Source organism: Streptomyces sp. AM8-1-1 (assembly GCF_032229325.1).
GTDB classification, from domain to species: Bacteria; Actinomycetota; Actinomycetes; order Streptomycetales; family Streptomycetaceae; genus Streptomyces; species Streptomyces achmelvichensis.
Genome location: NZ_CP135086.1, coordinates 7,182,669 through 7,237,776, shown reverse-complemented (window position 1 = coordinate 7,237,776; position 55,108 = coordinate 7,182,669). Strand labels below are relative to the sequence as shown.

Genomic DNA, 55,108 nt, shown 5'->3' with positions numbered 1-55,108 from the left:
CATTTCGGCGCAACTGCGCTACTGGCATCTCGATCCTCTGATCGACCAGGCAGCGCTCGGCGTCACTGAACTGCTGACCAACGTCCACCGGCATGCCGAGCCGGACAAGATGTGCACCGTGGACATCGAGCTGCTGCTCGACCGCCTCACGGTGTCCGTACAGGACAACGACCCGCGGCTGCCGACCGTGCGGGACAGCGATGCTCTCGACACGTCGGGGCGCGGTCTCGGACTGATAGCCGCCGTGAGCGACTGCTGGGGTGTGCATCCCCGGGGCGACCTGGGCAAGGCCGTCTGGTTCACGCTCTCGGCGCCGTCGGCGGCCGTTGCGCTGCCCGTGCATCCGATCGTGCACGGGGCCACCACGGAAGGGCCGTTCACCGCGGCTCCGCCGGTCGCGCCCGAGCACACCGCGATGCCGTCGACGGTGTCCAGCTGACCGGCCCCTGCCGGTGTCGCGGCAGCCCCGGTCCCGGCGGGCGTGTGAGCCCGCCGGGGACCAGCGGCCGCGGCGCCGGCGACGGTGCCAGGACGTGTTTCAGAAGGAGCGCCGTCCGCCCGCAGGGCGAGCCCTGCGGCGTCGGGTGCGCGCCATCGCAAGGCGGTGGGGGCGCCCCCGCCGGAGGCCGGGGAGATTGCCCTCGTACGGGACGTACTTGGACGACTCCGCCAACATCGCGCGTGTGCGTGCCGGGGCGTCGCGGGGCGGGCGAGACTTCTGAAACACCCCCTACTCCGTCGCGATGGCCCGCAGCACGTCCAGGCGCGCGGCACGGCGCGCGGGCCGCCAGCCCGCGACCGCTCCGGCGACCAGGCCGACGAGTGCCACCACCAGCAGTTGGACGGGCGGCACCGCGAAGGCGAAGGACGTGTCGCCCGTGCCTTCGGACGCCTTGACCAGCACCCAGCCGAGCAGTCCGCCGAGTGCGAGTCCGCCGGCCGTGCCGAACGCGGCGACCAGCACGGACTCGTAGCGCACCATGGCGCGCAGCTGGGTCCTCGTCTGGCCGACGGCCCGCAACAGGCCCAGTTCCCTGGTGCGTTCGTGGATCGCGAGGGTGAGCGTGTTGGCGATGCCCAGCAGCGCGATCACGACGGCCAGCGCGAGCAGTGCGTAGACCAGCGTGAGCATCATGTCGATGGCGCCCGCCGCGGACTGCGCGTACTCCTCGCGGGTCTGCACCTCGGGGTTTCCGTAGGCGGACACGGTCTTCTCGACGGCTGCCGTGCCGTCCGCGGTCGGCACACCGTCCTTGAAACCGACGGCGATCAGCGTGTCGGAGTCCTGGCCGCGGTGCGGGGCCCAGGCCGCGCGGGTGATGACGTAGTCGCCCGCGAGTTCCGCCTGTTCGTACACGGCGCGCACGGTGAAGGTCTTTGACGTGCCGTCCGTGAAGGTGACGTCGGCCGTCGAGCCCGGCTTCCAGCCCCGCTTCCCGGCCTCGGTGGCCGCCACGGCCATGCCGTCGCTGCCGAGCCCGTCGAGCGAGCCCCGGACCGTGCCGAGGTCGAACGCCCTGCCGAGGGCGACCGGATCGGTGACCGTCAGCTGACGGCCCGCGCCGTCGACCTCGGCGACGCCCTGGCCGAGACCGACGGCGGTCTCCACCTCGGGCAGCGCCGCGATGGCCGGGGCGAGCTTCGGGCTGAGCCCGCTGCCGCCCGCGCCGAACGAGGGTGCGCTGACCGCGACATCACCCGCGAAGGAGCGCGAGACCGTCTGGTCCATGGTGGCCTTGAGCGAGGCGCCGAAGACGGTGAAGAGCGAGACGACCGCGACGCCGATCATCAGGGCGGTGGCGGTCGCCGCCGTGCGCCCCGGGCTGCGCAGGGCGTTGCGCTGGGCCAGCCTGCCGGAGACACCGCGCAGCCGGTCGAGCGGTGCGCCCAGGATCCGTACGGCGTACGGGGACGCGACCGGGCCCAGCACCACGAAGGCGGCGAGGGCGAGGATCGCGCCGGTGGCGGCAAGCCAGATGGACGGGGCCGCGAGGACGCCGGCGAGGATGACGGCGAGGGCGGCGAGCGCCACGGCCCCGCCGGTGCGGGCACGCTTCACCGAGGCGGCCGACCGGTCGACCGCCGTCTCGCGCAGGGCCGCCAGCGGGGCGGTACGTCCGGCGCGCACGGCCGGCATCAGCGCCGAGCCGAGGCAGACGAGCACCCCGACGGCGAGCGGCAGCAGCAGGGAGAGAGCGCTGATCACGAGGCCGCCCTCGGGGAAGGGGAATCCGATGACCGGGAACAGCGCCCGCAGTCCTGCCGCGATACCGATACCGCCGAGCAGCCCGGCACCGGAGGCGACGAGCGCGACGGCGCTCGCCTCGGCGAGAGTCGAGCCGACGATCTGGCGGCGGGAGGCTCCGAGGGCGCGCAGCAGCGCGTTCTCGCGGGTCCGCTGGGCGATGACGATGGCGAAGGTGTTGTAGATGGAGAGGGTGGCGACCAGCAGGACGATGCCGGAGAAGACCAGGAGCAAGGTGGTGAACAGGCTCAGGAACTGACCGGAGATCATGTCCTGGTTCTCTTCGGTGGACGCCTGTCCGGTGATGGCCTCGACGCCTGCGGGGAGCACGGGGCGGAGCGCGTCGACCAGTTCCTGCTGACCGGTGCCGGGCCCGGCCCGCACCTGGACGGACGCTGCCTCACCGGGCTTCGGGGTGAGGTACTTCTCGGCGTCGGCCCGGGTCATACCGGTGAAGGTCACCTGCCCCATGCCGTCCTCGCCGCCGAAGGTGGCCAGCCCCACGACCGTGACCCGTACCGGGTCGGGGGTGCGCAGGACGGTGCGGTCGCCGATCTCCAGCCCGCCCGTCTCGGCGGCGCCGCGGTTGACGACGACTTCGCCGGTACGGGCGGGGGCGCGGCCCTCGGCGAGCTGATACGGGTTGAGTTCGGTGTCGGCGATCCAGTTGCCGGCGACCGTCGGAGGGCCCTGCCCGCCGATCGGCTTGCCGTCGGCACCCACGAGCTGTCCCGCGCCCTGGATGCTGGGCTCCGCGGCGGCGACGCCCTCGACCCCCTTGATGCGGGCGGCGAGGTCGGTGGGGACGTTCTGCCGGGTCCCCTGGGCGTCACCGGGGACCGTGACGACGTTGGAGCTGCGGACGACGGCGTCGGTGCCGCCATTGGCACTGGCGAACATCGTGTCGAAGCTGCCGCGCAGCGTGTCGCCCATGACGAGGGTGCCGGTGAGGAAGGCCACCCCGAGCAGGACGGCGGTGAACGTTCCCGCGAAGCGCCGCTTGTGGGCCCGCAGTGAGCTGAGGCTGAGGCGCAGGGACGCGCGGCTGCTGCTCATGCTGTCGCCTCCGCAGAGGTGTCGCGGTCGCGCGTGTCGAACGCCTTCAGACGGTCCAGGACGCGCTCGGCGGTCGGGGCTTCCATCCGGTCGACGAGCCGTCCGTCGGCCAGGAAGACGACCTCGTCGGCGTGCGCGGCGGCGACGGGATCATGGGTGACCATCACCACCGTCCGCTCGGTCCGGCGCACCGCACGGCCCAGCAGGCGCAGTACCTCTTCGCCCGAACGGGAGTCGAGGTTGCCGGTGGGCTCGTCGGCGAAGACGACGTCGGGCCGGCCGGCGAAGGCGCGTGCCACGGCGACCCGTTGCTGCTGGCCGCCGGAGAGTTCGGCCGGCCGGTGGCCGAGGCGGTCGCGCAGTCCCACGGTGTCGATGAGCGCGTCGAGCCACTCCTGGTCCGGCCGGTCGCCGGCGAGGTCCATGGGGAGGGTGATGTTCTCGGTGACGGTGAGCGTGGGGATGAGGTTGAACGCCTGGAAGACGAAGCCGATGCGCTCGCGGCGCAACAGGGTGAGCCTGCGGTCGTCGAGTGAGCTGAGGTCGGTGTCGCCGATGAGGGCCGAGCCCGATGTCAGGGTGTCGAGCCCGGCAGCGCAGTGCATCAGCGTGGACTTGCCGGAGCCCGAGGGCCCCATGATCGCGGTGAAACGGCCGGCCGGGAAGTCGACGCTCACCCCGTCCAGGGCCCTCACCTCGGTGTCGCCCCTGCCGTAGACCTTCACGGCGTCGACGACGCGCGCGGCGGCCCGCGTCCGGGTCGCGGACAGGGGGGTGGTCGCGGTCGTGGTGTTCACACCGCACCGTCCTTGCCGACGCGGCCGAACTGCTCGTCGAGCACGGACAGCCGGCGCCAGTACTCGTCCTCGTCGATCTCACCGGCGGCGAACCGGCGGCCGAGCAGGGCGATCGGCGAGTTCTCGCCGTGTGCGGGGCGCTGGTTCCAGGGGCCGGGGCCGCGGCGTCCGCGCCGGAAGCCGGTGCGGCGCGCCAGTGTGACGACGCCGACGACGACGGCCGCCCAGACCAGCGGGAAGAAGAGCATCCACGGGCCGGGCCCGCCTGTGTGCGCCAGGGTGTTCATCTCGGTCAACTCCTCGGTGGCGATGGTGGTGCGTGATTCCTTGTCGCTACCGAGGCTCCCGCCGCAGGGGGCCGACGTCGTCGTACGGCCAGCGGCAGTGCGCGTACCACCCGGGGAGTACGCAGGGCTTTCACGGCTGCTCCCCGCTCCGGCGGGGGTGAGGGCTCAGCCCTGTCCCTACGGCCGTGGGTCAGGGGCGAGGGGCCCGGTGGCGCAGATCCGTGCCGCACCCGGCCCGGGGCCGTGTCACTCCTCGTCCGCCTCCGCCATCCGGCGGTGGACGCGGCGTTCGTGGATGATGCGCCCGATGATCGCGCCGCCGTAGACCACCACGCCGACTCCGACGAGCCAGGACTGGATGACGAGGACGGTCCCGATCGGGCCGTAGACCACGGTGTTCGACGCGATCAGCGGGGAGAAGACGAGCTGCGAGAAGATCCGCAGCCCGAGCAGACCGAGGGCCGTGGCGGCCGCCCCGGGGAACAGGGCGCACCAGCGGACCCGGCCGCCGAGGAGCACACGTTGGGCGACCCAGAAGAAGGCGCAGGTGCCGATCAGGTCCGCCAGGACACCGATCGCGGCGCCGAGGGCGGAGTCCAGCGGGTTGGGCGTGTTGACGAAGGCCAGCAGGAAGCAGATCAGCAGGGCGAGGAAGACGACGTGCCGCCACATGGTGTGCCAGCGGGCCGTCGGCAGGTCCCACACCTTCTCGTAGCCCGTCTGCACCACGGAGCCGAAGGTCAGACCGAAGACGGTGAGCGCTGCGAGACCGAAAGCGGTGGTGCGCTGCAAGGCGGCACCCGGCACTCCGAAGAGCCGCCCGACCTCGTCCTCGGAGGCCGGGGAGACTCCCAGCGCCTGCCCGAGCCACCGGGCGAATCCCTGGCCGCTCGCCGGGTCGGCCGCCGCGACCACGATCAGCAGCGGCACGAGGGTGAGGAAGCCGAGCGCGGCGAATCCCATGGCCCGGTGCATCAGCTCCAGCTCGCGACCGCGCGACCACACGAGGCCGGCCCAGGAGGCCATGAACCTGTCGCGCAGGTGCTGGAACCGGTGCGCAGGGGGCTGTGCACCGGCGGGCTTGTGGGTCATAGGTCGTCGACTACCCGCTCATACGTCGCGAAGCGTCCATCATGCCCCCGGACGAGTGCCGGCGCATGCCCCGGAGAAGTGCCGCCGATGCCCCGGACGAGTACCCGTGCGTCCCCGTCCTGCCGGCAGGGGACGGCGAGGTCAGAGCAGTGCGCCCAGCGGGTCGTCCAGGACCGGCTGCCACGCCAGTTCGGCCGCCCCGACCAGGCTGTTGTGGTCGAGCGTGCAGGGGAGGATCGGCACACCGCCGCTGCGCCCCCACAGACTGCGGTCGGCGACGACGGCCCGCAACCGCTCGGGGTCCGCACCCAGCAGCTCGCGGTGCAGTCCGCCGAGGATGATGCGGTCGGGGTTGAGGATGTTGACGAGCCCGGCGAGCCCGAGGCCCAGACGGTCGATCAGCTCCTCGCAGGCGGCTCGGACGCCGGGATCGGCATACTCCGTGCGCAGTAGTTCCCTCGACTGCTCCAGCAGGGAGACCTCGGGGCCGGGGTCACGGCCCGCGGCGGTGAGGAAGGCGAGCGGGTCGGCCTCGACGTCGAGGCAGCCGCGGCTTCCGCAGTGGCATGCGCGGCCCTCGGGGTTGACCGTCAGATGGCCGACCTCCAGCGCGAGGCCCGCGCTGCCGGTGTGCAGCCGTCCGTCGAGGACGAGCGCGCCGCCGACGCCGCGGTGGCCGGTGGCGACGCAGAGCAGGTGCTGCGCGCCGCGGCCCGCGCCGTGCCGGTGCTCGGCGAGGGCGGCGAGGTTGACGTCGTTGCCGGTGAAGGCAGGTCCCTCGATGCCCGCGGCCCGTACCCGCTCGGCGAAGATGTCGCGTACCGGAGCGCCCGCGGGCCAGGCGAGGTGGAGCGGGTTGAGGGCGGTGCCCTCGGGTTCGGCGACGGCGGACGGCACGGCGAGGCCGGCGCCCACGCAGCGCCGGCCGCTCTCGCGCAGCAGCGCGGCGCCCGCGGCCACGACCTCGCCGAGCACCTGGGCGGGGTCGGCGGAGACGGTGACACAGCCGGGGGCGGTGGCGACGGTCCGGCCGCCGAGTGCCACGAGGGCCGCGCGGAAACCGTCGGCGTGCACCTGGGCGGCGAGGACGACCGGGCCCGTGTCGTCGACGGAGAGCCGGTGGGAGGGACGGCCCTGCGATCCGGCGGCCGCGCCGGGGCGGGAGTCCACCCGGATCAGGCCCAGCGCCTCCAGCTCGGCGGCGACCGCTCCGGCCGTGGCACGGGTGACCCCGAGTTCGGCGGTGAGCACGGCGCGGGTGGGCGCGCGTCCGGTGTGAACCAGTTCCAGCGCGGGGCCGAGCGCGCTGCGGCCCCTCTCCAGCCTTGATCTGGTGCTCGTCGCCTTGCCGTTCATGGTGGCGAGTCTCCCATGATCCAGCCGTTGCGCAGCCGCCTTGTCCGGATCGGGCCCCCACCCCTATGCTGAGTTTGTGCCGCAACTAAACAAACTACGGACGGCCGCACCGGGGGGCCCGAGCGGAAACACCGCCCCACTCCCCCTGTCCCGCCTCCGCACCGCCCTCACCGTGTTCTTCGCCCTGGACGGCTTTCTCTTCGCCGGCTGGGTGGTCCGCATTCCCGCGATCAAGCAACAGACCGGAGCATCCGCGAGCGACCTCGGGCTCGCGCTGCTCGGCGTCTCGGCGGGCGCGGTCGTGACGATGACCCTCACGGGCCGGCTGTGCCGCCGCTTCGGCAGCCATCCGGTCACCGTCGCCAGTGCCGTACTGATGTCGCTCAGCATCGCGCTGCCCGCGCTGACGCACTCGACGCTCGCCCTCGGTCTCGTCCTGCTCGTCTTCGGCGCCGCGTACGGCGGGATCAACGTGGCGATGAACAGCGCCGCGGTCGACCTGGTCGCCGCGCTCCGTCGGCCGGTGATGCCGAGCTTCCACGCGGCGTTCAGCCTCGGCGGCATGGTCGGTGCGGGGCTGGGAGCCCTGGTGGCCGGCGGCCTGTCCCCCACCGTGCATCTGTTGCTCCTCGCCGTCATCGGCCTGCTGGTCACGGCCGTCGTCGGCCGGGTGCTGCTCGGCCGGACGGCTCCGGTCACCGAGCGCGCCCAGGAGGACCCGGTGCCGCGCCGGCTCACGGGCCGAACCCGCAGGCTCGTCACGGTCTTCGGCGTGATCGCGCTCTGCACGGCGTACGGCGAGGGCGCGATGGCCGACTGGGGCGCGCTCCACCTGGAGCAGGACCTGGACGCCCACCCGGGCGTGGCCGCCCTCGGATACTCCCTGTTCGCCCTCGCGATGACGGCCGGCCGTCTCACCGGGACGACCCTGCTGGAGCGGCTCGGACAGACCCGCACGCTGGTCGCGGGCGGCACGACGGCTGCGGCCGGCATGCTGCTGGGCTCGCTCGCCCCGACCGTGTGGCTCGCGCTGCTCGGCTTCGCGGTGGCGGGCCTCGGCCTGGCCAACATCTTCCCGGTGGCCGTGGCCCGGGCGGGCGCACTCGCCGGCCCCGGCGGGGTCGCCGCCGCTTCCACGCTCGGATACGGCGGCATGCTGCTGGGACCGCCCGCGATCGGGTTCCTCGCCGACTGGTTCTCGCTGCCCGTCGCGCTCACCACGGTCGCGGCACTGGCCGCGGGTGCGGCACTGATCGGATGGGCGGCCCGGAACGCGACCGCGCCGCAGGACGCCTGACCGCTCGTCGGCGCACACCACCGGGGCCCTGCCAGAGGGGGCGCACAGGGGGGCGCATTCACGCCGGTCGCCTGACGCGACGGCCCCACCGGACATGAACCGAGTGGCACAATCTGCGGCATGGAGACCGCCGAGCTGATCACATCACTCGTACGGGAGGGCCAGTTGCTGGCCGCCGCGGCCACCCGGACGGACCCGGCGACGCCGGTGCCCACATGCCCGGGCTGGCAGATGCGTGACCTGCTGCGTCACATCGGCATGGTGCACCGCTGGGCCACCGCGTTCGTGGCGGAAGGCCATGAGGAGTTCCGTCCCGCCGTACCCGAGAACGACCTCGACGGCGACGAACTGATCGAGTGGTTCCGCGAGGGCCACGGCCTCCTCGTCGGGGCACTGACCGAGTCACCGGCCGATGTGCGGTGCTGGACCTTCCTTCCCGCCCCGTCTCCGCTCGCGTTCTGGGCCCGGCGACAGGCGCACGAGACGGCGATCCACCGCGCCGACGCCGAGTCCGCCCTGAGCGGCAAACCCGGCCCGGTGCCTGCCGACTTCGCCGTCGACGGCATCGACGAACTGCTCTGCGGCTTCCACGGCCGCACCCGGAGCCGGCTGCGCTCCGAGGTGCCCCGCGCCCTGCGCGTAAGGCCGCTCGACACGGACGACGTGTGGACCATGTGGATCTCGACGGACGCACCGCGTACGGAACCGATCGCGGAGGTCGCCGCGGACTGCGAGCTCATCGGCACCGCCGAGCAGCTCTATCTCACGCTGTGGAACCGGCTGCCCCTGAGCGCCGTCACCGTCGCGGGCGACACGGAACTCGCCCGGGAGTGGCGGGAGAAGTCCTCCGTCACCTGGTCGTAGCGCAGGTCCGGGGCGGGGCGGGCTCAGGCGGACGGCAGCCCGGGCAGGCGTGGCCGGGTTCAGGCCGTGGCGCCCGGTCCGGACAGCGGCGTTCCGGCCGTGGCGCCCCGTTTCGGACAGCGTCGTTCAGGCCGTGGCGCCCGGCAGCATGCGGGAGAGCACGGCGCGCTGGAGCGGCTGGACCTCGGCATGGCGTGCTCGCCCCGCGTCGGTCAGCGCGACCCGCACACCCCGGCGGTCCTCGCTGCACATACCGCGGGTGACCAGCCCGTCCTTCTCCAGGCGGGCCACCAGACGCGACAGCGCGCTCTGGCTGAGGTGGACGCGGGCCGCGAGTTCCTGCACCCGGAACGAACAGTCGCCGTCGGCGGCCGACTCCTCGGCGAGTACGTCGAGGACCTCGAAGTCGCTGGCACCGAGCCCGTGGTGATGGAGCTCGCGGTCGAGCTCGCACATCGTCCGGGCGTGCAGCGCCAGCACATCGCGCCACTCGTCGACGAGTGCGCGCTCGGACTTGTTCGCTGCCATGGGCGCACGCTAGCAGAAAACCCCACTTTGTTGCATCGGAATTAAATGCACTTGCATTGAATGCATGTGCATGTACTGTGCTGCACATGATCTCTCCGCCCAACGTCCCCTTGGCGCAGGAGCGCTGGAGCCCTCGGCTGTGGGGCACGCTGCTCGTGCTCTGCGCCGCGATGTTCCTCGACGCGCTCGATGTCTCGATGGTCGGCGTCGCCCTGCCGTCGATCGCCACCGATCTCGATCTGTCCACCTCGACCCTGCAGTGGATCGTCAGCGGCTACATCCTCGGCTACGGCGGCCTGTTGCTCCTCGGCGGCCGCGCCGCCGACCTCCTCGGCCGCCGCCGGGTCTTCCTCATCGCACTCGCCGTCTTCGCCGTCGCCTCCCTGCTCGGCGGGCTCGTCGACTCCGGACCGCTGCTGATCGCCAGCCGTTTCATCAAGGGCCTGAGCGCCGCGTTCACGGCGCCCGCCGGACTGTCGATCATCACCACGACCTTCAAGGAAGGCCCGCAGCGCAACCGAGCGCTGGCCATCTACACCACCTGCGCCGCCACCGGCTTCTCCATGGGCCTCGTGCTGTCGGGCCTGCTCACCGAGGTCAGCTGGCGCCTCACCATGCTGCTTCCCGCGCCCATCGCCCTGATCGCCCTGGTCGCCGGCATCAAGCTCATCCCGCGCAGCAGCCGCGAGGACTCCGGAAAGGGGTACGACCTGCCCGGAGCCGTCACCGGCACGGCCTCGATGCTCCTGCTCGTCTTCACCGTCGTCCAGGCACCGGAGGTGGGCTGGGCATCCGCCCGTACGCTGCTGTCCTTCCTCGCCGTGGCCGCCCTGCTCACCGCCTTCGTCACCATCGAGCGCCGCAGCTCCCACCCCCTGATCCGGCTGGGCGTACTGCGCTCCGGCAGCCAGATCCGCGCGAACCTCGGCGCGGCCTTCTTCTTCGGCTCGTACGTCGGTTTCCAGTTCCTCGTCACCCAGTACATGCAGTCCCTGCTCGGCTGGTCCGCCCTGGAGACGGCGCTGGCCTTCCTGCCCGCGGGGGCACTCGTGGCGCTCTCGTCGACGAAGATCGGCTCCGTCGTGGACCGCTTCGGCACGCCGCGCGTGATCGCCCTCGGCTTCGGATTCCTCGTCGTCGCGTACGCCCTGTTCCTGAGGATCGACCTCGCACCGAGCTACGCGGCGGTCATCCTGCCGTCGATGCTGCTGCTCGGCGCTGCGTGCGCGCTGGTCTTCCCCTCGCTCAACATCCAGGCCACCAACGGCGTCGAGGACCACGAGCAGGGCATGGTCTCCGGTCTGCTCAACACGTCGATCCAGGTCGGCGGTGCGATCTTCCTCGCCGTGGTGACCGCGGTGATCACCGCCGGCGACACCGGAGACTCTCCCCAGCAGGTGCTGGACAGCTTCCGCCCGGGCCTCGCGGTGGTGACCGTCGTCGCGGCGGCGGGGCTGCTCATCACCCTGACCGGGCTGCGCACCCGGCGCACCGGCGGCGGCGTAGTGGTCGCCACGTCGGTGCCCCAACCCGAGCCCGAGCGGGTGACGGTCGGCGACTGACCGGCACCCCGCTCGCAGGGAGCGTCCGGCGAGGACCGGCGGACGCTTCCGGGGCGGCGGCGACCGACGCCGCCCTTCCACGGGGGAGACGGTGGCCGGTGGGCTCCTTGCCCGCCGGCCACCGTCCTGTGACACTTCGGACATGGAGCCGGAGGGGGCGGGCGTGCCGAACAAGAGACGGCGGACACAGGCGGACCGTGACGCGATCACGGTCGAGATCGGCTATGCGCTGTTGAGTGCGGTGCTCGTCGCCGCGGTGGTCTTCGGCGTGATCGCCGGACCCAAGGCCATGTTCACGATGCCGTACGCCGTCGAACACGGTCTGCTCCTCGCCGGCGCCGCCGCTGCCGCCATCGCCTTCGTCCTGCGGCTGGTGACCGTGCTGTGGCGGTTCTCGACCGCGCCTGCTCAGCCCAGCCAGCCGGGCCGCACCAACCCCGACTCATAGGCCAGGACGACGAGTTGGGCCCGATCGCGGGCCCCCAGCTTCACCATCGTGCGGCTGACGTGCGTCTTGGCCGTCAGAGGACTGACGACCAGCCGGCGCGCGATCTCCTCGTTCGACAGGCCGATACCGACCAGGGCCATCACCTCGCGTTCGCGCTCGGTGAGTTCACCGAGGCCCTCCGCGTCCTTCGGCTCCTTGGAACGGGCCGCGAACTCCGCGATCAGACGCCGCGTCACCCCGGGCGACAGCAGGGCGTCGCCGGCCACCACCGCCCGTACCGCGCGCAGCAGTTCCTCCGGTTCGGTGTCCTTCACCAGAAAGCCCGAGGCGCCGGCGCGGATCGCCTCGAAGACGTACTCGTCGAGCTCGAAGGTGGTCAGCATGACGACCTTCACGTCGTGGAGCCGCTCGTCGCCGGTGATCCTGCGGGTGGCCGCGAGCCCGTCGAGCAGGGGCATCCGGATGTCCATCAGCACGACGTCCGGGGTCAGTTCGCGCACCAGCCGCACCGCCTCCTCGCCGTCGGCGGCCTCACCGGCCACCTCGATGTCCTGCTGGGCGTCCAGCAGGGCCCTGAACCCGGCTCGGACCAACAGCTGGTCATCGGCGAGCAGTACGCGGATCACATCGTCTCCTTCGGCTGCACGGGAAGGACGGCCCGGACGCGGAACCCGCCGTCGGCGCGCGGACCCGCCTCGATCGTGCCACCCAGCGCGGCGGCCCGCTCCCGCATTCCCGCCAGCCCGTTGCCGCTCCCGCCTGCCTCGGAGCCGGTGGCCGGTCCGTCGTCGTCGATGCGGAGGTCGAGCCGGCCGGGCGCGTAGGCGATCCGCACCCGCGCGGCGCGCGAACCCGAGTGCCGCACCACGTTGGTGAGGCCTTCCTGCACGATCCGGAAGGCCGCGAGATCAGTACCGGGCGACAGCGGGATCGGCGTCCCCTCCGTCTCGATCTCCACGGTGAGGCCGGCGCTCGCGGCCTGGTCGACGAGTTCGGGGAGCCGGTCGAGTCCCGGAGCCGGTGCACGCGGGGCGTCTCCGGGCGTACGCAGCGTGTCCAGCACCTGACGGACCTCGCCCAACGCCTCCTTGCTGGCCGCCTTGATGGTGGTGAGTGCGGTCCGTGCCTGCTCGGGGTCGGAGTCGAGGAGCGCGAGACCGACACCCGCCTGGACGTTGATGACCGAGATCGAGTGCGCGAGCACGTCGTGCAGTTCGCGCGCGATGCGCAGCCGCTCCTCGTCGGCGCGGCGCTTCTCGGCGGCCGCCCGCTCCACGCGCTCGCGTGCCCAGACCTCGCGCCGGACGCGGACGAGCTCCGAGGCGGCGAGGATAGCCACCACCCAGGCGGCGATCACCAGTTCCTGCCCCCACGGCGCCGCGTCGTCCTTGCCCGGGGGCAGATACCGGTAGAGCCAGTGCGCGACGAGCAGATGCCCGGCCCACAGCCCTCCGACGGCCCACCAGGCCGCACGCCGGTGGCCGGAGGTCACCGCGGCGAAGGCGCCGACCGCGACGGAGATGAAGACCGGTCCGTACGGGTAGCCCAAAGCGAAGTAGACGAGGGTGACGGCGCAGACGCCGAAGACGGAGACGACGGGCCACCGGTTGCGGAGCAGCAGGACGGCCGGGCCCGCGAGCAGGAGGACGCGTGCGAGCGCGTCGAGACTCACCCGGTCCGGCTGGCCCATCGCGGCGTAACGCGAGCCGACGAACACGAAGACGGCGAGGGCCAGCGTCGACGGCCAGGGAATCACCTGGGCGTTGCGACGCGCCTCCCACAGACGCAATGGTGGTGGCGGTTCTCCCCCCGGACGCCGCACCCAGGGGGGACCGCCGCCCCGGGCACGCGTGTGCTGCTCATCCATACGGCCACGCTAGACGCGCACCGGGCCGCGGGGCGTCAGCCGGGCGTGGCGATCAGGAGTACTCCCTGTGGAGTACGGGAGGCGAGGGCGGGGCTTGTGGGTGGGGCGGGGGTGGGGGCGGGGGCGGGGGCGGTACGTGGCTCGGCGCCGGGCGCGCGCTCCCCGCAAGCCGCGCCGAGGCCGACGTCGGCCCGCCCGCGTCAGGATCAGGCTCCGGCGACCCGCGGGCTCCGCAGTCCGACTTCGTGCGCGAGGCGGGCCGCCGTGTGGGCGAAGAAGACGTCGCGTTCCTCGACGACACGGTTGAACTGGCCGAAGAGCTCGAAGGAGATGAGCCCGAACAGCTGGGACCAGGAGGCGACGAGGGCCACGACGACGGGCGCCGGCAGATCGGGGGCGATGTCGGCGGTGAGCCGGTCGGCCTCGGCGCGCAGCGCCTCCTCCAGCGGCGGGAGCGCCAGACCGTCGGCGCGGTGGGCGTCACGGGCGACCGAGATCAGGGCGAGGCCGACGCGGGACGCGGGTCCGACGGTGTCCATGGGCGCGCTGTAGCCGGGCACCGGCGAGCCGTAGATCAGGGCGTACTCATGGGGGTGGTCGAGCGCCCACGTACGGATGGCGGAGCAGACCGCGGTCCAGCGGGCGACGGGGTGGGCCGGGCCGGCGGCGGACGCACCGGCGAGCGCCGCCTCGGCGGCGGCACCCACCGCGTCGTAGGCGTCCACGATCAGGGCGGTCAGGAGATCGTCGCGACTCGGGAAGTACCGGTAGAGGGCGGAGGAAACCATGCCCAGCTCACGGGCGACGGCGCGCAGCGACAGCTTCGAGGCGCCCTCGGCCGCGAGCTGCTTGCGCGCCTCGTCCTTGATGGCGGCGGTCACTTCGATACGGGCTCGTTCCCTGGCCCCACGGATCGTGGTCATGGGGCGCAGTCTCTCACGGTTCGGAGCACCGCACTATTCCGAGAGCGCTGATCTGAATGGCGGGTCGTCGCCACTTTTGAGAGCACTGCTCTTGCTTTGGATCGCCTCACGGGTGCACACTGCTCTTAAGCGAGAGCAGTGCTCTCGATACCGAGCACCACACCATGCGAACCCGAGGACCGTCATGTCGCAGACGCACTACATCAAGCCCGGCCGCCTCGACACCATCGTCAACGGCTCGATCGCCTGGCTCGCCCGCCGGGGCATCAGCCTCATGGGCACCGCGGAGCTCTCCGTCCGCGGCCGTACGAGCGGTGAATGGAGAAGCATCCCGGTCAACCCCCTCCCCTACGAGGGCGGGCCCTATCTGATCTCCGCCCGCGGCCACTCGCAGTGGGTGCGCAATCTGCGGGCCGCCGGCGGTGGCCGCCTGCAGCTCGGCCGCAAGACCCAGCACTTCACCGCCGTCGAGCTCGCCGACGAGGAGAAGCCCACCCTGCTCCGTACGTACCTCGAGCGCTGGGGCTGGGAGGTCGGGCGCTTCTTCGGCGACGTGAACGCCAAGTCCACGGACGAGGAGCTGCTCGCCGCGGCCCACAAGCACCCGGTCTTCCGGCTCACCGTGACCGACTGAGCCGGTGCGCCCCCGTCGGGACCGGAGTTCGCGTGCCGCGTCCGCCCGCGCTAGGACCACAGAACCGGCGCTCCGGCGCACCACCGGCGCCGGCTCGAACACCGTCAGAACCCGGGCGCGGCCCCGCCGGGACGCGGCACCGCCGGAACCCCAACCGCGGCACCGCCTAACTCGGCCGCCGTACCGCCACAGCCCACCAACGCCGGAACCCGGTCGCCGCACCGTTCAGAGCCCACCAACGCCGGAGCCGTCAGCCCCCGCGCCGGTCCAGCGCCTCCAGCGCCCGCCGGGCCATCCCGTTCGTCCGCACGATGCCGGCGAGCGTCGTCGAACCGCGGGTGATGTCCGCGAACGCCTTCCACGCCGGACGGAAGCCGCTGATGGCCGCGTGCAGCAGCCCGGGACGGCGCTCGAAGATCTTCAGCATGAGCCGTCCGACGCCCATCTCGACACCGAGACCGGCCTTGATCGCGAAGGCGTAGTTCAGCGCCTGGCGGCGGGCGTCCACGGCGTCGTGGGCCTCCGAGATCCGTACCGCCCACTCCCCCGCGAGCCGGCCCGAGCGCAGCGCGAAGGAGATCCCCTCGCGGGTCCACGGCTCCAGCAGCCCTGCCGCGTCGCCGCACACCAGCACCCGGCCCCGGGACAGCGGTGAGTCGTCGCTGCGGCACCGGGTGAGGTGTCCGGAGGAGATCGAGGGTTCGAAGCCGGCGAGTCCCAGCCGGGCGATGAAGTCCTCCAGATAGCGCTTGGTCGCCGCGCCCTCTCCGCGAGCCGAGATCACGCCGACGGTGAGCGTCTCCCCCTTGGGGAACACCCAGCCGTAGCTCCCCGGCATCGGGCCCCAGTCGATGAGCACCCGGCCCGCCCAGTCCTCCGCCACCGACGCGGGCACCGGGATCTCCGCCTCCAGGCCGAGATCCACCTGGTCGAGCTTCACACCGACATGCGCCCCTATGCGGCTGGCGCTGCCGTCGGCTCCCACGACCGCGCGGGTCAGGACGGTCTCGCCGTCCGACGTGACCACGGCGACCGTGCGCCGGTCGGGGACCGCGGGCCCGTGCTGCTCGACGCGGGAGACGGTGACGCCCGTGCGCAGAATCGCGCCCGCCTTCTGCGCCTGCTCGACGAGTCCGGCGTCGAACTCCGGCCGGTTGATCAGCCCGAAGAGCATCCTCCGGGACCGGCGCGTACGCGCCAGCTTGCCGTTCATCGAGAAGGTGACCGCGTGCACCCGGTCGAGCAGAGGCAGCTCGAAGCCGGGCGGCAGGCTGTCGCGCGAGGGGCCGATGATGCCGCCGCCGCAGGTCTTGTAGCGCGGCAGTTCGGCCTTCTCCAGCAGCAGCACCTGACGGCCGGCCACCGCCGCCGCGTATGCCGCCGATGCCCCCGCGGGCCCGGCGCCGACGACGACCACGTCCCACACCGTCTCGTCGTGCTCCTGTGCTTCCCCTGCCCCGGTGACACCGTTCTCGCTGCTCACGATGTGGTTCTGCTCCCGATCCGACGCGTGCCCCATGCTCTCGACGGCATCCTACGGCGCGGTCACCCCACCACCGCTGTGGGAGGATCGGCCACGCATTTGCCGTACACACAGCACACAACGTCGCACCCACGAGGAGCGTGCCCATGACCGCCGATCCGATAGCCGAGACCGTCGCATCCCTGCTGCCCCGCGCCAAGGCGGAGCTCACGGAGCTGGTGGCCTTCCCGTCGGTGGCGGATCCCGCGCAGTTCCCCCGGAGCGGGTGCGAGGCCGCGGCGAACTGGTGCGCCGACGCCCTGCGGTCCGAGGGTTTCCAGGACGTCGCCGTGCTCGACACCCCCGACGGCACCCAGTCGGTGTACGGGTACCTGCCCGGCCCGGCCGGTGCGCCCACCGTCCTGCTGTACGCGCACTACGACGTCCAGCCGCCGCTGGACCTCGACGCCTGGGTGACCCCGCCCTTCGAGCTGACCGAGCGCGACGGCCGCTGGTTCGGCCGCGGTGCCGCCGACTGCAAGGGCGGCTTCATCATGCATCTCCTCGCCCTGCGCGCCCTCAAGGCGAACGGCGGGGTGCCGGTGAACATCAAGGTGATCGTCGAGGGTTCGGAGGAGCAGGGCACGGGCGGGCTGGAGCAGTACGCCGAGGCTCACCCCGAGCTGCTGAGCGCCGACACCATCGTCATCGGCGACGCCGGCAACTTCCGTCTGGGGCTGCCGACGGTGACCGCCACCCTGCGCGGCATGACCCTGGTGCGTGTCCAGGTCGACACCCTCGAAGGCAATCTGCACTCCGGCCAGTTCGGCGGCGCCGCCCCGGACGCCCTGGCCGCGCTCATCCGCGTGCTGGACTCGCTGCGCGCCGAGGACGGCTCGACGACGGTGGACGGTCTGGCCGGCGAGGCGACGTGGGAGGGGCTTCAGTATCCGGAGGCCGACTTCCGCCGGGACGCCAAGGTGCTGGACGGCGTCGGGCTGATCGGTTCCGGATCGGTCGCGGACCGCATCTGGGCGCGCCCGGCCGTCACCGTCCTCGGCATCGACTGCCCGCCCGTCGTGGGCGCGACGCCGTCCGTGCAGGCGGGTGCTCGCGCGCTGATCAGTCTGCGGGTGCCGCCGGGCCAGGACGCGGCGCAGGCGACGAAGCTGCTGGCCGCGCATCTGGAGGCGCACACACCGTGGGGTGCGCGGGTCGTCGTGGAGCAGACCGGTCAGGGCCAGGCCTTCCAGGCGGACGTCTCCAGCCCGGCGTACGCGGCGATGGCCGACGCGATGCGGCTCGCCTACCCGGGTGAGGAGATGCAGACCGCCGGCATGGGCGGCTCCATCCCGCTCTGCAACACGCTCGCCGCGCTGTACCCGGAGTCGGAGATCCTGCTGATCGGGCTCAGCGAGCCGGAGGCGCAGATCCACGCGGTGAACGAGTCCGTGTCGCCCGAGGAACTGGAGCGGCTGTCCGTCGCCGAGGCGCACTTCCTCGTCAACTACGCGGCGTCCAAGCAGGGCTGAGCCGGCGGGATCCGGCGGCTTCCGCACGCAGCGAAGCCGCCGGGTCCCCGGTGCCGCACTCCCGTGTCGCACTCCTGTGCCGCGCCGCAGGAGCCGTGCGGAAGATCAGCCGACGGGAACGCCGGCTTCCAGGTTCAGCACCGTCCCCCGCTCGCGCGCCCGCAGGGCCCAGCGCAGCCGCTCGTAACGAGTGGGCGGCAGCAGGTGGGCGGCCTCCTGTTCGCCCACGAAGCGCCAGCCGCGCAGCTCGGACCCCGGCAGCAGGACCCGTCCGGCCACCCGGCCCTGCAGCCGTCCGCCGTCGAAGAGCAGCCGCAGCCCGCCGTATCCGGGCGGCCTCGGCGGCTCCCAGTCGACCACCAGCAGGCTGGGCACCCGGTCGAGTTGGATGCCGAGCTCTTCCTCGACCTCGCGCATCCCGGCCTGCGCGGGAGCCTCGCCGCGCTCCACGACACCGCCGGGGAACTCCCAGCCCGGCTTGTAGGTGGGGTCGACGAGGAGCACCCGGTCCTCCTCGTCGAAGAGCAGCACACCGGCGGCCAGCGTCTCGGCTGTCGGTTCCGGGGTCTGCACGATCTCGCAGACCGGGGCCTCACCGCTGCTGACCGCGTCGGCGATCCGCTGCGCCGTGCTGCGGGGGTCAAGGCTGCCGTTGTCGACGACCAGCGCGTCCTCGCGGATCCAGTCGAGGGCCGCGAGGTACGGCTCGATGTGGTCGAGGGCCCACTGACGGACCCGCTGCTCGGCATCCGGTATGTCCGGCTCCTCGCGGGTGGCTATCCGCTCGCGCAGGATCGTTTCATCCGGGCGGAGAAGCACATGCCGGACCGGGATCCGACGGGACGCGAGGCCGCCGAAGATCTCGTCGCGGTACTCCTGCCGCAGGAGCGTCATGGGCACCACGAGAACACCGCCGAGCTCGGCGAGCACGGCCGCCGCGGTGTCCACGACGAGCCGCCGCCAGATCGGCAGGTCCTGGTAGTCGCTCACCTCGGCGAGCCGCTTCGGCGGCAGCAGCCGGCGGAGTCCGCCGCCGGTGAGTTCGGGGTCGTACAGCGTGCTGTTCGGGATCAGGTCGATCAGTTCGCGCGCGGTGGTGGTCTTGCCCGCTCCGAACGCACCGTTGACCCAGACGATCACGGTTCCCCCTCTTCCGTAGCCCACTGTGGATTGCCCGCAACACCCTGCCACGGAAACCCGTGGGGGGAACCGGGAGCCTGATCGCGGACGCAACTGTGTCCGTGCTGTTGCCCATTCGCGGCCACCGCACGACGGCGGGCCGCGTCTCACCCTACGAAGCGAAAGCTGCGCCCGGCCGTGACATGGGGCGGCGGAGCGTCGTTGGAGCTGCAGAGACAGAGGGGGTGCGCGATGCGCCGTACGGTACTGGAGTGGTTCCCCGCCGGGGGCCCGCGAGGCAGCTGGCCCGCGGAGGAGTTCGCCCGCCAGCGCCGTGACGAGGGCCAGCCGGCCGAGGTCGTGATGGACCTCGAGTCGGACGCGTTCCTGGTGATCGTGACCCAGCACTCCGCGGACGCGGTGACCTGACGGGTGGTCGTGACCCTGTCGCTGCGGCGGCGGGGCGCGCTCTGCATCGCGCCTGCAGCGCGAGCGGATGCCCAGGGTGGCCTCTTCGCCCGGCAGTCGGCCGTGCCGACCGCTCAGCGGGACACGCAGACGCGGCCCCAGCCGCAAGCCGGGGCCGCGATGCGCGGTGAGATCAGAAGTTGCCGTTGGAGATCATGTCTCCGTCGGAGCCGTACACGGTCACCAACCCGTTCTCGGAGTCCTTCCAGTCGGCGAACGCCGAGGCGATCAGCTTGGCCTGGTTCTGGTCCTTGCTCATGAATCCGCCGGTGAAGTCGGTGTACACGTCGACCGAGTCGAGGATGTCGTTCTGCTCCTCGGCGCCCTGCACCTTGGTCACGTGTTTGACGGCGGTCTGCTCGGTCGGGGTGCCGTTCTTGGCGACGAACGCCTTGAACTCCTCAGCCGAAGTGAGCTTCTTCTTCTCCGGCTCGGCCGGTGCCTTCTTCTCCGCGGGCTTCTGAGCGGGCTCGTCGGCCGGCTTGGCGTCCGCGTCCGGATCCTCGGCCGGGGCGACCGCCGCCCTGTCGGACGTCTTCCCCGCGTCCGCCTTGTCCTCCCCACCGCCCACAAGGGCGCCGAGGGCGATGAGGAAGACGAACAGTCCGCCGACGACGATGCCGACGATCGCCCAGGCGGACATGCCCTTCTTCGGCGGGGGTGGCGGCTGGTACGGCGCCGGGCCGCCCGGGTACGCCTGATGGGGCTGGGCGTTGTACGGGTACTGCTGGGACACGGTTGGTTCTTTTTCTGGTGACCGGAAGGTGGTGCAGAACGGGTGCGGGGCTAGCCGAGGGAGCCGGCAAAGCTGCCGGCGCGGGCATCAGCGGCAGAGAGCTGGATCTTCCCTCGGTGTGAGATCTCGACCTGATAGAAGTCGTGGCCACCTGGCACGGCCTCGACCGCGATCTGGTAGGTGCAGGTGCCGGCCGTCTTGTCGTGCGTGGAGATGAACAGCCCGCTGGACCCGATGACGGCACCGGCGGCGTCGTACACGGTGACGGACGTCCCCATGCCGATGTCGTCGTAGCCGCCGGACCCCTTGCAGCTCGTGGCGCCGTCGCTGATCACGCCATCGGTCAGGACGAACGTGCCGGTCAGGTCGAACGGTTCGCTGCCGACTGCTGCCGTGGTCGCGCTGGCCGCCGCTGAGACTGTCGTCGTCTCCTTGCTGTCGCTGGTGGCGCTTGTGGCCCACCAGGCAGCGCCGACGATCCCGGCACCGGCAGAAAAGCCGATGAGGGCGACGGTGAGGGTGTGGCTCCAGCGGGAGCGGGCCGCCGGCGCCGTGGGCGGCTGCGAGGGCGGCGGTGGGTAGGTCTCGCTCATGATGTCCCCTCAACATGGTTCTGCGGCGGATTGTGGGGGTGAGCGAATCTATCGGCAAAGATGAGGGCTGCGTCGGCTTTTCAACTAAATGCGAGGGACGCTCCGGCCGAACCGGCGGTTGCACTGGGGGATTCGGCAGCCGGCCTTGTCGGGGACGCCCTCGTAGCCGGTGTGCACAGCCGACCCGAGGCCTGAGTCTTCGCGAACCCGAGCAGCCCCGAAGCCCGCACCCACCCCTCCCCTATGACGATCGGTCACAGGTTCGTCACTAACGGAACCCCTGCTTCACATCGGCCGGAACCGGACCGCTACGGTCAAGTCTCCACGAAGCATCCTTGGGGGGATCAATGACCTGGAACCAGCAGCCGACCGCCCCGTATCAGGCGGTGGCGCCGGCGCCCAAGCCCGGTTGGGCACGTAAACGCGTCGTCATTCCGTCCGCCGTCGGGCTGTTCTTCTTCGGCGTCGTCGTCGGCTCGGCGGGCGGCGAGACCAGGACGACCACCACGGCCGCGAATCCCGCGCCGACGGTGACCGCCACCGTGACGGCGAAGGCCGCGGAACCGGCGGTCGCCGAGCCGGAGGCGCCCGCCGCGAAGACCGCGGCGCCGAAGACGACGGCGCCGAAGCCCGCCGTCGCTCCCCCGGACGCCAAGGCGCCCGCCGACGAGCGGGCCAAGGTCCTGGACTTCGTCGGCATGGGCCTCCAGGAGGCCCAAGACTCCGCCCAGGCGGAGGGCTTCTTCATCCTGACGTCCCACGACAGCACCGGGGCCGGCCGGATGCAGGTCTTCGACCGGAACTGGAAGGTGTGCTCGCAGAGCGTCGCGGCGGGCAGGACCGTCGACGTCGGTACCGAACTGGACTTCGGCACGGTCAAGTTGAGCGAGTCCTGCCCCTGACCGGACGGACGCGGACGCCCCCGCCGGTCACCGGCGGGGGCGTCGGGCTGCGGGTCGGCCGACGGGCGGGTCAGCCCTTGCTGGACCCGAGTGTCAGTCCCGCGATGAAGTGCCGCTGGAGCAGCAGGAAGACGATCAGCGTGGGCAGCGCCACGATCACCGAACCCGCGGCCAGCAGGTTGTAGTCCGTGAAGAACTGCCCGCGCAGGTTGTTCAGCGCCGAGGTGATCGGGAGCTTGTCGCCGTCGGAGATGAAGACCAGCGCCCACAGGAAGTCGTTGTACATCCAGGTGAACTGGAGTGTGCCGAGGGCCGCGAGGGCCGGCCTGCACAGCGGGAGTGTGACGCGCCAGTACTGCGTCCACACACTCGCCCCGTCCACGATCGCCGCTTCGAGGATCTCCTTCGGCAGCGTGCGCATGAAGTTCGCGAGGACGAAGACGCAGAAGCCGATCTGGAATCCGACCTGGACGGAGACGACGGCCCAGTACGAGTCGAACATCGTCATCGAGTCCGACATCCAGTAGGGCAGCGGGATGCGGTTGAACATCACGTACAGCGGCGTGACGATGACCTGCTGCGGCAGCAGGTTACCCGCGGTGAACAGCATCAGCAGCACGATCGAGCCGCGCATGTTCAGGCGCGCCACGGCGAAGGCCACGAAGGAGGCGAAGAAGAGGGTGACGATCACTCCGGGCACCGCGATGATCAGGGTGTTGATGAAGTACTTCGTCATCCCCGAGTCGCTGAAGGCCTGTTGGTAGTAGTCGAACGAGAGCTTCTTCGGCAGCGAGAAGTACCCGTGCTGCGAGGTCTCGTCGTACGGCCTCAGTGAGGCGTAGACCGCGAGCAGCAGCGGTGCGAGGAAGGCCAGCGAGACCGTCATCAGGAACGCGTGCACGCCGAGCCGGCCGGGACGGATCCGGCGCCTGCGGGGCGCGGCGCTCTCGGTCCGGGCGGTGGCGGGCGCAGGGGCGGTGTCGATCATCGGTTCTTCTCCCCACGGATCTCCTGGACCAGGAACGTCACGACGAATCCCATGGAGAACAGCAGCAGCACCACGGCGATGGCGGAGCCGAACCCGATCCGGCTGGCCTCGCCGATGATGTTGTCGGTGACGAGTACGGACAGCAGCTCCAGGCCGTTGCGGCCCTTGTTGACGGCGTAGACGATGTCGAAGGCGCGCAGGGCCTCGATCACGGTGATCACGCCGACGATCACGTTGACGGGTCGGAGCGTCGGGAAGACGACGCGGAAGAACGTCTGCGCCTCACCGGCACCGTCGATCGACGCCGCCTCCTTGAGCGAGGGATCGACCGCCTTCAAGCCGGCCAGGTACAGGATCATCACGTAGCCGGTGTGCCGCCAGGCCGCCGCCAGCAGGATCATCCAGATGTTCAGGTCCGGGTCGCCGAGCCAGTCCGTCGGGTTGTCGGTGTTCGCGAGGATCGCGTTGAGTGCGCCCTGGTCGCGGGAGAAGACCAGTTGGGCGATGAATCCGACGACGGCGAGCGAGAGCACCACCGGCATGTACAGCGTGGACTGGTAGAACCTGCTGAACCGCACCCCCCGGTCGATGAGGACGGCCAGCAGCAGTCCGAACGGGGTGGCGACCAGCCCGAGGAAGGCAAGCCAGAGCAGATTGTGGCGCGCGGCAGGCCAGAAGGCGGGGTAGTTCGTGAACAGGTTCTCGTAGTTCTTCGTGCCGACCCACGAGATGTCCCCGATGCCGTCCCAGCTGGTGAAGGACAGCACGACGGAGGCCAGCGTCGGCCCCCAGACAATGGCCACGTCGAGCAGGATCGGTATGCCCAGTAGCACGCCCATCACGGCGAGGTCGCGGCGGGTGAAGCGCCGCGGCCCTCGTCGTACGGCGCGCCGCGGAGTGTTCAGCGGCACGGGTGATGGCTCCAAGTAGAGATGGTGGGGGGTCAGCCTTCGGAGGCGAAAATGCTCTTCTTCTGCCGCTCGATGCTGTTGACCAACCCGTCCACGTCCTTCGGCTTGTTGATGAAGGTCTGAATGGCCGGGATCATCACCGTCGAGGAGAAGTCGGGCCGGGTGTCGCGGTCCAGGAACTGCGAGATCTGCTTGGCGCCGGAGACGAGTTCGACGGCCTTCTTCTGGATGTCGGTGTACCGGGAGATGTCGGCCTGGTCGTTGACCGCGATGTTGTTGGGGTCACTGGCGAGGTAGATGTCCTCGGCCTTGCCCGTGGCCAGCCACTTCAGCAGGTCCTTCGCACTCTCCATGGTCTGGTCGTTCTTGAGGTTCTTGGACTTCTTCGCCAGCAGGAAGCCGTCGATGGGGGCCTCGACCGCGTCCTGACCGTGCTCCGGGTTGATCTCCGGGAACGGGAAGAAGTCGATGTCGGCCTGCTCCGCCTTCGGGAACTGGGCGCCGGGGTGCGGGAGTCCGAACACCGCCATGCCCGTCTCCTTCTTCTGGAGGCTGGTGGCGGCTTCCTGCCAGGTACGGCCGTTGGCCGCGGGCTGGCAGTACGGAAGAAGGCTGCGCCAGGTGTCGAAGACGTCCTTGACGCGCTTGTCGGTCCACGCCTCCTTGCCGGCCATCAGGCTCTTGTGGAACTCGTAGCCGTTGGTCCGCATGTTGATGTAGTCGAACGTGCCCATCGCCGGCCAGCCGTCCTTGTCGCAGAAGGCGATGGGAACGAGCTTGTCCTTCTGCATCTGCTTGGCGAGGGCTATGTACTCGTCGAGGGTCTTGGGCGCCGTGTAGCCGAACTGCTGGAAGACGCTCTTCCGGTGGAAGACCGCCCACGGGTAGTAGTAGTACGGCGTGAGGTACTGCTTGCCGTCCTCGCCCGTCGACTGGGCCTTCAGCGCCGCCGAGAAGCCCTGGTAGCCCTCCCAGTTGTCGCTGATGTCGTGCAGGAGGCCCTTCTTCGCGAAGAACTGCATGCGGTAGCCCGCGAACCACATGAAGACATCGTCCGGCTTGCCCTGCAGATAGCGGTTGATGTTCTCCTGGAAGGTGTTGTGGTCAACGGTGTTGACCTTGATCTTCCGCTTCTCCTTGGACTGCTTCTCGTACGCGGCGAACGCGTCCGCGAAGGCCTTCTTCGGCACGGGGTCGGACGAATTGGATCCCATGGTGACGGTCTTGCCGTCCCCGCCCGGACCACTGCCGCACGCGGCGAGCAGTGAGGGCAGCGCGATCGCACCCGCACCCGCCGCGGCGCCGCGCAGCAGGTTCCGTCGGGACATCCGATGTCCTGCCACGCTCCCGGGTGCCGCTGAACTGTTGAACGATGACTGCGCCATGTCCCCTCCTTCGGGGTGCAACCCAACACAACTCAACGCGAGGATTGGATCTCACTCCCAGAAAAGGGTGTCGTCAAGGGTTTTGACGCGAGATCGTGCAACCGTTACCGCATCTCTTCCAACAGACTCCAACAGGCCCTACCGTAAACGCTCGTCACTGACGCGTACATGACGCGGCCTCAAGCAGGCGCGAGTACGGAGGAAAGTCACGATGCGATACCTTCCCACCCGCACTACCCGCCATCGAGTCGTCGGAGCGCTGGCCACCCTGCTGCTCAGCGCCGGAGGCTTAGGCGCCCCGGCTGTCGCCGCCGCCCCGGTCACGGGGGCGGAACCCGCTCCCGCCGCTCCACAGGTCGACGACGCACAGGCTCTCACCCCGCCGATGGGCTTCAACAACTGGAACTCCACCCACTGCCGGGCGGAGTTCAACGAGTCGATGGTCAAGGGGATCGCCGACCTCTTCATCGAGAAGGGGCTCAAGGCCGTCGGCTACGAGTACGTCAACCTCGACGACTGCTGGGCCCTGCCGGAGCGCAACGCCGAGGGCGAACTCGTTCCCGACCCCGTGCGCTTCCCGAACGGCATCAAGGCCGTCGCCGACTACGTCCACTCCAAAGGACTGAAGTTCGGCATCTACACCAGCGCGGGGACCAAGACCTGCAACGAGGCCGGATTCCCGGGGGCGCTCGGGCACGAGTACAGCGACGCCCGGCAGTTCGCCGACTGGGGCGTCGACTACCTCAAGTACGACAACTGCAACAACCAGGGCGTGGACGCCGAGCTCCGCTACACCACCATGCGCGACGCCCTGCGGGCGACCGGTCGCCCCATCCTCTACAGCATCTGCGAGTGGGGCGAGAACAAGCCCTGGGAGTGGGCCAAGGGCGTCGGCCAACTCTGGCGCACCACCGGTGACATCAGCGATCACTGGGGCTCGATGCTGTCCATCATGAAGCAGAACCTGCCGCTCGCGCCGTACGCGGGTCCCGGCCACTGGAACGACCCCGACATGCTCGAGGTCGGCAACGGCGGGATGACGGACACCGAGTACCGCTCGCACTTCTCCATGTGGTCGGTCATGGCGGCCCCGTTGCTCATCGGATCCGATCTGCGCAAGGCACCCGCCTCCGCCTTCGAGATCCTCGGCAACCGTGAGGTGATCGCCGTCGACCAGGACCCGCTGGGCAAGCAGGGCACCGTGGTCTCCTCCGGGGGCGGCCGGTGGGTCGTGGCCAAGGAGATGCAGGACGGCAGCCGTACGGTCGCCCTGTTCAACGAGAGCGGCGCTCCGCAGCGGATCGCCACCACCGCGAAGGCCGTCGGCCTCCCGAGCGCGCCCGCGTACCGGATGCGCGATCTGTGGAAGCACTCCGACACCAACACCGCGGGCACGATCGCCGCGACGGTTCCGGCGCACGGCACCGTGCTGGTGCGTGTCTCCGTCGACCGGAAGTGGGCACTGCTGCCCCCGGCCGTCGACGTGAGCGCCGACGAGGGTCTGATGAGGGAGGCCGGGCGCACGGGCACGCTCACCACCACCGTCACCGATCTCGGCCGCACCCCGGCACTGGCGGTGTCCGTCTCCCTGACCGGCCCGGCCGGCTGGAAGCTCAGGCCCACGTCCCCGGCCACCGCGGCCGCGCTCCCGAGCGGCAGGAAGCTCACCACCGCCTGGGACGCGGCGATCCCCGCGGGCGCGGCCCCCGGTGCGTACGACCTGACGCTCACGGCCTCCTACCGCTCGCCGACCGGGCAGCGGCTGACCTCCACCGTGCCGCTGCGGATCCAGGTCGTGGTGGCACCGCCGCCCGGCGAGTCGTATCCGAGCGATCTGGGCCCGCTGAGCGCCACCAATGACTGGGGTCCGGTGGAGCGCGACCGGAGCAACGGCGAGGGCGAGGCGGGCGACGGCGGGCCGATCACGATCGGCGGGCAGGTCTTCGCCAAGGGCCTCGGAGTCCACGCCGCGAGTGCCGTGGAGTACTACACGGGCGGGAAGTGCTCCACGCTCACCGCGCAGGTCGGGCTCGACGACGAGACGGGAACACGCGGCACGGTGACGTTCGAGATCTGGGCCGACGGCGAGAAGGCCGCCTCGACCGGCGTCCTGACCAATGCGATGCCCGCTCAGCCGCTCTCGGCCGACGTGAGCGGCGCCGAGGTCGTCCGGCTGGTGGTCACCGACGGCGGGGACGGCATCAGCTACGACCATGCCGACTGGGGCGATCTCAGGATCGGCTGCTGACGACCGCCGCCGCCTCGCCGTGCCGGGCGAGCGAGGCGGCAGCGGCGGCGCCCACGAGGCCGGCGTCCGTACCCGTCAGGGCGGGGACGACACGGAGGCGTTGGACGAAGGAGAGCGTGGCGTAGTCGTGCAGGGCCCGGCGCAGCGGCGTGAACAGGACGTCCCCCGCGCCCGCCACTCCCCCGCCGATCACGGCTATCTCGATCTCCACGAGCGTCGCGGTCGCGGCGATACCTGCGGCGAGGGCCTGGGCGGCGCGGTCGAAGGAGGCGGCGGCGACCGGATGTCCGGCCCGGGCCGCGGCGGCCACGGCGGCGGCCGAGGTGTCACCGTCGGGTCCGGGCCGCCAGCCGCCGTCCAGCGCGCGCCGGGCGATGTTCGGGCCGCTGGCGATCCGCTCCACACAGCCGCGGGCGCCGCAGGGGCACAGGTCCCCGTCGAGATCGACGCTGATGTGGCCGATGTGACCGGCGTTGCCGGTGGGGCCGGGATGCAGCTTGCCGCCGAGAACGAGTCCGCCGCCGACGCCGGTCGACACGACCATGCACAGGGCGTTGTCGTAGCCGCGGGCCGCGCCCTGCCAGTGTTCGGCGGCGGTCATCGCGACCCCGTCGCCGACGAGTTCGACGGGCAGTCCGCCGGATGCCTGCCGGACGCGGGAGACCAGGGGGAAGTCGCGCCAGCCGGGGACGTTGACCGGGCTGACCGTGCCCGCGGACGCGTCCACCGGGCCCGCGCTGCCGATACCGACGGCCGACGCCTCCGCCCACAGCGGTGAGGCGGACAGGTCGGCGAGCACCGCCTCGACCGCGTGCATCACCGTCTCGGCGCCCTCGGTGGCCGGTGTAGGTCGCTGCGCCCGCTGAACGATGCGGCCGCTACCGTCCACCAACGCGCCGGCGATCTTGGTGCCGCCTATGTCCAGCGCGGCGACGAGGTCGGTATGCATTGGTGTGGGATCCCCCGGGAAACTGGTCGGACCTGCGGTTGGGTAACCAGTCTCCATTCCCCTGACAACGTTGTCCAGGCCCTATGCTCGACGGTACAGCTTCGCATACGCCGCACAACGACAGGACTACGCACTGTGGCCGATACCGACCGCCCCTCGCACACGCCCGTGCGCACGCGAGGTCCCGAGCCCCGCTACGGGAATCGTCCCACCATGAAGGACGTCGCCGCACGTGCCGGAGTCGGTCTGAAGACGGTCTCCCGCGTGGTCAACGGCGAGGCCGGTGTGACACCCGACACGGAACGCCGGGTGCAGGAGGCGATCGAGTTCCTCGGCTTCCGCCGCAACGACAGCGCCCGGGTGCTGCGCAAGGGGCGCACCGCCTCGATCGGGCTGGTGCTGGAGGATCTGGCCGACCCCTTCTACGGTCCGCTGAGCCGCGCGGTCGAGGAGGTCGCCCGCGCCCATGGCGCGTTGCTCATCAACGGCTCCAGCGCCGAGGACCCCGACCGCGAGCAGGAGCTGGTGCTCGCGCTGTGCGCCCGCCGGGTCGACGGTCTGATCGTGATCCCCGCCGGGCACGACCACCGCTATCTGGAGCCGGAGATCAAGGCCGGTATCGCCACCGTGTTCGTGGACCGGCCGGCCGGTCAGATCGACGCGGACGTGGTGCTCTCCGACAGCTTCGGCGGCTCCCGGGCCGGCGTCGCCCATCTGATCGCGCACGGCCACCGCCGTATCGGCTTCATCGGCGACCAGCCGCGGATCCACACCGCTGTCGAGCGACTGCGCGGCTACCGCGCGGCGATGGAGGACGCCGGGCTCGATGTCGACGACTCGTGGGTGTCGCTCGGTTCCACGGCTCCCGAGCGGGTCCGCTCGGCCGTCACCGGGATGCTGTCCGGGCCGGAGCCGGTCACCGCGCTGTTCGCGGGCAACAACCGGGTGACCGTCACCGCCGTACGGGTGCTGGCGGAGCGGGAGCAGCAGGTGGCCCTGGTGGGCTTCGACGACATCGAGCTGGCGGATCTGCTCGGGATCACGGTGATAGCCCAGAATGCGGCGTCGCTGGGACGCACCGCCGCGGAGCGGCTGTTCCGCCGCCTCGACGGCGCGGACGACGAACCGACCCAGGTCGCCCTGGAGACGGTGCTGATCCCGCGCGGGTCCGGCGAGATCCCGCCGCCCGCGGGCGACCGCTAGGGACCGCCGCCCGCCGCCCCGCCCTGCCCGAGCCGCCCGCCCGGCGTCAGCAGACCGGCAGGCCGGGCACCGGCTCGTCGTTGTGACCGCCCTGGATGTTGACGTCGTTGACGAAGACTCCGGTGTTGCCGCTGTCGTCGTCGGTCCTGGCCCACCAGATGTTGGTCCACTGCCCGTGGGACTCACGACGGCCCAGGTTCTGCTGGCAGTAGAAGTAGTTGGTGCCCGCCTTCAGTACCCCCTTCTCGGTGCCGGACGCCGTGTACGAGGTGGCCGTGCGCCACACCTTGCAGTTGTACTTGCCGCCGCCGATCGCATGGCAGACCGGCGCGGGGTCGGGGTCGGAGCCGCCGCCCGTCGTCGCACCGCCACCGGTCGCGCTGCCGGATCCGCCGCCGCCTGAGGTGTCCGATCCGCCGCCGGTGGTGTCGCCGGCTCCCGCGCCGCCGCCCTTGCCGGACGAGCCGCCCGTGGACTCGCCCGCACCGTTCGTTCCGGCGGCCGGCGGCTTGGCGGACTGCGACGGAGAGGTGCCGGCGTCCGGCTCGGAGGGCCCGGAGCTCGGGCTCTTCTCCCCGGGTGCGACCTCGTTGCCCGCTTCCGACGCACCGCCCGCGCTCTTGGAGGGTGACGTGCCTTCGCCGCCCGCCCGTTCGCCGGTCGAGGAGCCGTCGCGGTCGACGAGGGCGTACGTCACGCCTCCGCCCGCAAGCAGGACGGCGACGACACCCGCGGCGATGAGCATCATCCGGCCGCGGCCGCGGGACGCCCGTGCCGGCCGGGAACCCTGCGGGGCGACCGGCACCGTGACGGCCGGGGCGGCCGGTGCCGGTTCCGGTGCTGCCGGTTCCGTTGCTGCCGGGCCGAATCCCTCGGGACGGTGCGGCGCCGCGTTGAGCACGGTCGGCACCCGGGTCGCCGGCTCCTGCGGGCCGGGCGCCGGAGGTCCCAGCGGGGCGGTGGAGGCGGCAGCGGTGTCGGCGGCGGCCGCGGCCAGCAGCCGGGCCGCGGTCTCCGCGTCGGGGCGCTGTGCGGGGTCCTTGTGAAGCAGTTGCCGGAGCACGGGGCCCAGCGCGCCGGCCCGCTCCGGCTCGGGCAGCGGTTCCACCACGATGGCGTTGAGCGTCGACCAGGTGGAGGTGCGCCGGAACGGGGCCGCGCCCTCGACCGCCGCGTACAGCGTGGCGCCCAGTGCCCAGATGTCGGAGGCGGGGCCGGGCGCCTGGCCCTGGGCCCGCTCGGGCGCCAAGTAGTCGAGCGAACCGACCAGTTCGCCACTGCGGGTCAGATGGGTGGTGGAGCCGTCGCCGGGGTCGTCCATCGCGGCTATGCCGAAGTCGGTGAGCACGACGCGGCTGTCGCCCCCGGCGGACCCGCCCCGGTCCAGCAGGACGTTGCCGGGTTTGACGTCCCGGTGGAGCACGCCGACACGGTGGGCGGCGCCGAGGGCCTCCATGACCTTGGCCCCGATACGGGCGGCCTCGCGCGGGTCCAGCACGCCCTCGCCGTGCAGCATGTCGTCGAGGGACGGGCCGTCGATGAGCTCCATGACGATGACCGGGCGGCCGTCGTGCTCAGTGACGTCGTGCACGGCGATGACGGAGGGGTGGCGTACGCGGGCGGCGGCCCGCGCTTCGCGCTGCATCCTGATCCGCAGGTCGTCCAGTTCGGGACCGGACGAGTCGGAGTAGGTCCGCAGTTCCTTGACGGCGACCTCGCGGCCGAGCACCTCGTCGACGGCGCGCCAGACAACTCCCATGCCGCCGCGGCCCAGTTGTTCGATCACCCGGTAGCGGCCGGCCAGCCGCTCGTTCTCCCCCGACGTCACCGCTGCCCCGTTCCTGTTGCGTGTGTGTGCGCATTCCGCCTGCGCGTGCGCGCGCGTTCCAGGTACAGACTAGGCGGAGCAGCAGGGGCAGCAGTGACGGGAGTTGGCCACCGTTACTGGGCTGTGGCGGTGAGATCCCCTCGCCGCGGAGCCGCGAAGCTGTCGAGACCCGCACGGGTCAGACCGGTGAGGCCGGCCACCTCGGCGGTGTCCAGCGCCCCGCAGTCGATGCCGCGCAGCAGGTAGGAGCTGAGCGCCTTGGCGGTGGCCGGCTCGTCCATGACATCGCCGCCCGCGTGGTTGGCGTAGGCGGCGAGGCGGGCGGCCGCCTGCTCGAAGCCCTCGCGGTAGAAGGCGAACACCGCGGCGTAGCGGGTCGGAAGATGGCCGGGATGCATGTCCCAGCCCTGGTAGTAGGCGCGCGCCAGGGCCCGGCGGGTCAGTCCGTAGTGCAGCCGCCAGGCGTCGTGCACCTGCCCGGTGGGACCGACGGGGAGCACATTGGTGGAGCCGTCCGAGACGCGTACCCCGGTGCCGGCGGCCGCGACCTGCATGACGGCCTTGGCGTGGTCGGCGGCGGGGTGGTCGCTCGCCTGGTAGGCGGCGCTGACGCCCAGGCAGGCGCTGTAGTCGAAGGTGCCGTAGTGCAGCCCGGTGGCCCGGCCCTCGGCGGCGTCGATCATGCGGGCGACGGCGGCGGTGCCGTCTGCGGCGAGGATGGACTGGCTGGTCTCGATCTGGATCTCGAAGCCGATCCGGCCGGCGTCGAGTCCGCGCGCCTTCTCGAACTCCTCCAGCAGCCGGACCATCGCGGTGACCTGCTCGGCGTAGGTGACCTTGGGGAGGGTCAGGACGAGCCCGTCGGGCAGGCCGCCGTGCTCCATCAGGCCGGTGAGGAAGATGTCGAGCGTGCGGATGCCCCGGTCGCGTACGGGCGCCTCCATGCACTTCATACGGATGCCCATGTACGGTGCGGCCGTTCCCTGCTCGTAGGCCTCGGTCACCAGACGGGCGGCCCTGGCCGCGTCGGCGTCCTCGCCCTGTCCGCTGTAGCCGTCCTCGAAGTCGATGCGCAGGTCCTCGATGGGTTCGCGCTCCAGCTTGGCCCGTACACGCCGGTACACGGGCTCGGCCAGTTCGTCCGAGAGGCCGAGGACGGCGGCGAGGGAGGCGGCGTCGGGTGCGTGCTCGTCGAGTGCGGCGAGCGCCTGGTCGCCCCAGGAACGGATGGTGCCGGCGGCGAAGACGTCACCCGGTACGTAGACGGTGTGGACGGGCTGGCGGGTGCCGGGGTCTCCCGGGTACCGGCGGGCGAGCTCCGCGTCCACCGGTGCGAGGGAGGCGCTGATGCCCTCGCTGACCGCGCCGGCGAGGCTCGTTGCCACCTTCTCCTGCTGACCCATCCCACACCCTCCTGTTTTCCGCTGCACGGAATCAACAATCCGCATAGTGAAGTTAATAGGCGGTCGCGACCTGCGTCAATGGTCCCCCGAACGCGGCCGGGGCCGCACGGTGGCAATCACCGTGCGGCCCCGGCCGTTCAGAGCGGTGCGGGTCAGCCCTTGCGGGTCTTGACCTGTTCGGTCAGCTGGGGGACGACCTCGAAGAGGTCGCCGACCACGCCGTAGTCGACGAGGTCGAAGATCGGGGCCTCGGCGTCCTTGTTGACGGCGACGATGGTCTTCGACGTCTGCATACCGGCGCGGTGCTGGATCGCGCCGGAGATGCCGGAGGCGATGTACAGCTGCGGCGAGACGGACTTGCCGGTCTGGCCGACCTGGTTGGAGTGCGGGTACCAGCCGGCGTCGACGGCGGCGCGGGAGGCACCGACGGCCGCGCCGAGCGAGTCGGCGAGCGCCTCGATGATGGCGAAGTTCTCGGCGCCGTTGACGCCGCGGCCGCCGGAGACCACGATCGCGGCCTCGGTCAGCTCCGGACGGCCGGTCGACTCACGCGGGGTGCGCGAGACGACCTTGGTGCCGGTCGCGGCCTCGGAGAAGGAGACCGTGAGGGCCTCGACCGTGCCGGCGGCGGGAGCGGCCTCGACGGCGGCCGAGTTCGGCTTGACCGTGATGACCGGGGTGCCCTTGCTGATCCGGGACTTGGTCGTGTACGACGCCGCGAACGCGGACTGCGTGGCGACGGGGCCGTCGTCGCCGGCCTCCAGGTCGACGGCGTCGGTGATGATGCCGGAGCCGATACGGACCGCGAGGCGGGCCGCGATCTCCTTGCCCTCGGCGGAGGACGGTACGAGCACGGCGGCCAGGGAGCCCCCGGCGGACGCCGCCTCGTAGGCGGCCTGGAGCGCGTCCACCTTCGGCACGACGAGGTAGTCGGCGAACTCGGGAGCGTCGGCGGTCAGCACCTTGACCGCGCCGTGCTCGGCCAGCGCGGCGGCGGTGGACTCGGCACCCGCGCCGAGCGCGACGGCGACCGGGTCGCCGATGCGGCGGGCCAGCGTCAGCAGCTCCAGGGTGGGCTTGCGGACGGCACCGTCCAGGTGGTCGACATAGACGAGAACTTCAGTCATGGGACTTCAATCTCCTGCGAATGCGAAAGAGCTGGGGGCGGAGAGGCGCTCGGCCTCAGATGAACTTCTGGCTCGCGAGGAACTCCGCGAGCTGCTTGCCGCCCTCGCCCTCGTCCTTGACGATCGTGCCCGCGGTACGCGCCGGGCGCTCCGTGGCCGAGTCGACCTTGGTCCAGGAGCCTTCGAGACCGACCTCGGCGGCGTCGATCTCCAGGTCCTCGAGGTCCAGGGACTCCACCGGCTTCTTCTTCGCCGCCATGATGCCCTTGAACGACGGGTAACGCGCCTCGCCCGACTGGTCGGTGACCGACACCAGCGCCGGGAGGGAGGCCTCCAGCTGCTCGGACGCCGAGTCGCCGTCACGGCGGCCCTTGACGGTGCCGTCCTCGACCGAGACCTCGGAGAGCAGCGTGACCTGGGGGACGCCCAGACGCTCGGCGAGGATCGCCGGGAGCACGCCCATGGTGCCGTCCGTGGACGCCATGCCGCAGATGACCAGGTCGTAACCGGTCTTCTCGATCGCCTTGGCCAGCACCAGCGAGGTGCCCATGACGTCGGAACCGTGCAGATCGTCGTCCTCGACGTGAACGGCCTTGTCGGCGCCCATCGACAGCGCCTTGCGCAGCGCGTCCTTGGCGTCGTCGGGGCCGACGGTCAGCACGGTGATCTCCGCGTCGTCCGCCTCGTCGGCGATCTGCAGCGCCTGCTCGACCGCGTACTCGTCCAGCTCCGACAGCAGACCGTCCACGTCGTCACGGTCGACGGTCAGGTCATCGGCGAAGTGCCGGTCGCCGGTGGCGTCGGGCACGTACTTCACACAGACAACGATCCTCAAGCTCACGCCGGCTCTCCTACTACATCGGTCATTTCTGTGGGGTCCCCGGCGCCGTGGGCCAGGGGCCTGCCTTATGCAGGCAGCATAGGCGCCTGAAGGCGGGGTTTCCGGTCGGGGCGACCGGTGCCCTGAGCGAAATATTACTCACCAGTACATCCCTCATGTACCCCGTGAGCAAGCGCTTGGAACTGTGACGTTGCCAACGCTGCGTAACCGGGGACTCTCAGTCCCGCAGGGCGTTGAAGCGGCCTTGGTGATAGACGAGAGGGCCGGCCGTTCCCGTCGAATCCCCCGCCACCACCTGGGCGATGACGAGGTGGTGGTCCGCGGCCGGGACGCGCGCGACGACCCGGCAGACCATCCAGGCGGGCACGTCGCCGATGACGGGCACGTTCTCCGGGCCGTTGCGCCAACGGGTGGGCGCGGCGAAGCGGTCCGCTCCGCTGCGGGCGAAGGTGGCGGCCAGCTCCTGCTGGTGCTCGCCGAGGATGTGGACACCGACGTGCTCCGCCCGGGCTATCACGGGCCAGCTGGAGGACGCCGTCCCGACCCCGAAGGAGATCAGCGGCGGGTCGGCGGAGACCGAGCTGAGGGAGGTGGCGGTGAAACCGACGGGCTTCTCGTCCTGCGCGGTGATCACCGACACACCGGCGGCGTGCCGGCGGAAGACGGCGCGCAGCAGCTCGGGCGAGGCCACTCGGGGAGTACCGAGTTCAGGCGTAGCGGTCATGGAGTGCGGGCCGGCCCACGGAGGGAAGGTTCTTCGGACACAGCGTCAGCCTGGCGATGCGTGGCAGGTGCAGTCAAGTGCTGCCCAGAAGGTGCGAGACGGATCACGGTGCGTCACACCGCCCGGCCGAGCGCGTTGATCACATCCGCCTTACGGGGCTGACCGGCGGCGCGGGTGACGATGTGTCCGGTGGAGTCGAGCACCAGGACGGTCGGCGTCTTGAGGATGCCGAGTTCGCGGACGAGCGTCAGCCGCTCCTCCGCGTCGATCTCGACATGGGTCACGCCGTCGATCATGCCCGCCACATCGGCGAGGGTGCGCCGCGTGGCCCGGCACGGCTGGCAGAAGGCACTGGAGAACTGCACGAGCGTCGCCCGTCGTCCCAGCTCCGCCCCCAGATCGGCCGGGCTCAGCCTCTTCCCCGCATCCCGACCGCGCACCTTCAGCCTCCCGCCGTTCTTCCTGTGCCACACCCCGAACACGCTCGCCGCCGCGAGCACCAGCGCGCACACCACAAGTCCGCTCATCCTCAACTCCAGCGTTCACAGGACTGCAAAGATTCCCACCGCTCCAGGGCCCGCGCGGTGCGTGATCCTGAACAGCATGGACATCGACGTCAGGGGCCCGCGCTTCGGGGCCGCCGTCACCACGGCCGTACTCGCCGTCGTACTGATCACCGGAAGCGGCGGCCTGCTCGCCTGGCAGGCCCTGTGCTTCGCGGCGGGCGCGCTGCTGGGAGTGCAGCGCTCGCCGTACGGATGGCTCTTCCGCACCGCCGTCAGGCCGAGGCTCGGTCCGCCGGCGGAGCTGGAGCCGTCGGCGGCCCCGCAGTTCGCCCAGGGGGTCGGGCTGGCCTTCGCGCTCCTCGGGCTGATCGGCTACTTCGCCGGACCCGCGTGGCTGGGCGTCGCGGCGACCGCCTGCGCTCTCGCCGCCGCCTTCCTCAACGCCGCCTTCGGCTACTGCCTCGGCTGCGAGATGTACCTGCTTCTCCGGCGGGTGACGCCGAGGCGTCCATAATGTGACGGGAAGGACGTGACAAGAATCTCGCCGACCTCCGCCACCAGGACTGGCCAGCACGCCGCCCATGGGGCACGATCGGCGCAATGCCGAAAACCTACGGCTGCGTAACTTCCGCCGGGAGAACCCTCCCCGGGCACAACAGAAGGGCCCTCTCCAGATGGCAGAGCTCGTCTATCGGCCGGTCATCGGCGCCGCTCGCACCATGTTCAAGGCGCTGGACCTGAAGATCGACACTCAGGGTTCGGAGAACATCCCGCGTACCGGCGGTGCTGTGCTCGTCAGCAACCACATCAGCTACCTGGACTTCATCTTCACCGGCCTCGCCGCGCTGCCGCAGAAGCGGCTCGTGCGCTTCATGGCGAAGGACTCCGTCTTCCGGCACAAGATCTCCGGCCCGCTGATGCGCGGCATGAAGCACATCCCGGTGGACCGCACGCAGGGTGAGGCCGCCTACGCGCACGCCCTCGACTCACTGCGGTCGGGCGAGATCATCGGCGTCTTCCCCGAGGCCACCATCTCGCAGTCGTTCACGCTGAAGTCGTTCAAGTCCGGTGCCGCCCGGCTGGCGCAGGAGGCGGGCGTACCGCTCATCCCCATGGCGCTGTGGGGCACGCAGCGGGTGTGGACCAAGGGCCGCCCGCGCAACTTCCGCCGCAGCCACATCCCGGTCACGATCCGGGTGGGCGAGCCGGTCGAGGCGCCCACCGACCAGTACGCGGGTGCGATCACCCGTCGGCTGCGCGAGCGCGTGCAGGAGCTCCTCGAAGCGGCTCAGCGCGCCTATCCCGTGCGCCCCAAGGACGCGTCCGACACCTGGTGGGTGCCCGCGCACCTCGGGGGCACGGCGCCGACTCCGGCCGAGGTCCGCGAAGCCGGCTGAAACGTCACGCCCGTCGGCGGGCTCGTCCCCCGGCGGGCGGGTCCGTCGGCGCGTACACCCGCCAAGCGCGGCACCGCCGTCGGTGCGCCCGCTCGTCAGTGCGGCGGACGGATCGTGATGCGCGCGCCCGGGCTCAGCTTCTCCAGCGACTCGGCGAGTTCATTGCCCGCGGCCTCCAGCTCGCCGGTCGTCATCGGCCCCAGCGACTCCAGCAGGAAGATCGCGTTCACCGACTCCTCGGTGAGCCGGGTGCGGGGCCCCTGACGCCAGTTCCAGCGCCGGCAGGTGACGCCCTCGTCGTCGCGCCAGACGACCTCGCCCGCGTCCGGGTGCTCCACCGTCTCCTCGCCGCCGGCGACGGTGACGAAGGGTTCGCTGCCGGTGGCGCGCACCAGGTGCATCCCGCCCCGGATGCGGTCCAGGTCCTCGCCGCCGACCGGGATCAGATGGGCCACGCTGATGGCGTTGTAGAGGTCGACCAGCACATTGATCCGCGGCAGTCCGCCGTCCGCGAGCGCCCTCCTGGCCAGCGCCTCGGCGGAGTTGCGGGTGCGGGACGGCTTGGAGCCGAAGGCGGTGTACGCCGCGCGCCAGGCGGCCATGTGCGGGTCCTCGTGCGGGGCGCGTCCGTCCAGCCGCTCGGCGAGCCGTGCGGCGGCGGCGTCCAGCAGGGCCGAACTCTCGGCGGTACTGGGCCCGTTGACCAGGCCGTGCGCCTCGACGGCCAGGTGGACGAAGCCGGGGACCAGATCCCTGACCTCGTCGGAGACGGTGAGCGAGAGCGTCATACCGGACTGCCTCACGGTGCGCTGGGAAGGCGGCGCCGGAGCGCTCGACCGGTCGCTGCGGACCGGTGGCGCGCATCGGACACCGCGGGACGTGGTACAGCGTACCGTACCGAACGGTCCATCCCATTGGACTGCCCGACGGGCGTACGGCACAACAGCGCACGGGCCCGCCGGACACTGTCCGGCCGGCCCGTCTGCCTGGCTGCTCCCCCGCGGCGCTACGCCGCCATCTCCTCCTTGAGCGCCTGGACGAAGGCGTCGACGTCCTGCTCCGTGGTGTCGAAGGCACACATCCAGCGCACATCGCCGGCGGCCTCGTCCCAGAAGTAGAAGCGGAACCGCTTCTGCAGCCGCTCCGTCACCGCGTTGGGCAGCCGCGCGAAGACCGCGTTGGCCTGGACGGGGTACAGGATCTCGACGCCGTCGACACCGCGTACGCCGTCGGCCAGCCGCTTCGCCATGGCATTCGAGTGCCGGGCGTTGCGCAGCCACAGATCGCGCGCGAGCAGCGCCTCGAGCTGTACGGAGACGAACCGCATCTTGGAGGCGAGCTGCATGGACATCTTGCGCAGATGCTTCATGTGGCTGACGGCGTCCGGGTTGAGCACGACGACGGCCTCGCCGAACAGCATGCCGTTCTTCGTGCCGCCGTAGGACAGCACATCGACGCCGACGGCATTGGTGAACGTGCGCATCGGGACGTCCAGGGACGCCGCCGCGTTGGCTATCCGGGCACCATCGAGGTGGACCTTCATCCCGTGCCCGTGGGCGTGCTCGACGATCGCGCGGATCTCGGCCGGGGTGTACACCGTGCCCAGCTCGGTGTTCTGGGTGATCGAGACGACCTGCGGCATCGCCCGGTGCTCGTCCTCCCAGCCCCACGCCTGCCGGTCGATGAGCTCGGGGGTGAGCTTGCCGTCCGGGGTCGGCACGGTGAGCAGCTTGAGACCGCCCATCCGCTCCGGTGCGCCGCCCTCGTCCACGTTGATGTGGGCGGACTCGGCGCAGATCACCGCGCCCCACCGGTCGGTGAGCGCCTGGAGCGCCGTGACGTTGGCGCCGGTGCCGTTGAACACCGGGAAGGCCTCGGCCGTCGGCCCGAAGTGGCTGTGCATGACGCGCTGGAGGTGGTCGGTGTACTCGTCCTCGCCGTAGGCGACCTGATGACCGCCGTTGGCGAGGGCGAGCGCCGCCAGGACCTCGGGGTGGGCGCCCGCGTAGTTGTCGCTCGCGAAGCCGCGCACCTCGGGGTCGTGGTGGCGGCGGGCCGCCGTCGGTGCGGCCTTCACGGTTTGGGGGTCAGCCACAGACGCTGTCCATTCGCTTCCCTGGCGGGCCGGTCCCAGACCCCGGCGATGGCTTCCGCCAGTTCCGTCACGTCCGTGAAGCCCGCGAACTTCGCATTCGGGCGCTCGGCGCGCATGGCGTCGTGCACCAGTGCCTTGACGACCAGGATCGCAGCCGCGGCCTTCGGGCCCTCGTCGCCCCCCGCCTTGCGGAAGGCGTCGGCGAGCGCGAGCGTCCAGGCCTCGGCCGCGGCCTTCGAGGCGGCGTACGCGGCGTTGCCGGCCGTCGGGTTGGACGCGCCGGCCGCGCTGATCAGCAGAAAGCGCCCGCGGTCGCTGCGCAGCAGCCCGTCGTGGAAGGCGAGCGAGGTGTGCTGCACCGTGCGGATCAGCAACTTCTCCAGCAGGGCCCAGTCCGCGAGCTTCGTCTCCGCGAAGGACGGGCTTCCGCGCCAGCCTCCGACGAGGTGGACGAGCCCGTCGATGCGGCCGAACTCCTTCTCCGTCTTGTCGGCCCACTCCCGTGCGGCGTCCAGGTCGAGCAGGTCGACCGTGTCCCCCGTGACGGTCGCCCCGCCGTGCGCGTACCGGGCGGCGTCGACCGCCTCGGCGAGCCGTTCGGGATCGGCGTCCGATGCGACGACCGTCGCGCCCGCCTCGGCGAGACGCAGCAGGGTGGCGCGGCCCGCCGGGCCCGCCGCTCCCGCCACCGCGACCACGGCGCCGTCCAGCGGCGCGTTCGAGCCTGAGTTCATGGTCGTGGTCTCCTTCGTGCGCGTGCTCATGCGGCTGCCCCGGAGGGCGCCGTGCTCTCGGCCGCTGCCGTACCCGCCGCGGTGATGCCCTTCGTGGAGGCGATCACCGTCTTCAGCTTCTTGGAGAGCGCCTCGAAGAACATGCTGAGCGGAAACTCGTCGGGAAGCACGTCGTCGACGAGTTTCCGGGGAGGCTGTGACAGATCGAGGGCGTCCGGGCCCTTGGCCCAGCGCGAGCCGGGGTGCGGGGCCAGGTAGGTGGAGACCAGGTCGTACGCGGCGAACCAGTGGACCAGCTTGGGGCGGTCGATGCCGTCGCGGTACAGCTTCTCGATCTCGGCGCACAGCTGGTTCGTGACCTGCGGCGCCCGCTCCCAGTCGATCTTCAGGGTGTTGTCGGTCCACCGCAGCACGTCGTGCTTGTGCAGGTAGGAGAAGAGCAGCTGGCCGCCGAGGCCGTCATAGTTGCGCACGCGCTCGCCGGTGACCGGGAAGCGGAACATGCGGTCGAAGAGCACGGCGTACTGGACGTCGCGGCCGTGGGAGTTGCCCTCGGCGTCGAGCTTCACGGCCTCCTTGAAGGCGGTGAGGTCGCAGCGCAGCTCCTCGAGGCCGTACATCCAGAACGGCTGGCGCTGCTTGATCATGAAGGGGTCGAAGGGCAGGTCGCCGTGGCTGTGGGTGCGGTCGTGGACCATGTCCCAGAGCACGAAGGCCTGCTCGCAGCGCTCCTGGTCACCGATCATCTCCTGGATGTCCTCCGGGAGCTGGAGGCCGAGGACCTGCACGGCCTCACTCGTCACGGCGCGGAAGCGCGCGGCCTCGCGGTCGCAGAAGATGCCGCCCCAGGTGAAGCGCTCGGGGGCCTCGCGCACGGCGATCGTCTCCGGGAAGAGCACCGCGGAGTTGGTGTCGTAGCCCGCGGTGAAGTCCTCGAAGGTGATGCCGCAGAAGAGGGGGTTGTCGTAGCGGGTGCGCTCGAGCTCGGCGAGCCACTCGGGCCACACCATGCGCAGCACGACCGCTTCGAGGTTGCGGTCCGGGTTGCCGTTCTGCGTGTACATCGGGAAGACGACCAGGTGCTGGAGCCCGTCGGCGCGGCCCCGGGCGGGCTGGAAGGCCAGCAGCGCGTCAAGGAAGTCGGGTATGCCGAAGGCATCGTCGGCCCACTTGCGCAGGTCGGCGACGAGCGCGCGGTGGTACTCGGCGTCGTGCGGCAGGAGCGGGGAGAGCTCGCCGATCGCGTCGATGACGCGGTCCAGTACTGCTTCGGCGTCGACACGCGCGGGGGCGCCCTCGGCGTCGAAGTCGATGGAGCCGTCCTTGGACTGCCAGGGACGGATCTCCTCGACGGCATTCTTGAGCCTCGTCCAGGCCGGGTGCTCGACGACCCGGTCGGCGGGGGATATGGGCGCAGGTGCGGCGTCCTGCACAAGAATTTCCGTCATGTCACTTCCTCCACAGGAGAACCTCGCGTCAAGACACCGTATCTATGCCCGGTTCTCCGGTACAAGTAGCCAGAAGCGAAATTATTCTTCCCCACCTTCATGATCACCGGAAGGTTTGCGGTCGATCATGGTCGCGGCAATGACTTCTGCCACACCGGCCATCGCATCCTTCGCCTCGTCCACCACATTGCTCAGCGCGAGGAAGCCGTGGAACATCCCCGGATAGTGGGCTTCCGTGACCGGTACGCCCGCCTCGACGAGCCTCTTCGCGTACGCCCGGCCCTCGTCGCACACGGGGTCGCAGCCGGCCGTGACGATGTGCGCCGCAGGCAGTCCGGCGAGCTCGGCGCGCAGCGGGGAGGCCAGCGGGTGATGGATGTCACCGTCCGGTCCGAGGTACAGATCGCGGAACCAGCGGACGTGCTCGGCGGTGAGGTAGTAACCCTCCGCGTTGGTGCGGTGCGACTCCGTGTCGAGAGCCGCGTCGGTCGCCGGATAGATCAGCACCTGCAGGGCGACGTCCGGACCGCCGCGCTCGCGACCGACGAGCATGGCGCAGGTGGCGAGGTTGCCCCCGGCGCTGTCCCCCGCGACGACCAGGGCGCGCGGGTCGCCTCCCAGCTCGCCGATGTGGTCCGCGGCCCAGCACACGGCCGCGTACGCGTCCTCGATGGGGACCGGGAAGCGCACCTCGGGAGCGAGGCGGTAGTCGACGGCGACGACGACGGCGCCCGCGTCCCGGCAGAGCTGACGGCACAGCCGGTCGTGGCTGTTCAGCCCGCCGAGCACCCAGCCGCCGCCGTGGAAGAAGACCACCGTCGGCCAGGGCCCGGGTCCGGCTTCGGGAAGGGGACGGTAGACGCGCACCGGAAGCTCGGGGGCGCCGGGCGGGCCGGGGATCGTGCGGTCGGCCACCTCGCCCACCTTCTGCCTGCCGAAGGGTGACAGGGAGGCGTCCATGATCCGCCGCGCCTCCACGGCATCGGTCACCGACACCCCGACGTCGGGGAAGACCGCGGCGAGAATGTCGACGAACTCCCTCACCTCGGGCCTCAGCCGGTCTCTCCCGACGGTCATCCGGGTCTCCCTCGTCCGTGCGAACAGTGTGTCGGCCCCAGCGTTCCTTCCCGGCGCGGCGGCGCGCAGGATTTTGCGCAGGGCTGACATGACGTCAAGCCCTACAGGACGCGCCCACGAGCGGGGGACACGACAGGCGCCCGAGTGGCCGGAAGTCGGCGCCAATCACCCCTGTTACCGCGTGCGAGAGCGGTTTCATCCGGGGGTCCGGCCATTAGGCTGCGTCCTTGCCGCGCCGCGTCGTCAGGCCACGCCGCGCGGGAGCCGCCGTCGACGGAAGCGAGAGAATCTTGACTTTCCTCACCATCGGTCATCGCGGGGTCATGGGCGTCGAGCCGGAGAACACCCTGCGTTCCTTCGTCCGGGCCGAGCGGGCCGGGATGGACGCCATCGAACTGGATCTGCATCTGAGCAAGGACGGCGCGCTCGTCGTCATGCACGACGCCGACGTGGACCGTACGACGGACGGCAAGGGACCCATCGCCGACAAGACCCTGGCGGAACTGCGCGAGCTCGACGCGGGCCAGGGCGAGCGGGTGCCGGTCTTCGAAGAGGTCCTCGACGCGGTGCACGCACCGCTGCAGGCCGAGATCAAGGACATCGCCGCGGCGCGTGCCCTCGCGGAGGTGATGAGGAAGCGCGACCTCGTCCACCGGGTCACCGTCTCGTCCTTCCACGACGACGCGGTGGCCGAGATCGCCTCGCTGGTGCCGGGCGTCCGCACGGTGCTGATCGCGAGCCGCTGGGGTGCCGACATCGTCGACCGCGCCAAGGCCGTGGGCGCGGGAGCCCTCGCACTGAACATCCGCCGGCTGACCCTGGAGACCGTCGAGCACGCCCACGGCGAGGCGCTTCAGGTGATCGGCTGGGTGGTCAACACCCAGGACCAGCTGCGGCTGGTGCGCGCCCTCGAACTCGACGGCGCGACCACCGACTTCCCGGAGATCCGGCGCACCGGGCGGTTCACCGCGTAGGGCGTGGCGGCCGGTCAGGACCCCGCCGCGGTGCGGGGCGGTTGGGGGATCACACCGTCAGATCCTTCACCAGCAGCTCGAAGACCAGGTCCTTGCGCTGCGGGATGCCGAAGCGTTCGTCGCCGTACGGGAAGGGTGTCAGCTCTCCCGTACGGCGGTAGCCGCGCCGCTCGTACCAGGCGATCAGTTCGTTCCGCACCGAGATCACCGTCATGTGCATCTCGCGCACGCCCCACGTCTCGCGTGCGCTGCGTTCCGCCTGGGCGATGACCAGACGTCCCAGCCCCTCGCCCTGGAGCTTCGGGCGGACGGCGAACATGCCGAAGTAGGCGGCCTCGCCGCGGTGTTCGAGCTGGCAGCAGGCGATCAGCTCACCGTCGCGCTCCACGACGAGGAGGCGGCTTCCGGGGGATTCGATGACCTCGCGCACACCCTCGGGGTCGGTGCGCTGGCCGCCGAGGATGTCCGCCTCGGTCGTCCAGCCGGTCCGGCTCGCGTCACCGCGGTAGGCCGACTCGATCAGCCCGACCAGCGCCGGTGTGTCGGCGGCGACGGCATCGCGGTACGTCAGCTCGCCGGAGTCCCGGGGCGGTGCGGTGTCCATGGATCGCTCTCCGTTCTCAACAGCGTGCGCGTGCCACGAGAGTACCTGCGGACACGATCCAGGAAGTGTCCGCACAGTGTCGTCGTCCGCCCGGAGGGCGTCGCGAACCGGACGAGACTTTGCGGACACGATCTAGGGTTCGGGCATGGTGCATGTGCTGAGCAGTCGGATCCTCCTGCGTCCCACCGACCCCGAGCGCTCCCGGCAGTTCTACGGGCAGAAACTCGGACTGGCCGTCCACCGGGAGTTCGGGACCGGTCCGGAACGGGGCACGGTCTACTTCCTCGGTGGCGGGTTCCTCGAGATCTCGGGCCGCTCCGAGCCTCCCGCCGCGAACGGGCCCCGACTGTGGCTCCAGGTCGAGGACGTCGCGGCCGTCCACGCGGAACTGGCGGAGCAGGGTGTCGAGGTGCTGCGGCCGCCCGTGCAGGAGCCGTGGGGGCTGATCGAGATGTGGATCGCGGACCCGGACGGCCATCGGATCGCCGTCGTCGAGGTGCCCGCCGATCATCCGCTGCGTCACCGTCCCTGAGCCGGACGCCGGGGAGCGGGCGGGGCGCGCGGGCACAGAGCGCGGGCCCGGACACCGCTCAGTGCTCCCTGTGCACCCCCGTGCGCTCGCGTACCCCCGGTGGTGGCCGGGCATCGACCTCTCGACATCCGTCGATGGGGGAGGTTCGCCGTGCACGGACCCGCGATGTCCGGCTGGCTGCTCATGGCGCTGTGCGGAGCGACCGGGCTGTACTGCCTGGTGCGGATGCGCGGCACCTCCGGCGAGGCACGCAGGGCGGCCGGCGGCGAGGCGCTGATGGGTTTCGGCATGGCGGCGATGGCGCTGCCGGCGGCCGTGGTCGTGCTGCCGGGGTGGGCCTGGACGGTGTACGCGGCCGTCTTCGGGGCCGCGGCGCTCGCGGCCCTGTGGCCGGCCCGCCGTGGTCTGCATCATCTGCACCACGCGGTCGGTTCGCTCGCGATGGTCTACATGGCGTTGGCGATGGCCCCCGGAGGCGGCGCCCACACCGGTCACGCCCCGGCCGGCGTACCCCTGCTGACCGGCGCGCTGCTGGTGTACTACGCGGCGTACGTCCTGCGCTCGGGGGTGCGGCTGGTGCCCGTCCCGGCTGCCGCGGGCGTCTCGGGGCCCCTCTCCTTCGGCACCCGGCCCGAACTCGCTCCGGCCTGCAGACTGGCGATGGGCCTCGCGATGCTCGCCATGCTGCTCACCCTCTGACGCCCCCTCGACGGCCCGCCGGGAGGCGGGTTGAGAGACCGTGTCGTACATCACTTGGCGCGCAGGGTCATACCCGCAAGTAGTCGCGCGCTCATAGGCTGACGGCATGTTGGTCTCCCTCGTGCTGCTGACGCTCGGCGCACTGGCCGCCGTGGCGGCTCCGCGACTGCTGTCGCGTGCCGACTGGCCGGAGCGCGAGCCGGTGGTGGCCCTGTGGGTGTGGCAGTGCGTGGTGGCGGCGGTGCTGCTGTCGTTCGCGCTGTCGATGACCTTCAGCGCGGCGGCGGCCTGGCAGCTCGTCCGCGGCCATGTCTTCGCACCGGCGCCGCACGGGGTCGTGGAGGCCTATGCCCTCGGGGCGAACGGGCCGTGGTCGGCCGTCCTCGCGGTCGTGCTGGCCTGCGGCGGCCTGTGGACCGCCGCCATGCTCACCCGGGAGATCCTCCGGGCCCGGCTGCGCCGCAGGCAGCGGCGTAGCGAGCTGCTGGTGCGCTCCCCCCTCATGCCGGGCGAGCAGCCGGGCAGTGAGCCGCTGGTGGTCCTGGAGGGGGCACGCCCCGACGCGTGGTGGCTGCCCGGTGCCGCGCCTCAACTGGTCATCACCACCGCGGCGTTGCGACGGCTGAAGGGCCGTCAGCTCGACGCGGTCCTGGCGCACGAGCAGGGTCACGCCCAGGCGCGCCACGACTGGCTGCTGCACTGCTCCTCGGCACTCGCCAACGGGTTCCCGCAGATCCCGGTGTTCGCCGCGTTCCGCGACGAGATGCACCGGCTGGTGGAGCTTGCCGCCGACGATGTCGCCTCGCGCAGGTTCGGGCGGCTCACGATCGCCCTCGCGCTGGTGGAACTGAACGAGGACCGCGGGGTGTTCGGTCCGTGCCCCACGCCGGACGCCCAGCTGCCGCAGCGCGTCAACCGGCTGCTGACGCCCGTTCCGCGGCTCACCGCGGGCCGTCGTCTGCGGCTGACCGCCGCGGCCGCACTGGTGCCGGTGGTCCCGCTGCTGGTGGCCTTCGTCCCCGCACTTCGCGCGCTGGGTCAGCCGTAGATCTCCTTTCACGGGGAAGATCCCTCTCATGCATTCGCCACATCCCGCTCCGACCACTCCCCCGGAGGCCGGACCGCCGGCCGGACCGGTGCGCACCGGATCGCTGCTGGTCGTGCTCTTCGCCGTCCTGCTGTTCCTGGTCACGATCGCCTGGTCACCGCTCATCTCCTTCGACCGCTCCGTCGCCGACGGACTGCACGCGTGGGCCGTCGAGGATCCGGGGCTCGTCCGGGTGAATCGCGTCCTGAGCGACTGGGTGTGGGACCCCTGGACGATGCGTGCGCTGATCGCTGTGGCTGTCGTGTGGCTGTGGTGGCGGAGCGAACGCCTGCTCGCCGTGTGGGTGGCGGCGACGAGCGCGCTCGGCACGCTCCTCCAGCAGGGTCTGAAATCCGCGGTGGGCCGCGAGCGCCCGGAGTGGCCCGATCCGGTCGACTCGGCGCACTTCTCGGCCTTCCCTTCGGGCCACGCGATGACGGCCATGGTCACCTGCGTGACGGTGCTCTGGCTGCTGCGGCGCCACGGGCTGGAGGGGCAGTGGTGGCTGTGGGCCGTGGTCGTGGCCGTGGTCTCCGTGGTGGGGGTGGGCCTGACCCGGCTCTATCTCGGCGTCCACTGGCCCACCGACGTCATCGGCGGCTGGCTGCTCGGGGCGGGCTGGGTGACGTTTTCCGTCGTGGCGTACGAACGGACGGTCTTGTCCCGGCAGCACTGAGCCGGAGAGGATCGTCGTCATGCCGGTCAAGGGTGTGCTGTTCGACTTCTCGGGAACGCTGCTGCGCAGCGAGTCGGTGTCCGACTGGCTCCGGGCGAGCCTGGCCGCATGCGGCGTCGAACTCCCCGAGCCCGGGTTGTCCCGCCTCGCCGACGAGCTGGCGGCGGCCGGCGCCCTGCCGGGCGGTCCGAAGCCGGCCGTGATCCCGCCGCATCTCGTGGAGGTGTGGGCGGCCCGCGACGCGTCCATGGAGCACCACCGCGCCGCGTACACCGGTCTCGCGCGCGGCGTCCACCTGCCGGATCCCCGCCTGTGCGACGCGCTGTACGAACGGCACATGGAGCCCGCGGCCTGGCGCCCCTATCCCGACGCCGCCGAGGTACTGGGCGCACTGCGTGAGCGGGGGCTCGGCATCGCGGTGGTGAGCAACATCGGCTGGGACCTGCGACCGGTCGTGCGGGCCCACGGCCTGGACGCCTTCGTGGACGCGTACACGCTGTCCTACGAGCACGGCGTGCAGAAACCCGACGTACGGCTGTTCCGTGCGGCCTGCGAGGCGCTGGGGCTGCATCCGGCCGACGTACTCATGGTCGGGGACGACCGGCACGCGGACGGGGGCGCCGCGGATCTCGGATGTGCCGTCCACTTCGTGGATCCGCTGCCGGCGGAGGAACGCCCCGCCCCGCGGAAAGTGCTGGATCTCGTGGACCGAGCGGACCGGGCGGACCGGGCGGACCGGTACGAACCGTGCGGACCCCGGGGCCCCGATTCGTCCGCACAACGGCCCGGGGAGAGACACTGAAGGCATGACGAAGCCACCCGAACCGGACGATCCCCCGCGTCGCCCGGTTCGGGCAGCACCCCGCTGACCAGGCCCTGAAGCCCGCACAGCGGAACACGCTGAGTATATTGGCTGAGAGCCAGTCAACGCAGGAGTCCAGCATGTCCCCGCGGAGCGCATCGGTCAATGAAGAGCTTCGTCGGCGTTCCCGCGAGCGGCTCCTCCAGGCGACCGTGGAGCTGGTCGACGAGCGCGGCTACGAGGCCACGACCCTGTCCGACATAGCCGACCGGGCGGGTTCCGCTCGCGGTCTGATCTCGTACTACTTTCCGGGAAAACGGCAGCTTCTGCAGTCGGCCGTGCACCGTTTGATGCATCTCACACTCCGGGAGGCGCTGGAGCGGGAGCCGCGGACCGAGGACGGACGCGAACTGCTGGCGCGGGCGATCGACGCCGTGCTCGGGCTCGCCGTCGACCATCCGGTCCTGATGCGGACCCATATGTCGGGCGTGCTCCAGGCCGAGGGCTTTGTGCAGTGCCCCGAGCAGCAAGAGCTGGCGATGCAGCTGCGGACCACCGTGGAGCGGTACGGCTCCCAGCAGGCCGAGGTGGACTATCCGCTGCTGCGGGCCCTGCTGATGGGCGCGGTCTTCGCGATCCTCCTGCCCGGCGCACCGATGCCGCTCGCGCGTCTGCGGGCTGAGCTCTTCCAGCGCTACGGGCTGGACTGGGAGCTCGGCGTCCCGCCGGGCGGATGTCCGCCCGGCGGGACGACGTACGACACCAGGGAGGTCCTGGGTCAGTCGCGGTCGAAGTAGTCGGGCTGGGTCTGCACGTTGAGCTCGTGCAGCCGCACCCGCTTCGCCGGGTCCGTACGCCTGTCGTTGAGCTTCAGGACGTCGAGACCCTTCGCGATGTCGTTCGAGTAGATGTAACCGTTGTAGTAGTACGCCGACCAGGGACCGGCCGTGGTGACCTGGTCGAGGGTGACGGGACCACGCTCGAAGAAGGCGATCTCCTTGGGCCTGCTCGAGTTGGTGAAGTCCCAGACCGAGATACCGCCCTGGTACCAGGCCTGGACCATGATGTCGCGGCCCTTCACCGGGATGATCGAGCCGTTGTGCGCCACGCAGACCTCGGCGTCCGCCTGGTGCCGGTCGATCTTGAAGTAGCTGCGGAAGACGAGCTTGCGCTTGTCGCCGCGGCCCACGAGGTCGTAGACGCCGTCCGCGCCGCGGTTCGGGCCGATCTCCTCGTTGCAGGTGGCCGCTCCGCCGCCGCCGAGCTCGTCGGTGAAGACGACCTTGTCGGCGTCCTGGTTGAAGGTCGCCGAGTGCCAGAACGCGAAGTTCACGTTGTCCTGGACGCGGTCGATGACCTTCGGGCGCTCCGGGTCCTTGATCGAGAACAGGATGCCGTCACCCATGCAGGCGCCGGCGGCCAGGTCCTTCGAGGGGAGCACGGTGATGTCGTGGCAGCCGGTGGTCTTGGAGACGCCCGGGTTGGTGGGCGAACCGGGGTTGCCTCCGCCGTCCGGACCCTCACCGGGGAAGAGCACCGGGAAGTTCACGATCCGGGCCTGCTGCGGGGCCTTGCGCGGCACCTTGATGACGGAGATGCCGTCGTGCGGCGGCTGGCAGTCCGGGAAGGCCGCGCTCGGCGAGTACGACGAGACGTAGATGTAGACGTCGCGGCGCTCGGGCACCAGCGTGTGCGTGTGCGAGCCGCACGCGGTCTCGACAGCGGCGATGTACTTCGGGTTGCGCTTGTCGCTGATGTCGAAGATCTTCATGCCCTCCCACGACGACTTCTCGGTCGCGGGCTGCGTCGTGCTGTTGCACGAGTTGTCGCTGCGCGAGGAGTCGGTGGAGAGGAACAGCAGGTCCCCGGAGACCGAGATGTCGTTCTGGCTGCCGGGACACAGCACCTGGGCGACCGTCTTCGGCGCCTTCGGGTTGCTGATGTCGAAGATCCGGAAGCCGTCGTAGTTGCCCGAGTAGGCGTACTTGCCCTGGAAGGCGATGTCCGTATTGGTGCCCTTGAGCGCGTCCTTGGGGACGTTGGCGAGGTGCTCGATGTTGTCGCTGTGGACGATCTCGTCCACGCCGGGTATCTCACCACTCGCGATGGCGGAGCGGTCCTGCGCCGCCTGGCCCGAGGAGATCTCCTTCTGGGCGGCCTTGTCCCCGGGGTCTGGTGTGGCGGCCGCGGGTCCGGCCGTCAGCAGCGTGGCGAGGAGCCCGGCCGCGGCTGCCGCCACGCCCAGACGTCTGCGCCGCACTCGGGTGGTGTGCAACAGGGTCACTGCGTCCTCCCTTGTATCCGTTCCTAGTTGAACGGTTCACGGACCACCGCAGTATCTTCCCTTGCATGGACATCTCAACAGATGGCAACAGAGACGTAATGAAAGTTTCTGATCAACAGGGTTCCGAAGCGTGCTAGGACGGTCATAGAACACCCCAAGTGCCTCAGGAGGTCTCCGTGTTGAACCGCCGCCCGGCCTCACGCTCCCGCAGACCGGTGGTCGCGGTGGCCGTGGCCGCCGCCGTACTCGCCCTGGGCGCCTGCGAGTCGGACAGCGACGCTCCGGCCAAGGCCAAGGGGGACAGCGGTCCCTCGGTGGTCGCGCCGGGGAAGCCGGGTGAACCGGCGAAGACGCTCTCCCCCGAGGAGGCCAGGAAGGCCGCCCCGGACGACTCGCCGAACTCCGCCGACTTCTCCTACGCCCACATGATGATCACGCACCACGGCCAGGCGGTGACGATGACCGCGCTGGTACCGACCCGGGCGGAATCGACGCAGGTCAAGCGGTTGGCGGAGCGCATTTCGGCGTCCCAGAAGCCCGAGATCGCAGCGATGCAGGGCTGGCTGAAAGTCAACGGCGGGAAGAAGGGCGACAGCGGACACGACCACGGCGCCGCCCCGATGCCGGGCATGGCGACCGCCGCGCAGCTGACCCAGTTGCGGGCAGCGAAGGGCAAGGCGTTCGACGAACTCTTCCTGAAGCTGATGATGACGCACCATCAGGGAGCCATCACGATGGCCACGGAGGCCCTGACGGAGGGCAACAACGTGCTGATCGAGGAGATGGCGACGGACGTGATCTCGCAGCAGACGAGCGAGATCGGCCGGATGCGGAAGATGTGACGCCGGCCGGCGCCTCCGCCGCGATGCGTCAGCGGCGGTTGTGGCGCGGCGGCAGATGCCCTTCGTCGCGGGCGCCGGCGATGAGCCGGAGGGCCTTGCGGCGGCCGTGGCCGGTCGCGCCCATCACGGCGAGCACGGGGTCGCGGCCGTCCCGCTGGGCGCCCCGGTAGACCTCGGCGGCCAGCCGGCGGCCCGCCGCGCCCCGCGGCGGAGCGGTACGCGCCCGGCGACGGGACGGCGGTGGCGCGTTCTCCCGGCCCATGCCATCGGTGGCGCCGGGTGCGCCGGGCATGGTCACCGCGCGCGGCGGCTGGCCTGCGGCCGTACGGCAGGCGTCCTCGAGAGGGTCCTCGATCCGGTCGGCGAGCACGGTGAAGGTCCGCAGCGGCAGCGGCGGGTCGGCGTGCATGTCCTCGATGGCGATCCGCCCCTGGTCGACGACGGCCAGCACGTCGATGCGCGCTCCGTCGGCGAACGTCAGCCGGACGTTGAACCAGGGCTGCGTGAGCTCGCGCGCGGGGAGGGATTCGACGGTGGTGACGGTGCCGTGGCCCTCCATCTCCCAGACCGGTGGAAAGGGCAGGACCTGAAGCAGGTCATACTGATCATTAGCGTTAAGAAACGTAGTTTCTTGCACAATTAGCACGTAACCAGTCAATTCCGGTCGATCTGCGACGGCACGCACGTCGGGCCGGCGCAGAGCACCCCGTTGGGGGCCCCGTCCACCGAACGGCCGCCGAGTCACACCTCCCCAGCGCGGTACCCCGGTGCGATGCTGGAGTTTCCCTGCGGGAAGGAGCGCAGCTGTGCTTCGCGTCGCCGTTGTGGGATCGGGACCCAGCGGGGTCTACGCCGCTCAGGATCTCGTCCAGCAGAGCCAGGTTCCGGATGTGCGGGTGCATGTCCTGGACCGGCTTCCCTGCCCCTACGGACTCGTGCGTTACGGGGTCGCGCCCGACCACGAGAAGATCAAGTCCCTGCAGAACAACCTCCGCGGTGTGCTGGAACAGGAGCGGATCGACTTCGTCGGGAACATCGAGGTGGGAGCGCACGGGCTGACTCCCGGGCGGCTGCTGGAGCTCTATCACGCGGTCGTGTACTGCGTGGGAGCCGCCCGGGACCGCAGACTCGACATTCCAGGCGAGGATCTGCCCGGCAGCTACTCGGCCACCGACTTCGTCTCCTGGTACAGCGCGCACCCCGACGCCGCGCGCAACAGCTTCGCGCTCGGCGCCCGCTCGGCCGTCGTGATCGGCGTCGGCAACGTCGCCGTCGACGTGGCCCGCATCCTGGCGCGCGGAGCCGACGAACTGCGGCCCACCGACGTGCCGGAGGACGCACTCGGCGCACTGGCGCTCAGCCGGGTGCGCGATGTTCACATGGTCGGCAGACGCGGTCCCTCCCAGGCCAAGTTCACCACCAAGGAACTGCGCGAACTCGCCTCGCTGCCCTCGGCGGAGGTCGTCGTCGAACCGGCCGACCTCGCACTGGACCCCGTGTACGCGGACACCTCGGGCACCCTCGCGGCCGCACTGCCCGCGGTCGGCCGCCGCAACGTCGATGTCGTGCGCGGCTGGGCGGCCCAGCCTCCGCGCGGCCTGGACCGCCGGATCCATCTGCGGTTCTTCCTGCGCCCGGTGGAGTTCGTCGAGCAGGACGGCCACGTCGCGGCCGTACGGTTCGAGCGGACCGTACCGGACGCCGGAGGGTCGGTGCGGGGCACCGGGACGTACGAGGAGATCGAGGCACAGCTGGTGCTGCGGGCGGTCGGCTACCGGGGCGTGCCGCTGCCCGGCCTGCCGTTCGACGCGGCGCTCGGGACCGTGCCGCACACGGCCGGGCGGGTCCTGCGGGACGGGGTCCCGTCGCCCGGGGAGTACGTGGCGGGCTGGATCAAGCGCGGACCGACCGGAGTGATCGGCACCAACCGGCCGTGCGCCAAGGAGACGGTGGCCTCGCTGCTGGAGGACGGTGCCGCACTGGCACTGCGCTCCGTGGCGGCCGATCCGGTGGCGGAACTGCGGGCGGCGGGCCACCACCCGGTCGAGTGGACGGGCTGGCAGGCGATCGAGGCTGCCGAGGCCGCGCTCGGCCGGACGCTCGGCCGACGGTCCGTCAAGATCCCCGACTGGGACGGGCTTCTGGGCGCCGCGACCGGCGACACAGCGCGCTGAGGCTATGCCTCGCCGAGGCGGTCCGCCTGCCGGGCCGCCGCGGCGAGGACGCTGTCGAGCAGCCCGGGGAACAGGGCGTCGAGGTCGTCACGGCGCAGTCCGTTCAGCTTCGCCGTGCCCTGGTACATCTGCCGGATCACACCGCTCTCCCGGAGCACGCGGAAGTGGTGGGTGGTCGTCGACTTGGTGACGGGCAGGTCGAAATGGGAGCAGGAGAGCGCCTCGCCGGTGGCCGCGAGCTCCCTCAGCACGAGCAGCCGCATCGGGTCGGAGAACGCATGGAGCACGCCTTCCAGCCGGATCTCGTCACGCGTGGGGTGAGCGAGCTCGCGGGGGCTTGTCGCGGTGGTCACGGCTGCTCCACTTCGTCCGGGGCTCTCATTGTACGAGAACCCTCGTAGTTTGACACTCGCCGTACTACGATGCGTATCGTACGAGTCGCGGGACCAGCACGGCCGAGCGCCCGTGCCCGGTCGCACCCGTACCCGGTCCTCGCCCTGCCACCCGCCGTACACCGGCCCCGCCCGAATGGAGTCCGTCGTGAGCGCGCTGTTCCAGCCTTACACCCTGCGATCGCTGACCATCCCCAACCGCGCCTGGATGGCGCCGATGTGCCAGTACTCGGCAGAGGCGAGCGGACCGGACGCCGGCGCCCCGACCGACTGGCACTTCGCGCACTACGCGGCCCGTGCCACGGGCGGCACCGGCCTGATCCTCGTCGAGGCCACGGCGGTCGCCCCCGAGGGGCGGATCAGCCCCGCGGACGTCGGGATCTGGAACGACACCCAGGTCGAGTCCTTCCGCCGGATCACCCGTTTCGTGAAGAGCCAGGGCACCACCATCGGCATCCAGCTGGCGCACGCCGGGCGCAAGGCATCGACGGACCGCCCCTGGAAGGGCGGCGGGCCGGTGGGCGCGGGCGACCACGGCTGGCAGCCCCTCGCGCCCAGCCCGCTCCCCTTCGACGAGGGCCACCCGGTCCCCGACGAGCTGACGACGGCGGAGATCGAGGAGATCGTCGGACAGTTCGCCGCCGCGGCCCGCCGAGCGCTGGACGCCGGCTTCGAGATCGCCGAGATCCACGGCGCACACGGCTATCTGATCGGCGAATTCCTCTCGCCGCACACCAACCACCGCACGGACGAGTACGGCGGCTCCTTCGAGAACCGCGCCCGGTTCCCGCTCGCTGTCGTCGACGCGGTACGGGCCGTGTGGCCCGACGAACTGCCGCTCTTCTTCCGCATCTCCGCCACCGACTGGCTGGACGAAGGCGGCTGGACGGCCGACGACACCGTCCGCTTCGCGGCGCTGCTCAAGGACCACGGCATCGACCTGCTGGACGTCTCCTCCGGCGGCAACGCCCCGCGCGTGACCATCCCGACCGGCCCCGGCTACCAGGTGCCGTTCGCCGCACGGGTGCGGGCCGAGACCGGACTCCCGGTTGCCGCCGTCGGCATGATCACCGACGCCGAACAGGCGGAGAAGATCATCGCGAACGGGGAGGCGGACGCCGTCCTGCTCGGCCGTGAACTGCTGCGCAACCCGTCCTGGGCCCGGCATGCCGCGCGCGAGCTCAGCGGAGAGATCCGTGTCCCGGAGCAGTATCTCCGCTCCGTCTGAACCGGCGGTACGACCAACAGCGAACACGAAGGAGCGGCGCCCCGACCAGGGTGCCGCTCCTTCGTCATGTCCCACGCCTCCGTCGTGTCCCGCGCCTCCGTCGTGTCCGCACGCCTTCCGTGCCGTGGCCGCGCACCGATGAGTTTCACCTTCCGGAACGGTCTGCTCTCCATGACGTCCGC

The 55,108-nt window shown here is 71.1% G+C and carries 55 protein-coding genes (1 of these 55 running past the window's edge); 23 read left to right on the top strand and 32 right to left on the bottom strand.

The annotated features are described in order from the left end of the window. Window positions 1-439, top strand: partial view of an ATP-binding protein gene (locus tag RPQ07_RS32380; protein ID WP_313947775.1) — the 3' portion only. It extends 77 nt beyond the left edge of the window; only the last 439 of its 516 coding nucleotides appear in the window; its start codon lies beyond the left edge, outside the window; the stop codon is at window positions 437-439. Between the two features lie 291 nt (window positions 440-730). Here the strand turns inward: RPQ07_RS32380 and RPQ07_RS32375 are convergent, their stop codons facing one another. The 5 genes from RPQ07_RS32375 to RPQ07_RS32355 form a co-directional block, all read right to left on the bottom strand. After that, window positions 731-3,301, bottom strand: a complete 2,571-nt coding sequence (locus tag RPQ07_RS32375; protein WP_313947774.1) for an ABC transporter permease — start codon at window positions 3,299-3,301, stop codon at window positions 731-733. Next, entirely contained in the window at window positions 3,298-4,098 is an 801-nt protein-coding gene (locus RPQ07_RS32370; protein WP_313947773.1) for an ABC transporter ATP-binding protein, read from the bottom strand. Before RPQ07_RS32370 ends, RPQ07_RS32375 begins: the two co-directional genes overlap by 4 nt. Then, a complete protein-coding gene (locus tag RPQ07_RS32365) occupies window positions 4,095-4,385 on the bottom strand; it encodes an SHOCT domain-containing protein (RefSeq protein ID WP_313947772.1) in 291 nt (96 codons plus the stop codon). Before RPQ07_RS32365 ends, RPQ07_RS32370 begins: the two co-directional genes overlap by 4 nt. A gap of 246 nt (window positions 4,386-4,631) precedes the next feature. Continuing rightward, the gene (locus RPQ07_RS32360; protein ID WP_313947771.1) at window positions 4,632-5,477 is read right to left on the bottom strand and encodes a YhjD/YihY/BrkB family envelope integrity protein; all 846 of its coding nucleotides are present in this window, start codon (window positions 5,475-5,477) and stop codon (window positions 4,632-4,634) included. A 141-nt stretch (window positions 5,478-5,618) separates the two neighbouring features. Next, a complete protein-coding gene (locus tag RPQ07_RS32355) occupies window positions 5,619-6,833 on the bottom strand; it encodes an ROK family protein (protein ID WP_313947770.1) in 1,215 nt (404 codons plus the stop codon). A 76-nt stretch (window positions 6,834-6,909) separates the two neighbouring features. Between RPQ07_RS32355 and RPQ07_RS32350 the strand changes: the two genes are divergently transcribed. Both RPQ07_RS32350 and RPQ07_RS32345 read left to right on the top strand, forming a co-directional pair. Further along, window positions 6,910-8,130: an MFS transporter gene (locus tag RPQ07_RS32350; RefSeq protein ID WP_313947769.1), complete on the top strand. Its 1,221-nt coding sequence runs from the start codon at window positions 6,910-6,912 to the stop codon at window positions 8,128-8,130. Between the two features lie 120 nt (window positions 8,131-8,250). Next, window positions 8,251-8,994, top strand: coding sequence for a maleylpyruvate isomerase family mycothiol-dependent enzyme (locus tag RPQ07_RS32345; RefSeq protein WP_313947768.1), 744 nt, complete (start codon window positions 8,251-8,253; stop codon window positions 8,992-8,994). A 126-nt stretch (window positions 8,995-9,120) separates the two neighbouring features. Here the strand turns inward: RPQ07_RS32345 and RPQ07_RS32340 are convergent, their stop codons facing one another. Further along, the gene (locus RPQ07_RS32340; protein ID WP_313947767.1) at window positions 9,121-9,522 is read right to left on the bottom strand and encodes a MarR family transcriptional regulator; all 402 of its coding nucleotides are present in this window, start codon (window positions 9,520-9,522) and stop codon (window positions 9,121-9,123) included. Window positions 9,523-9,608: 86 nt separating this feature from the next. Between RPQ07_RS32340 and RPQ07_RS32335 the strand changes: the two genes are divergently transcribed. Together RPQ07_RS32335 and RPQ07_RS32330 are read left to right on the top strand one after the other, a co-directional pair. After that, window positions 9,609-11,084, top strand: coding sequence for an MFS transporter (locus tag RPQ07_RS32335; protein WP_313947765.1), 1,476 nt, complete (start codon window positions 9,609-9,611; stop codon window positions 11,082-11,084). Window positions 11,085-11,226: 142 nt separating this feature from the next. Next, complete coding sequence (locus tag RPQ07_RS32330) at window positions 11,227-11,532, top strand: DUF6332 family protein (protein WP_413777796.1); 306 nt, start codon at window positions 11,227-11,229, stop codon at window positions 11,530-11,532. On the opposite strand, the gene RPQ07_RS32325 is transcribed toward RPQ07_RS32330, so the two are convergent. The 3 genes from RPQ07_RS32325 to RPQ07_RS32315 form a co-directional block, all read right to left on the bottom strand. Further along, window positions 11,493-12,158: a response regulator transcription factor gene (locus RPQ07_RS32325; RefSeq protein WP_313947763.1), complete on the bottom strand. Its 666-nt coding sequence runs from the start codon at window positions 12,156-12,158 to the stop codon at window positions 11,493-11,495. The genes RPQ07_RS32330 and RPQ07_RS32325 overlap by 40 nt on opposite strands. Further along, window positions 12,155-13,399 (bottom strand): sensor histidine kinase, encoded by a 1,245-nt coding sequence (locus tag RPQ07_RS32320; RefSeq protein ID WP_313947762.1) that lies wholly within the window; start codon window positions 13,397-13,399, stop codon window positions 12,155-12,157. Before RPQ07_RS32320 ends, RPQ07_RS32325 begins: the two co-directional genes overlap by 4 nt. A 206-nt stretch (window positions 13,400-13,605) precedes the next feature. Then, complete coding sequence (locus RPQ07_RS32315) at window positions 13,606-14,322, bottom strand: TetR/AcrR family transcriptional regulator (protein WP_313947761.1); 717 nt, start codon at window positions 14,320-14,322, stop codon at window positions 13,606-13,608. A gap of 184 nt (window positions 14,323-14,506) precedes the next feature. Between RPQ07_RS32315 and RPQ07_RS32310 the strand changes: the two genes are divergently transcribed. Beyond that, a complete protein-coding gene (locus RPQ07_RS32310) occupies window positions 14,507-14,956 on the top strand; it encodes a nitroreductase family deazaflavin-dependent oxidoreductase (protein WP_313947760.1) in 450 nt (149 codons plus the stop codon). A gap of 250 nt (window positions 14,957-15,206) precedes the next feature. On the opposite strand, the gene RPQ07_RS32305 is transcribed toward RPQ07_RS32310, so the two are convergent. Beyond that, entirely contained in the window at window positions 15,207-16,475 is a 1,269-nt protein-coding gene (locus RPQ07_RS32305; protein ID WP_313947759.1) for a geranylgeranyl reductase family protein, read from the bottom strand. A gap of 110 nt (window positions 16,476-16,585) precedes the next feature. Here RPQ07_RS32305 and RPQ07_RS32300 point away from each other — a divergent pair, with 110 nt between their 5' ends. Further along, on the top strand, window positions 16,586-17,950 hold the full coding sequence (locus RPQ07_RS32300) for a dipeptidase (RefSeq protein WP_313947758.1): 1,365 nt from the start codon (window positions 16,586-16,588) through the stop codon (window positions 17,948-17,950). Between the two features lie 105 nt (window positions 17,951-18,055). On the opposite strand, the gene RPQ07_RS32295 is transcribed toward RPQ07_RS32300, so the two are convergent. Further along, window positions 18,056-19,090, bottom strand: coding sequence for an NUDIX hydrolase (locus tag RPQ07_RS32295; RefSeq protein ID WP_313947757.1), 1,035 nt, complete (start codon window positions 19,088-19,090; stop codon window positions 18,056-18,058). A gap of 231 nt (window positions 19,091-19,321) precedes the next feature. Here RPQ07_RS32295 and RPQ07_RS32290 point away from each other — a divergent pair, with 231 nt between their 5' ends. After that, window positions 19,322-19,498 carry a hypothetical protein gene (locus RPQ07_RS32290; protein WP_313947756.1) on the top strand — a complete coding sequence of 59 codons (177 nt, stop codon included), beginning with the start codon at window positions 19,322-19,324 and terminating at the stop codon, window positions 19,496-19,498. Window positions 19,499-19,670: 172 nt separating this feature from the next. Here the strand turns inward: RPQ07_RS32290 and RPQ07_RS32285 are convergent, their stop codons facing one another. Both RPQ07_RS32285 and RPQ07_RS32280 read right to left on the bottom strand, forming a co-directional pair. Beyond that, window positions 19,671-20,273 carry a hypothetical protein gene (locus RPQ07_RS32285; protein ID WP_313947755.1) on the bottom strand — a complete coding sequence of 201 codons (603 nt, stop codon included), beginning with the start codon at window positions 20,271-20,273 and terminating at the stop codon, window positions 19,671-19,673. Window positions 20,274-20,323: 50 nt separating this feature from the next. Next, window positions 20,324-20,866, bottom strand: a complete 543-nt coding sequence (locus RPQ07_RS32280; protein ID WP_313947754.1) for a hypothetical protein — start codon at window positions 20,864-20,866, stop codon at window positions 20,324-20,326. Between the two features lie 347 nt (window positions 20,867-21,213). On the opposite strand from RPQ07_RS32280, the gene RPQ07_RS32275 reads away from it, so the two are divergent. Next, entirely contained in the window at window positions 21,214-21,768 is a 555-nt protein-coding gene (locus RPQ07_RS32275; protein WP_313947753.1) for a PASTA domain-containing protein, read from the top strand. Between the two features lie 70 nt (window positions 21,769-21,838). On the opposite strand, the gene RPQ07_RS32270 is transcribed toward RPQ07_RS32275, so the two are convergent. The 3 genes from RPQ07_RS32270 to RPQ07_RS32260 are packed head-to-tail and all read right to left on the bottom strand — an operon-like array spanning window position 21,839 to window position 24,995. Then, complete coding sequence (locus tag RPQ07_RS32270) at window positions 21,839-22,756, bottom strand: carbohydrate ABC transporter permease (protein ID WP_313947752.1); 918 nt, start codon at window positions 22,754-22,756, stop codon at window positions 21,839-21,841. Then, on the bottom strand, window positions 22,753-23,667 hold the full coding sequence (locus RPQ07_RS32265) for a sugar ABC transporter permease (protein ID WP_313947751.1): 915 nt from the start codon (window positions 23,665-23,667) through the stop codon (window positions 22,753-22,755). The genes RPQ07_RS32270 and RPQ07_RS32265 overlap by 4 nt, the downstream gene beginning before the upstream one ends. A 32-nt stretch (window positions 23,668-23,699) precedes the next feature. Then, entirely contained in the window at window positions 23,700-24,995 is a 1,296-nt protein-coding gene (locus RPQ07_RS32260) for an ABC transporter substrate-binding protein (protein ID WP_313947750.1), read from the bottom strand. A 268-nt stretch (window positions 24,996-25,263) separates the two neighbouring features. Here RPQ07_RS32260 and RPQ07_RS32255 point away from each other — a divergent pair, with 268 nt between their 5' ends. Then, window positions 25,264-27,300: an NPCBM/NEW2 domain-containing protein gene (locus RPQ07_RS32255; protein ID WP_313947749.1), complete on the top strand. Its 2,037-nt coding sequence runs from the start codon at window positions 25,264-25,266 to the stop codon at window positions 27,298-27,300. Here RPQ07_RS32255 and RPQ07_RS32250 read toward each other — a convergent pair. After that, a complete protein-coding gene (locus RPQ07_RS32250; protein WP_313947748.1) occupies window positions 27,284-28,249 on the bottom strand; it encodes an ROK family protein in 966 nt (321 codons plus the stop codon). The two genes, RPQ07_RS32255 and RPQ07_RS32250, sit on opposite strands and share 17 nt — an antisense overlap. A 213-nt stretch (window positions 28,250-28,462) precedes the next feature. Between RPQ07_RS32250 and RPQ07_RS32245 the strand changes: the two genes are divergently transcribed. Then, on the top strand, window positions 28,463-29,452 hold the full coding sequence (locus RPQ07_RS32245; RefSeq protein WP_313947747.1) for a LacI family DNA-binding transcriptional regulator: 990 nt from the start codon (window positions 28,463-28,465) through the stop codon (window positions 29,450-29,452). 46 nt (window positions 29,453-29,498) lie between these two features. Here the strand turns inward: RPQ07_RS32245 and RPQ07_RS32240 are convergent, their stop codons facing one another. The 6 genes from RPQ07_RS32240 to RPQ07_RS32215 all read right to left on the bottom strand — a co-directional run bounded on the left by RPQ07_RS32240 (window position 29,499) and on the right by RPQ07_RS32215 (window position 35,902). After that, on the bottom strand, window positions 29,499-31,280 hold the full coding sequence (locus RPQ07_RS32240; RefSeq protein ID WP_313947746.1) for a serine/threonine-protein kinase: 1,782 nt from the start codon (window positions 31,278-31,280) through the stop codon (window positions 29,499-29,501). A gap of 113 nt (window positions 31,281-31,393) precedes the next feature. Next, entirely contained in the window at window positions 31,394-32,683 is a 1,290-nt protein-coding gene (locus RPQ07_RS32235; RefSeq protein ID WP_313947745.1) for a DUF6986 family protein, read from the bottom strand. A 152-nt stretch (window positions 32,684-32,835) separates the two neighbouring features. Then, window positions 32,836-33,810: an electron transfer flavoprotein subunit alpha/FixB family protein gene (locus tag RPQ07_RS32230; protein ID WP_313947744.1), complete on the bottom strand. Its 975-nt coding sequence runs from the start codon at window positions 33,808-33,810 to the stop codon at window positions 32,836-32,838. Between the two features lie 55 nt (window positions 33,811-33,865). Then, the gene (locus RPQ07_RS32225) at window positions 33,866-34,651 is read right to left on the bottom strand and encodes an electron transfer flavoprotein subunit beta/FixA family protein (RefSeq protein ID WP_313947743.1); all 786 of its coding nucleotides are present in this window, start codon (window positions 34,649-34,651) and stop codon (window positions 33,866-33,868) included. A gap of 217 nt (window positions 34,652-34,868) precedes the next feature. Next, window positions 34,869-35,375: a flavin reductase family protein gene (locus RPQ07_RS32220; protein ID WP_313947742.1), complete on the bottom strand. Its 507-nt coding sequence runs from the start codon at window positions 35,373-35,375 to the stop codon at window positions 34,869-34,871. Window positions 35,376-35,488: 113 nt separating this feature from the next. Continuing rightward, window positions 35,489-35,902: a thioredoxin family protein gene (locus RPQ07_RS32215; protein ID WP_313947741.1), complete on the bottom strand. Its 414-nt coding sequence runs from the start codon at window positions 35,900-35,902 to the stop codon at window positions 35,489-35,491. Window positions 35,903-35,978: 76 nt separating this feature from the next. Between RPQ07_RS32215 and RPQ07_RS32210 the strand changes: the two genes are divergently transcribed. Beyond that, on the top strand, window positions 35,979-36,395 hold the full coding sequence (locus RPQ07_RS32210; RefSeq protein ID WP_313947740.1) for a DUF4395 domain-containing protein: 417 nt from the start codon (window positions 35,979-35,981) through the stop codon (window positions 36,393-36,395). Between the two features lie 160 nt (window positions 36,396-36,555). Beyond that, complete coding sequence (locus RPQ07_RS32205; protein WP_313947739.1) at window positions 36,556-37,278, top strand: lysophospholipid acyltransferase family protein; 723 nt, start codon at window positions 36,556-36,558, stop codon at window positions 37,276-37,278. Between the two features lie 95 nt (window positions 37,279-37,373). On the opposite strand, the gene RPQ07_RS32200 is transcribed toward RPQ07_RS32205, so the two are convergent. From RPQ07_RS32200 to RPQ07_RS32180, 5 genes are all read right to left on the bottom strand, one after another. Further along, window positions 37,374-38,066, bottom strand: coding sequence for a B3/4 domain-containing protein (locus tag RPQ07_RS32200; RefSeq protein WP_313947738.1), 693 nt, complete (start codon window positions 38,064-38,066; stop codon window positions 37,374-37,376). A gap of 218 nt (window positions 38,067-38,284) precedes the next feature. Then, complete coding sequence (locus RPQ07_RS32195; RefSeq protein WP_313947737.1) at window positions 38,285-39,373, bottom strand: low specificity L-threonine aldolase; 1,089 nt, start codon at window positions 39,371-39,373, stop codon at window positions 38,285-38,287. After that, window positions 39,352-40,107, bottom strand: coding sequence for an SDR family oxidoreductase (locus RPQ07_RS32190; protein ID WP_313947736.1), 756 nt, complete (start codon window positions 40,105-40,107; stop codon window positions 39,352-39,354). The genes RPQ07_RS32195 and RPQ07_RS32190 overlap by 22 nt, the downstream gene beginning before the upstream one ends. A gap of 26 nt (window positions 40,108-40,133) precedes the next feature. Beyond that, a complete protein-coding gene (locus RPQ07_RS32185) occupies window positions 40,134-41,555 on the bottom strand; it encodes a DUF6421 family protein (RefSeq protein ID WP_313947735.1) in 1,422 nt (473 codons plus the stop codon). Between the two features lie 81 nt (window positions 41,556-41,636). Further along, a complete protein-coding gene (locus RPQ07_RS32180; protein WP_313947734.1) occupies window positions 41,637-42,632 on the bottom strand; it encodes an alpha/beta hydrolase in 996 nt (331 codons plus the stop codon). Window positions 42,633-42,922: 290 nt separating this feature from the next. Between RPQ07_RS32180 and RPQ07_RS32175 the strand changes: the two genes are divergently transcribed. Beyond that, complete coding sequence (locus tag RPQ07_RS32175) at window positions 42,923-43,606, top strand: glycerophosphodiester phosphodiesterase (RefSeq protein WP_313947733.1); 684 nt, start codon at window positions 42,923-42,925, stop codon at window positions 43,604-43,606. 49 nt (window positions 43,607-43,655) lie between these two features. Here the strand turns inward: RPQ07_RS32175 and RPQ07_RS32170 are convergent, their stop codons facing one another. After that, window positions 43,656-44,210 carry a GNAT family N-acetyltransferase gene (locus RPQ07_RS32170; protein ID WP_313947732.1) on the bottom strand — a complete coding sequence of 185 codons (555 nt, stop codon included), beginning with the start codon at window positions 44,208-44,210 and terminating at the stop codon, window positions 43,656-43,658. A 145-nt stretch (window positions 44,211-44,355) separates the two neighbouring features. Here RPQ07_RS32170 and RPQ07_RS32165 point away from each other — a divergent pair, with 145 nt between their 5' ends. The 6 genes from RPQ07_RS32165 (at window position 44,356) to RPQ07_RS32140 (ending at window position 48,803) form a co-directional block, all read left to right on the top strand. Beyond that, a complete protein-coding gene (locus RPQ07_RS32165) occupies window positions 44,356-44,742 on the top strand; it encodes a VOC family protein (protein ID WP_313947731.1) in 387 nt (128 codons plus the stop codon). A 150-nt stretch (window positions 44,743-44,892) separates the two neighbouring features. Then, window positions 44,893-45,441 carry a DUF5134 domain-containing protein gene (locus RPQ07_RS32160; protein ID WP_313947730.1) on the top strand — a complete coding sequence of 183 codons (549 nt, stop codon included), beginning with the start codon at window positions 44,893-44,895 and terminating at the stop codon, window positions 45,439-45,441. A gap of 106 nt (window positions 45,442-45,547) precedes the next feature. Next, window positions 45,548-46,489 (top strand): M56 family metallopeptidase, encoded by a 942-nt coding sequence (locus RPQ07_RS32155; protein ID WP_313947728.1) that lies wholly within the window; start codon window positions 45,548-45,550, stop codon window positions 46,487-46,489. A gap of 28 nt (window positions 46,490-46,517) precedes the next feature. After that, complete coding sequence (locus RPQ07_RS32150) at window positions 46,518-47,204, top strand: phosphatase PAP2 family protein (protein ID WP_313947727.1); 687 nt, start codon at window positions 46,518-46,520, stop codon at window positions 47,202-47,204. Window positions 47,205-47,223: 19 nt separating this feature from the next. After that, the gene (locus RPQ07_RS32145; protein ID WP_313947726.1) at window positions 47,224-48,006 is read left to right on the top strand and encodes an HAD-IA family hydrolase; all 783 of its coding nucleotides are present in this window, start codon (window positions 47,224-47,226) and stop codon (window positions 48,004-48,006) included. Window positions 48,007-48,146: 140 nt separating this feature from the next. Then, window positions 48,147-48,803: a helix-turn-helix domain-containing protein gene (locus tag RPQ07_RS32140; RefSeq protein ID WP_313947725.1), complete on the top strand. Its 657-nt coding sequence runs from the start codon at window positions 48,147-48,149 to the stop codon at window positions 48,801-48,803. Here the strand turns inward: RPQ07_RS32140 and RPQ07_RS32135 are convergent. Then, window positions 48,785-50,290: a hypothetical protein gene (locus RPQ07_RS32135; protein WP_313947724.1), complete on the bottom strand. Its 1,506-nt coding sequence runs from the start codon at window positions 50,288-50,290 to the stop codon at window positions 48,785-48,787. The two genes, RPQ07_RS32140 and RPQ07_RS32135, sit on opposite strands and share 19 nt — an antisense overlap. A gap of 176 nt (window positions 50,291-50,466) precedes the next feature. Here RPQ07_RS32135 and RPQ07_RS32130 point away from each other — a divergent pair, with 176 nt between their 5' ends. Next, window positions 50,467-51,132: a DUF305 domain-containing protein gene (locus RPQ07_RS32130; RefSeq protein WP_313947723.1), complete on the top strand. Its 666-nt coding sequence runs from the start codon at window positions 50,467-50,469 to the stop codon at window positions 51,130-51,132. 28 nt (window positions 51,133-51,160) lie between these two features. Here RPQ07_RS32130 and RPQ07_RS32125 read toward each other — a convergent pair whose 3' ends face one another. Then, window positions 51,161-51,691, bottom strand: coding sequence for a DUF6214 family protein (locus RPQ07_RS32125; protein WP_313947722.1), 531 nt, complete (start codon window positions 51,689-51,691; stop codon window positions 51,161-51,163). Window positions 51,692-51,938: 247 nt separating this feature from the next. Here RPQ07_RS32125 and RPQ07_RS32120 point away from each other — a divergent pair, with 247 nt between their 5' ends. Further along, entirely contained in the window at window positions 51,939-53,306 is a 1,368-nt protein-coding gene (locus tag RPQ07_RS32120; RefSeq protein WP_313947721.1) for an FAD-dependent oxidoreductase, read from the top strand. 2 nt (window positions 53,307-53,308) lie between these two features. Here RPQ07_RS32120 and RPQ07_RS32115 read toward each other — a convergent pair whose 3' ends face one another. Continuing rightward, window positions 53,309-53,659, bottom strand: a complete 351-nt coding sequence (locus RPQ07_RS32115; protein ID WP_313947720.1) for a helix-turn-helix transcriptional regulator — start codon at window positions 53,657-53,659, stop codon at window positions 53,309-53,311. Between the two features lie 187 nt (window positions 53,660-53,846). Here RPQ07_RS32115 and RPQ07_RS32110 point away from each other — a divergent pair, with 187 nt between their 5' ends. Continuing rightward, window positions 53,847-54,926 (top strand): NADH:flavin oxidoreductase/NADH oxidase, encoded by a 1,080-nt coding sequence (locus tag RPQ07_RS32110; protein WP_313947719.1) that lies wholly within the window; start codon window positions 53,847-53,849, stop codon window positions 54,924-54,926. Window positions 54,927-55,108: the final 182 nt, after the last annotated feature.

What these genes read in the sequence shown, in the direction of transcription:
- RPQ07_RS32315 (WP_313947761.1), bottom strand. Translation starts at nt 14,322, where the DNA reads ATGACCACGATCCGTGGGGCCAGGGAACGAGCCCGTATCGAAGTGACC.
- RPQ07_RS32215 (WP_313947741.1), bottom strand. Translation starts at nt 35,902, where the DNA reads ATGAGCGGACTTGTGGTGTGCGCGCTGGTGCTCGCGGCGGCGAGCGTG.
- RPQ07_RS32255 (WP_313947749.1), top strand. Translation starts at nt 25,264, where the DNA reads ATGCGATACCTTCCCACCCGCACTACCCGCCATCGAGTCGTCGGAGCG.
- RPQ07_RS32230 (WP_313947744.1), bottom strand. Translation starts at nt 33,810, where the DNA reads ATGACTGAAGTTCTCGTCTATGTCGACCACCTGGACGGTGCCGTCCGC.
- RPQ07_RS32250 (WP_313947748.1), bottom strand. Translation starts at nt 28,249, where the DNA reads ATGCATACCGACCTCGTCGCCGCGCTGGACATAGGCGGCACCAAGATC.
- RPQ07_RS32220 (WP_313947742.1), bottom strand. Translation starts at nt 35,375, where the DNA reads ATGACCGCTACGCCTGAACTCGGTACTCCCCGAGTGGCCTCGCCCGAG.
- RPQ07_RS32245 (WP_313947747.1), top strand. Translation starts at nt 28,463, where the DNA reads ATGAAGGACGTCGCCGCACGTGCCGGAGTCGGTCTGAAGACGGTCTCC.
- RPQ07_RS32180 (WP_313947734.1), bottom strand. Translation starts at nt 42,632, where the DNA reads ATGACCGTCGGGAGAGACCGGCTGAGGCCCGAGGTGAGGGAGTTCGTC.
- RPQ07_RS32375 (WP_313947774.1), bottom strand. Translation starts at nt 3,301, where the DNA reads ATGAGCAGCAGCCGCGCGTCCCTGCGCCTCAGCCTCAGCTCACTGCGG.
- RPQ07_RS32125 (WP_313947722.1), bottom strand. Translation starts at nt 51,691, where the DNA reads ATGGAGGGCCACGGCACCGTCACCACCGTCGAATCCCTCCCCGCGCGC.
- RPQ07_RS32260 (WP_313947750.1), bottom strand. Translation starts at nt 24,995, where the DNA reads ATGTCCCGACGGAACCTGCTGCGCGGCGCCGCGGCGGGTGCGGGTGCG.
- RPQ07_RS32275 (WP_313947753.1), top strand. Translation starts at nt 21,214, where the DNA reads ATGACCTGGAACCAGCAGCCGACCGCCCCGTATCAGGCGGTGGCGCCG.
- RPQ07_RS32210 (WP_313947740.1), top strand. Translation starts at nt 35,979, where the DNA reads ATGGACATCGACGTCAGGGGCCCGCGCTTCGGGGCCGCCGTCACCACG.
- RPQ07_RS32165 (WP_313947731.1), top strand. Translation starts at nt 44,356, where the DNA reads ATGGTGCATGTGCTGAGCAGTCGGATCCTCCTGCGTCCCACCGACCCC.
- RPQ07_RS32200 (WP_313947738.1), bottom strand. Translation starts at nt 38,066, where the DNA reads ATGACGCTCTCGCTCACCGTCTCCGACGAGGTCAGGGATCTGGTCCCC.
- RPQ07_RS32205 (WP_313947739.1), top strand. Translation starts at nt 36,556, where the DNA reads ATGGCAGAGCTCGTCTATCGGCCGGTCATCGGCGCCGCTCGCACCATG.
- RPQ07_RS32345 (WP_313947768.1), top strand. Translation starts at nt 8,251, where the DNA reads ATGGAGACCGCCGAGCTGATCACATCACTCGTACGGGAGGGCCAGTTG.
- RPQ07_RS32355 (WP_313947770.1), bottom strand. Translation starts at nt 6,833, where the DNA reads ATGAACGGCAAGGCGACGAGCACCAGATCAAGGCTGGAGAGGGGCCGC.
- RPQ07_RS32270 (WP_313947752.1), bottom strand. Translation starts at nt 22,756, where the DNA reads ATGATCGACACCGCCCCTGCGCCCGCCACCGCCCGGACCGAGAGCGCC.
- RPQ07_RS32145 (WP_313947726.1), top strand. Translation starts at nt 47,224, where the DNA reads ATGCCGGTCAAGGGTGTGCTGTTCGACTTCTCGGGAACGCTGCTGCGC.
- RPQ07_RS32300 (WP_313947758.1), top strand. Translation starts at nt 16,586, where the DNA reads ATGACCGCCGATCCGATAGCCGAGACCGTCGCATCCCTGCTGCCCCGC.
- RPQ07_RS32235 (WP_313947745.1), bottom strand. Translation starts at nt 32,683, where the DNA reads ATGGGTCAGCAGGAGAAGGTGGCAACGAGCCTCGCCGGCGCGGTCAGC.
- RPQ07_RS32310 (WP_313947760.1), top strand. Translation starts at nt 14,507, where the DNA reads ATGTCGCAGACGCACTACATCAAGCCCGGCCGCCTCGACACCATCGTC.
- RPQ07_RS32305 (WP_313947759.1), bottom strand. Translation starts at nt 16,475, where the DNA reads ATGGGGCACGCGTCGGATCGGGAGCAGAACCACATCGTGAGCAGCGAG.
- RPQ07_RS32330 (WP_413777796.1), top strand. Translation starts at nt 11,227, where the DNA reads ATGGAGCCGGAGGGGGCGGGCGTGCCGAACAAGAGACGGCGGACACAG.
- RPQ07_RS32140 (WP_313947725.1), top strand. Translation starts at nt 48,147, where the DNA reads ATGTCCCCGCGGAGCGCATCGGTCAATGAAGAGCTTCGTCGGCGTTCC.
- RPQ07_RS32190 (WP_313947736.1), bottom strand. Translation starts at nt 40,107, where the DNA reads ATGAACTCAGGCTCGAACGCGCCGCTGGACGGCGCCGTGGTCGCGGTG.
- RPQ07_RS32290 (WP_313947756.1), top strand. Translation starts at nt 19,322, where the DNA reads ATGCGCCGTACGGTACTGGAGTGGTTCCCCGCCGGGGGCCCGCGAGGC.
- RPQ07_RS32320 (WP_313947762.1), bottom strand. Translation starts at nt 13,399, where the DNA reads ATGGATGAGCAGCACACGCGTGCCCGGGGCGGCGGTCCCCCCTGGGTG.
- RPQ07_RS32150 (WP_313947727.1), top strand. Translation starts at nt 46,518, where the DNA reads ATGCATTCGCCACATCCCGCTCCGACCACTCCCCCGGAGGCCGGACCG.
- RPQ07_RS32185 (WP_313947735.1), bottom strand. Translation starts at nt 41,555, where the DNA reads ATGACGGAAATTCTTGTGCAGGACGCCGCACCTGCGCCCATATCCCCC.
- RPQ07_RS32280 (WP_313947754.1), bottom strand. Translation starts at nt 20,866, where the DNA reads ATGAGCGAGACCTACCCACCGCCGCCCTCGCAGCCGCCCACGGCGCCG.
- RPQ07_RS32335 (WP_313947765.1), top strand. Translation starts at nt 9,609, where the DNA reads ATGATCTCTCCGCCCAACGTCCCCTTGGCGCAGGAGCGCTGGAGCCCT.
- RPQ07_RS32360 (WP_313947771.1), bottom strand. Translation starts at nt 5,477, where the DNA reads ATGACCCACAAGCCCGCCGGTGCACAGCCCCCTGCGCACCGGTTCCAG.
- RPQ07_RS32170 (WP_313947732.1), bottom strand. Translation starts at nt 44,210, where the DNA reads ATGGACACCGCACCGCCCCGGGACTCCGGCGAGCTGACGTACCGCGAT.
- RPQ07_RS32365 (WP_313947772.1), bottom strand. Translation starts at nt 4,385, where the DNA reads ATGAACACCCTGGCGCACACAGGCGGGCCCGGCCCGTGGATGCTCTTC.
- RPQ07_RS32155 (WP_313947728.1), top strand. Translation starts at nt 45,548, where the DNA reads ATGTTGGTCTCCCTCGTGCTGCTGACGCTCGGCGCACTGGCCGCCGTG.
- RPQ07_RS32340 (WP_313947767.1), bottom strand. Translation starts at nt 9,522, where the DNA reads ATGGCAGCGAACAAGTCCGAGCGCGCACTCGTCGACGAGTGGCGCGAT.